This is a genomic window from Vibrio sp. 2132-1, from assembly GCF_033344315.1.
The window spans coordinates 57,672-109,406 of the sequence record NZ_JAWPON010000019.1 but is presented as its reverse complement, the minus strand read 5'-3'; the positions used below and the strand labels follow the sequence as shown (position 1 = coordinate 109,406).

49 protein-coding genes (1 of these 49 cut by a window edge) are annotated in these 51,735 nt (G+C 39.2%); 30 read left to right on the top strand and 19 right to left on the bottom strand.

The window, feature by feature from the left end:
• Positions 1 to 73: 73 nt before the first annotated feature.
• Complete coding sequence (locus R8N47_RS19520) at positions 74 to 1,195, bottom strand: hypothetical protein (protein WP_318070376.1); 1,122 nt, start codon at positions 1,193 to 1,195, stop codon at positions 74 to 76.
• 474 nt (positions 1,196 to 1,669) lie between these two features.
• Between R8N47_RS19520 and R8N47_RS19515 the strand changes: the two genes are divergently transcribed.
• Complete coding sequence (locus R8N47_RS19515) at positions 1,670 to 1,924, top strand: hypothetical protein (protein WP_203347291.1); 255 nt, start codon at positions 1,670 to 1,672, stop codon at positions 1,922 to 1,924.
• A 214-nt stretch (positions 1,925 to 2,138) separates the two neighbouring features.
• On the opposite strand, the gene R8N47_RS19510 is transcribed toward R8N47_RS19515, so the two are convergent.
• From R8N47_RS19510 to R8N47_RS19465, 10 genes are all read right to left on the bottom strand, one after another.
• Entirely contained in the window at positions 2,139 to 2,936 is a 798-nt protein-coding gene (locus R8N47_RS19510) for a hypothetical protein (RefSeq protein WP_025633971.1), read from the bottom strand.
• Positions 2,937 to 2,972: 36 nt separating this feature from the next.
• Positions 2,973 to 4,478 carry a 3'-5' exonuclease gene (locus R8N47_RS19505; RefSeq protein ID WP_025633969.1) on the bottom strand — a complete coding sequence of 502 codons (1,506 nt, stop codon included), beginning with the start codon at positions 4,476 to 4,478 and terminating at the stop codon, positions 2,973 to 2,975.
• A gap of 121 nt (positions 4,479 to 4,599) precedes the next feature.
• Positions 4,600 to 6,072, bottom strand: coding sequence for a S8 family peptidase (locus R8N47_RS19500; RefSeq protein WP_077202322.1), 1,473 nt, complete (start codon positions 6,070 to 6,072; stop codon positions 4,600 to 4,602).
• Between the two features lie 11 nt (positions 6,073 to 6,083).
• Entirely contained in the window at positions 6,084 to 6,986 is a 903-nt protein-coding gene (locus R8N47_RS19495; protein WP_025633967.1) for a hypothetical protein, read from the bottom strand.
• Positions 6,987 to 7,122: 136 nt separating this feature from the next.
• On the bottom strand, positions 7,123 to 7,674 hold the full coding sequence (locus R8N47_RS19490) for a hypothetical protein (protein ID WP_025633965.1): 552 nt from the start codon (positions 7,672 to 7,674) through the stop codon (positions 7,123 to 7,125).
• 40 nt (positions 7,675 to 7,714) lie between these two features.
• The gene (gene recA / locus R8N47_RS19485) at positions 7,715 to 8,713 is read right to left on the bottom strand and encodes a recombinase RecA (protein ID WP_044129452.1); all 999 of its coding nucleotides are present in this window, start codon (positions 8,711 to 8,713) and stop codon (positions 7,715 to 7,717) included.
• A gap of 366 nt (positions 8,714 to 9,079) precedes the next feature.
• Positions 9,080 to 9,955, bottom strand: a complete 876-nt coding sequence (locus R8N47_RS19480; RefSeq protein ID WP_138058891.1) for a hypothetical protein — start codon at positions 9,953 to 9,955, stop codon at positions 9,080 to 9,082.
• Positions 9,904 to 10,356: a hypothetical protein gene (locus R8N47_RS19475; RefSeq protein WP_138058892.1), complete on the bottom strand. Its 453-nt coding sequence runs from the start codon at positions 10,354 to 10,356 to the stop codon at positions 9,904 to 9,906. Before R8N47_RS19475 ends, R8N47_RS19480 begins: the two co-directional genes overlap by 52 nt.
• Positions 10,346 to 10,666, bottom strand: coding sequence for a hypothetical protein (locus tag R8N47_RS19470; RefSeq protein ID WP_025633960.1), 321 nt, complete (start codon positions 10,664 to 10,666; stop codon positions 10,346 to 10,348). Before R8N47_RS19470 ends, R8N47_RS19475 begins: the two co-directional genes overlap by 11 nt.
• Positions 10,667 to 10,710: 44 nt before the next feature.
• Positions 10,711 to 13,572, bottom strand: a complete 2,862-nt coding sequence (locus tag R8N47_RS19465) for a hypothetical protein (protein ID WP_203347290.1) — start codon at positions 13,570 to 13,572, stop codon at positions 10,711 to 10,713.
• A 189-nt stretch (positions 13,573 to 13,761) separates the two neighbouring features.
• Here R8N47_RS19465 and R8N47_RS19460 point away from each other — a divergent pair, with 189 nt between their 5' ends.
• A complete protein-coding gene (locus R8N47_RS19460; RefSeq protein ID WP_025633958.1) occupies positions 13,762 to 14,442 on the top strand; it encodes a hypothetical protein in 681 nt (226 codons plus the stop codon).
• A 281-nt stretch (positions 14,443 to 14,723) separates the two neighbouring features.
• Here the strand turns inward: R8N47_RS19460 and R8N47_RS19455 are convergent, their stop codons facing one another.
• Together R8N47_RS19455 and R8N47_RS19450 are read right to left on the bottom strand one after the other, a co-directional pair.
• A complete protein-coding gene (locus tag R8N47_RS19455) occupies positions 14,724 to 14,975 on the bottom strand; it encodes a hypothetical protein (RefSeq protein ID WP_025633956.1) in 252 nt (83 codons plus the stop codon).
• Positions 14,976 to 15,271: 296 nt separating this feature from the next.
• A complete protein-coding gene (locus R8N47_RS19450; protein ID WP_025633953.1) occupies positions 15,272 to 15,565 on the bottom strand; it encodes a hypothetical protein in 294 nt (97 codons plus the stop codon).
• Positions 15,566 to 15,819: 254 nt separating this feature from the next.
• Between R8N47_RS19450 and R8N47_RS19445 the strand changes: the two genes are divergently transcribed.
• From R8N47_RS19445 to R8N47_RS19435, 3 genes are all read left to right on the top strand, one after another.
• A complete protein-coding gene (locus tag R8N47_RS19445) occupies positions 15,820 to 17,064 on the top strand; it encodes a ParA family protein (protein ID WP_025633952.1) in 1,245 nt (414 codons plus the stop codon).
• Positions 17,065 to 17,074: 10 nt separating this feature from the next.
• Positions 17,075 to 18,121 (top strand): ParB N-terminal domain-containing protein, encoded by a 1,047-nt coding sequence (locus R8N47_RS19440; RefSeq protein WP_025633951.1) that lies wholly within the window; start codon positions 17,075 to 17,077, stop codon positions 18,119 to 18,121.
• Positions 18,122 to 18,473: 352 nt separating this feature from the next.
• Positions 18,474 to 19,745, top strand: a complete 1,272-nt coding sequence (locus tag R8N47_RS19435; RefSeq protein ID WP_025633950.1) for a phospholipase D family protein — start codon at positions 18,474 to 18,476, stop codon at positions 19,743 to 19,745.
• 62 nt (positions 19,746 to 19,807) lie between these two features.
• Here R8N47_RS19435 and R8N47_RS19430 read toward each other — a convergent pair whose 3' ends face one another.
• The 3 genes from R8N47_RS19430 to R8N47_RS19420 form a co-directional block, all read right to left on the bottom strand.
• On the bottom strand, positions 19,808 to 20,701 hold the full coding sequence (locus R8N47_RS19430) for a DUF4435 domain-containing protein (protein WP_025633948.1): 894 nt from the start codon (positions 20,699 to 20,701) through the stop codon (positions 19,808 to 19,810).
• 2 nt (positions 20,702 to 20,703) lie between these two features.
• Positions 20,704 to 21,822 carry an AAA family ATPase gene (locus R8N47_RS19425; protein ID WP_025633946.1) on the bottom strand — a complete coding sequence of 373 codons (1,119 nt, stop codon included), beginning with the start codon at positions 21,820 to 21,822 and terminating at the stop codon, positions 20,704 to 20,706.
• 155 nt (positions 21,823 to 21,977) lie between these two features.
• Positions 21,978 to 22,613, bottom strand: coding sequence for a hypothetical protein (locus R8N47_RS19420; protein ID WP_025633944.1), 636 nt, complete (start codon positions 22,611 to 22,613; stop codon positions 21,978 to 21,980).
• 210 nt (positions 22,614 to 22,823) lie between these two features.
• Between R8N47_RS19420 and R8N47_RS19415 the strand changes: the two genes are divergently transcribed.
• Positions 22,824 to 23,519, top strand: coding sequence for a hypothetical protein (locus tag R8N47_RS19415; protein WP_025633943.1), 696 nt, complete (start codon positions 22,824 to 22,826; stop codon positions 23,517 to 23,519).
• A gap of 243 nt (positions 23,520 to 23,762) precedes the next feature.
• Here R8N47_RS19415 and R8N47_RS19410 read toward each other — a convergent pair whose 3' ends face one another.
• Together R8N47_RS19410 and R8N47_RS19405 are read right to left on the bottom strand one after the other, a co-directional pair.
• Positions 23,763 to 24,233 carry a hypothetical protein gene (locus tag R8N47_RS19410; RefSeq protein WP_025633942.1) on the bottom strand — a complete coding sequence of 157 codons (471 nt, stop codon included), beginning with the start codon at positions 24,231 to 24,233 and terminating at the stop codon, positions 23,763 to 23,765.
• A 7-nt stretch (positions 24,234 to 24,240) separates the two neighbouring features.
• Entirely contained in the window at positions 24,241 to 27,948 is a 3,708-nt protein-coding gene (locus R8N47_RS19405) for a hypothetical protein (RefSeq protein ID WP_139351517.1), read from the bottom strand.
• Between the two features lie 147 nt (positions 27,949 to 28,095).
• Between R8N47_RS19405 and R8N47_RS19400 the strand changes: the two genes are divergently transcribed.
• The 3 genes from R8N47_RS19400 to R8N47_RS19390 all read left to right on the top strand — a co-directional run bounded on the left by R8N47_RS19400 (position 28,096) and on the right by R8N47_RS19390 (position 30,466).
• Positions 28,096 to 29,247, top strand: coding sequence for a DGQHR domain-containing protein (locus R8N47_RS19400; protein ID WP_077202323.1), 1,152 nt, complete (start codon positions 28,096 to 28,098; stop codon positions 29,245 to 29,247).
• Positions 29,244 to 29,585, top strand: a complete 342-nt coding sequence (locus tag R8N47_RS19395; RefSeq protein WP_042776211.1) for a hypothetical protein — start codon at positions 29,244 to 29,246, stop codon at positions 29,583 to 29,585. The genes R8N47_RS19400 and R8N47_RS19395 overlap by 4 nt, the downstream gene beginning before the upstream one ends.
• A 116-nt stretch (positions 29,586 to 29,701) precedes the next feature.
• Positions 29,702 to 30,466: a hypothetical protein gene (locus tag R8N47_RS19390; protein ID WP_025633937.1), complete on the top strand. Its 765-nt coding sequence runs from the start codon at positions 29,702 to 29,704 to the stop codon at positions 30,464 to 30,466.
• Positions 30,467 to 31,587: 1,121 nt separating this feature from the next.
• Here R8N47_RS19390 and R8N47_RS19385 read toward each other — a convergent pair.
• Complete coding sequence (locus R8N47_RS19385) at positions 31,588 to 32,598, bottom strand: RepB family plasmid replication initiator protein (RefSeq protein ID WP_158083951.1); 1,011 nt, start codon at positions 32,596 to 32,598, stop codon at positions 31,588 to 31,590.
• Positions 32,599 to 33,340: 742 nt separating this feature from the next.
• Between R8N47_RS19385 and R8N47_RS19380 the strand changes: the two genes are divergently transcribed.
• The 21 genes from R8N47_RS19380 to R8N47_RS19280 form a co-directional block, all read left to right on the top strand.
• The gene (locus tag R8N47_RS19380; protein WP_025633934.1) at positions 33,341 to 34,420 is read left to right on the top strand and encodes a hypothetical protein; all 1,080 of its coding nucleotides are present in this window, start codon (positions 33,341 to 33,343) and stop codon (positions 34,418 to 34,420) included.
• A 215-nt stretch (positions 34,421 to 34,635) separates the two neighbouring features.
• A complete protein-coding gene (locus R8N47_RS19375) occupies positions 34,636 to 35,355 on the top strand; it encodes a hypothetical protein (protein WP_025633933.1) in 720 nt (239 codons plus the stop codon).
• Positions 35,356 to 35,373: 18 nt separating this feature from the next.
• Positions 35,374 to 35,691, top strand: coding sequence for a hypothetical protein (locus R8N47_RS19370; RefSeq protein ID WP_025633931.1), 318 nt, complete (start codon positions 35,374 to 35,376; stop codon positions 35,689 to 35,691).
• A gap of 255 nt (positions 35,692 to 35,946) precedes the next feature.
• Positions 35,947 to 36,120: a hypothetical protein gene (locus tag R8N47_RS19365; protein WP_155486753.1), complete on the top strand. Its 174-nt coding sequence runs from the start codon at positions 35,947 to 35,949 to the stop codon at positions 36,118 to 36,120.
• Entirely contained in the window at positions 36,113 to 36,376 is a 264-nt protein-coding gene (locus tag R8N47_RS19360) for a hypothetical protein (RefSeq protein ID WP_025633930.1), read from the top strand. The genes R8N47_RS19365 and R8N47_RS19360 overlap by 8 nt, the downstream gene beginning before the upstream one ends.
• A 299-nt stretch (positions 36,377 to 36,675) precedes the next feature.
• Positions 36,676 to 37,257, top strand: coding sequence for a DUF2913 family protein (locus R8N47_RS19355; protein WP_054574998.1), 582 nt, complete (start codon positions 36,676 to 36,678; stop codon positions 37,255 to 37,257).
• 625 nt (positions 37,258 to 37,882) lie between these two features.
• Positions 37,883 to 39,739 (top strand): DNA cytosine methyltransferase, encoded by a 1,857-nt coding sequence (locus R8N47_RS19350; protein ID WP_025636632.1) that lies wholly within the window; start codon positions 37,883 to 37,885, stop codon positions 39,737 to 39,739.
• A 484-nt stretch (positions 39,740 to 40,223) separates the two neighbouring features.
• Positions 40,224 to 41,297 (top strand): hypothetical protein, encoded by a 1,074-nt coding sequence (locus R8N47_RS19345; RefSeq protein WP_025636739.1) that lies wholly within the window; start codon positions 40,224 to 40,226, stop codon positions 41,295 to 41,297.
• 514 nt (positions 41,298 to 41,811) lie between these two features.
• Positions 41,812 to 42,297: a hypothetical protein gene (locus R8N47_RS19340; RefSeq protein WP_025636715.1), complete on the top strand. Its 486-nt coding sequence runs from the start codon at positions 41,812 to 41,814 to the stop codon at positions 42,295 to 42,297.
• Between the two features lie 71 nt (positions 42,298 to 42,368).
• Positions 42,369 to 43,064 carry a hypothetical protein gene (locus tag R8N47_RS19335; protein WP_025636716.1) on the top strand — a complete coding sequence of 232 codons (696 nt, stop codon included), beginning with the start codon at positions 42,369 to 42,371 and terminating at the stop codon, positions 43,062 to 43,064.
• 441 nt (positions 43,065 to 43,505) lie between these two features.
• Entirely contained in the window at positions 43,506 to 44,150 is a 645-nt protein-coding gene (locus R8N47_RS19330; protein ID WP_025636769.1) for a hypothetical protein, read from the top strand.
• The gene (locus R8N47_RS19325; RefSeq protein ID WP_025636768.1) at positions 44,150 to 44,443 is read left to right on the top strand and encodes a hypothetical protein; all 294 of its coding nucleotides are present in this window, start codon (positions 44,150 to 44,152) and stop codon (positions 44,441 to 44,443) included. Before R8N47_RS19330 ends, R8N47_RS19325 begins: the two co-directional genes overlap by 1 nt.
• A gap of 465 nt (positions 44,444 to 44,908) precedes the next feature.
• Positions 44,909 to 45,301 carry a hypothetical protein gene (locus R8N47_RS19320; protein WP_025636765.1) on the top strand — a complete coding sequence of 131 codons (393 nt, stop codon included), beginning with the start codon at positions 44,909 to 44,911 and terminating at the stop codon, positions 45,299 to 45,301.
• A gap of 26 nt (positions 45,302 to 45,327) precedes the next feature.
• Positions 45,328 to 45,762: a hypothetical protein gene (locus R8N47_RS19315; RefSeq protein WP_025636763.1), complete on the top strand. Its 435-nt coding sequence runs from the start codon at positions 45,328 to 45,330 to the stop codon at positions 45,760 to 45,762.
• A 501-nt stretch (positions 45,763 to 46,263) separates the two neighbouring features.
• Positions 46,264 to 47,454, top strand: a complete 1,191-nt coding sequence (locus tag R8N47_RS19310; RefSeq protein WP_025636575.1) for a class I SAM-dependent methyltransferase — start codon at positions 46,264 to 46,266, stop codon at positions 47,452 to 47,454.
• An 88-nt stretch (positions 47,455 to 47,542) separates the two neighbouring features.
• Positions 47,543 to 47,674: a hypothetical protein gene (locus R8N47_RS19305; protein ID WP_254919935.1), complete on the top strand. Its 132-nt coding sequence runs from the start codon at positions 47,543 to 47,545 to the stop codon at positions 47,672 to 47,674.
• 184 nt (positions 47,675 to 47,858) lie between these two features.
• A complete protein-coding gene (locus tag R8N47_RS19300) occupies positions 47,859 to 48,290 on the top strand; it encodes a hypothetical protein (RefSeq protein WP_025636572.1) in 432 nt (143 codons plus the stop codon).
• A 50-nt stretch (positions 48,291 to 48,340) separates the two neighbouring features.
• Positions 48,341 to 48,469: a hypothetical protein gene (locus R8N47_RS19295; protein ID WP_257390153.1), complete on the top strand. Its 129-nt coding sequence runs from the start codon at positions 48,341 to 48,343 to the stop codon at positions 48,467 to 48,469.
• 513 nt (positions 48,470 to 48,982) lie between these two features.
• The gene (locus R8N47_RS19290; protein WP_138058894.1) at positions 48,983 to 50,503 is read left to right on the top strand and encodes an LPD25 domain-containing protein; all 1,521 of its coding nucleotides are present in this window, start codon (positions 48,983 to 48,985) and stop codon (positions 50,501 to 50,503) included.
• 788 nt (positions 50,504 to 51,291) lie between these two features.
• Positions 51,292 to 51,585 (top strand): hypothetical protein, encoded by a 294-nt coding sequence (locus tag R8N47_RS19285; protein WP_025636822.1) that lies wholly within the window; start codon positions 51,292 to 51,294, stop codon positions 51,583 to 51,585.
• 36 nt (positions 51,586 to 51,621) lie between these two features.
• Positions 51,622 to 51,735 carry the 5' portion of a hypothetical protein gene (locus R8N47_RS19280; RefSeq protein ID WP_025636820.1) on the top strand. 96 nt of this gene lie beyond the right edge of the window, so only the first 114 of its 210 coding nucleotides appear in the window; the start codon lies at positions 51,622 to 51,624; its stop codon lies beyond the right edge, outside the window.

Below are 51,735 nucleotides of genomic sequence, written 5' to 3'. Positions count from 1 at the left end.
CGCGGCTGCAACCCTGCTTGCTCAAAATCTATTCAAACATGGTTGTGCTTTGGGGAAATTATGAGGGGATCCCTCAGAACTCCGTGTAGGTTAGTTTTTTAGGGTTGATTGAACGGTCTTGGTGTAAAATCATTCCACAAAGGTAGTTTTTAATCTTACTGCGTGGAGGAGAATTAAGGTTGTTGGACTGATACAAACTTATTGTTTCATCTATTTTCCTGCCCCCGATAGATTCTAGCAGCTTGTTTAGATTAATAATCTCTTCTATTGAAGTAGCGCATTGTATTTCAGCTCGGATATTATTTGCTTGAGAGGCATATAGGGATTGTTTAAACCATGCCGTTACCCACTTTATCTCATTGTCGGAAAGAGGCCTAGAAACATCAACACTCATATTGACCCAATCAATAAGTTCCACTTTGTCTGATGAACCGCAAAACTCAAGAGCCATCCAAGCAGAGAGGTGCTCTTCTTCAACTGTAAATTGTCTTTCCTCATTTGCTAACGTCCGAGATAAAGCTTCCTTTGGAACCAGTTTTTTTCTGGTAGAGTTATCCAAACCAAAAGACTCACGATAGAACTGATGAAGCGTATATGGCGCACTGTAAAAACAAAGCCCTTCACTCTTTTTCTCAAAAGGGAGGTGGAAGTAGTGCAAGGCTTCTCTATAATCATAAATACTAAAGAAAAGTGTTGGCGAATACCTGTGATAAAAGGTGTTTTTATATTCTCGAATAGGAGACAATGCGGTGACAAATTGCTCATCAATCATCTGAGCAATGCTAACCAAATCAGGTGATATTGTTTGCAGCTCTTGCTCTAAATTCTCACCCTCCCAATTCTCAGCCTCTAATGCCCTTTCTACTTCATGCTGTAAACACAGAGTGATATCTTTAACCCAAAATCGATCGGAATGGTTTAGATCAAAATAATAGTCGCTAAACACAAATGCATGAAAAGGACCATCGATGATCTTGTCTGGTTCTATGTCACTTACTGAGAATGCAGTTTCAAGCTCAACCCTTTCTAAACATGTTTTAGATGCATCCAGAAGAAGACCGTATGCTTGTTTATAAATTGCTACATCTTCAGGATAAAGCTCGCATATTGCTTCTCTGTAAGCCTCTTGGCAAATAAAGTCACAACAACTGCTTTCTGAACTTCTTTTAAATCCGGCAATTAGCTCTCTAGACACAACCTACACTTCCAACAAAAAAACAAGTTCAAACCTAATCTAATTTACCTTTTTTTTCAATGACTCCTATCGAGTTACTGATCCGTTAGGTTATGACTTTTCTAACACCAAACTGGAAATTAATTCTTTATATTCAATATGTTCTGTTTAATGGAATCTATGTATATCACAGACACATTTCACACCCATAATCTCAACGAATTGTCAAGGTCAAGAATTAATGCGTTTGTGCTACTGTCCACGGCTTTTCCATAAGATAAATTGGTTTCATTCATTCAAGGTAAATCATTGCAATTTAAGGAGAACTAATGAAATCAAATGTGCTCCCCTTTAAGGGAAAGCGAACGTCTAAACTTGAGACAGGTCAAGAACCACAAGTTACTGTACAAGAGCTCGCGCCCAGAGAGTTGTTTGATATGGCTTTTGGCGATGAGCAAGGGCGAACAAGGCTAAGAGAAATGAAGCGGAGGGAATATGGGTTTAGTAAATAATCAAAGTACTGAGTATGAGAAGTACATCGACGAACAAGAAAAGCTAGTCGGTTTAATCAGAGTGACTGGGGCAAGGATGTACGGCTATGGGTATGACGATGCTGTAGAAGACTGCCAAGACAGAATCAACATGCTTGAAAATGAACGTGAGTTGTTGGAAATCACGGTACATGAACAAGAGGAAAAGTTAAGACAAGTAGGCTCTCATTTAGGTGCCGGGCTCAGTAAGCTTAGGTAATCAGGTCTAACGCTGAACGCACCCCAAAAGCTATGCCATCCAGTCCATATTATTTTTTAGTCAGTTGGTCATTAAGTGAGAAGACCAACTGACTAATTTGGAAAAGTTCGAATTACACTTTGCGAGTCTACTTAACTAATTGAGGGAATTTCAATCATTATGCTCTTGTTATAGCAATCACCTAAGATAAAAAAACCAAGTAATAAATCAGCACTTACTGCCTACCAGTGCTCTCTTTATAGTCTGGGAACCTTTCCTGATATTGTTTTGCAATAGAATGATAGCTATCTTTTTCTGTGACAGCCCGGCCCCCTTCTAAAAACAAAATATGCCTCACAGGTATACGTTCACTGAGTAATTCTTCTAGTTTACTAACATCGAAACTTTTGCCCAATTTGCATTTGCAAACCGTATTTACTAGGCCCCCCATTGTGGATACCTTTTGCCACTCACGAGCAAGGGTATCAATATCATTATCAGTCCAAACTTTCGGATTAGGAGGTGTACCATTATGGTAGAATGCAAGATGATGGAGAATACAGGTAGACCCCTTAGGATTTCGGTCACCTATAGGTGTACCATTTGGTTTGCTGGAATAAAACTGCTCCCATACAACAAATCCTTGTTTGTTAGGTGCTACCTGACGGGCTATCTGAGATGAAAAGTGAGAGATAGGTGGTTGATAATTAGGTTTCAGATAGTCCCAATTTGGCCGATCACTTTTTGCTTCAAACAAACATAGTTTCCCGACTCCCTTGTCATAATCAATCAATAAAACACAAGCATCAACGCCCCATGCTTGCTCTTCATTTGATTTCAACTTCTGTGAAAATGCAGCTGATTTTAACGGTAGCCTAGCATTAATCCTATTACGAATTTCTGCAGTTAGGACAGATGTATATTCATTTTCACTAGAAATGATACCTATACTAAAATCGGTTCGAAGATCAACATCAACCTGATTGATCAACTTTTCTATCAACTCTCTCGTTTCTCTGTCAAATAGTGCCATTTACTTACTTCTCCTAATTTACTCATCTCGATAGAATTATGATTGGCGTCTCTTTTTAAAACGGCCTGAGCTACTTCTTTTGTTCTTTTGAAACTCTCTTGCCAGTTCAAAAATGTTTTGTGAGCAACGTTGTACAGAATGAAACGGATGGGATTCTACGAATCGTAACTTGGCTCTTGTGATGGCGACATACATTAGATTCAACTCATCTCGAATTTCGTCTTCTGTACGCTCGATTAATTTCAATTGGTCACAAAAATCATCCCCTAGCACCACCTGGTCAAACTCTAGGCCTTTCGTTCTGTGGCAAGTTCCTACGACAACTTCAGCAGCCTCAATATTATCCACTTTAGAACGCTTCAAGTTCTCATAAATATCAAACAAACCAGTATCATATTTAGAGACAAGTCTGAGGATTCTAGCCATATCGATGTTTTTCGTTTTTTTTGCAACTTCTACGAAATCTTCGAATGTAGTAAAATCACGCTTAAAGTCACGTGAGCGTATTTTATCGTACTGCTCTAGCTTCAAGTAGAGTAAATCAAAGAGCTCGTTAAATGGATAGTTATTAAAACCTCCAGTCCAGTAAATGCTCTTGCCACGTTCGTCAGCTTCTATCGCGACTTCAATCGTTAATACGATCGTACGGTTGATATAGGCTATCTGGAGATTTTCATCTAAATCGTTTTCTGAAGTTAAAACAGACTCGATAATGCCATTATCGGTCCCCTTAAGCCGTTCATGAACACCAAGTTGGTTCAGAAAGGCATTGGCATATGTAGCAACCTGTTCATTGAAGCGAAATGACTGGGTTAATGAGAAAACTTCGGCTCCACTATTTTCTTGAACTTTCAGTGCATCTTCGGCACCGCGATAACGATAAATTTGTTGCGACTCATCGCCACATACATAGACTCTCATATTAGTTTGAGCTTTCATAAAAGCTCTCACTGCAGGGTTAAGGTCTTGCCCCTCATCTACAAGTAGCACATCAAAATGCTCGCTCAAATCTACTTGGGCAATAGAGAAACCTTTTAGGTAACCATCGTGCGTCATGGGAACCGGACTTTCCAATAACTGCATTTCATTCCAGATTTGCTTGGCACTAGAAACTAGCTGCTCTTGAATATCCAATGATTTTTTATTTTTGGGGTTGTATGGAGCGTGTTTTTTTTCTATTTCTTGGTCTTCACTACAAAAATAGTTTTCTAAAGTAACCATAGTCCCGTTTGCGATGGACCAGTCGCACCTGAGGTGCTTTCTAATCAGCCCCATGCTGAGGTTTTCTGCAAACTTGTGGCGGTAGTATTTTCCTACGAATTGATATGCTAACTGATGGCCAGTGAGTGATAGACAATTGGGAGGTAAATTAGCGGCATCTGCGATCGGACGATTATAAGTAATATAGAGCATTCTTAGCTCTGGATATGCATTCGCGAACAATCTAAATAATGTAGTTTTACCAGTTCCTGCAAGCGCTTTGATCACAGCAAGCCTAACAGGTTTGTATATGACGTTTTGTTGTTCTAACGTTGGTTTCATTCTGCCCCCAAAGCCGTTTTAATATGGTATATTGTGACAGCAAAACAAAAAGCAGTCAACTATCATATATAATAAACCCCGGAAAATATCCAGGGTTTATCAATTAGTTAGATTTCAGTTTCTAGAGATTACATTGGTGAGGTTTTTCGAGATTAGAAACCGTTAGTGGCGTTAATTCATCGCTAAAGCAATGGTACTCATCAACGAAGTTCTTTTCACACATACGGTAGGCAAAGAGCTCATTACCCACATTTGGAAGCATAAGTTTTCCATTTGTAGTGTCTGTAACTAATTCAGCACCTGCCACATCTAATGAATCAAGGCTTGAAACTTTATAAACTTCTATTTTGGTGTTATCGCTAGTGACATGATCATTTAACTTAAACTCCCCCATTGAACAAACATCAATAGAACCACCGAGAGTATCTAAGTAAAACTCTACATCACACTCACCAGCTAGTGGACTTTTTAACGCTACCCCTTCCTCTGACAACTTTCTCATTTGAAGCATTGCCTCATATGCATTCAAAACACCATAGCCGCAATATCCATTGTCACAAGAATAATTAAGAAAACCACTTCCCGCTTCACCGACCATTGGTTTGCCTGTCGATTGTTTAAGAATGGTAATGATTTCTGTAGGAGTTAAATCGGGACTTTCGTTGAGCATTAGTGCAATTGTGCCCGTTACTAGAGGTGTCGAAAGACTCGTTCCAGCCGTTTCGGTGTAGTCCAAAGCTCCATCATTATTCGAATCAACGATTGTCGGCAATGAGAGGCGGTCACCATAAGCAACAATGTCTACGTTAACATCAAAGTTAGAAAACCCAGACTTATATCCATCTAATTGGTTTGAGCCTACTCCGATCACACCGGGACAATCTTTTGGTAACCCTGTTTCATAATTAACGCCTCGATTCCCTTGCGCTGCCACAAAAGTAATCCCCTTATCTTGCGCTACTCGAATCGCGTCTTGAACGTCACCACCACACATTGTGTTCCGCAACGTTAACGACATATTTATAACATCAACTGGCTCTGAAATTAGCGGTACACCAGGAACCTCTTGTCCACTCAGCCACTTGATTGCAGCAGTTAAGTCTTCAACTTTTGCTTCACTACATTTCAGTGCTCGAGCTGCAACCAATTCAACATCAGCTACACCTTTTACGCCATCCCCTTGAGGGTTGGCACCAATTAGTGATGCAACCATATTGCCATGACCTATATCGCAGTGTTCACCACGGTCAGATATCGGTGTGTCAAAATTTGCTGTGTAACCTTCAGTTCCGATAAAACTATATCCATCAACAAAAGGAAGCTCTGGAGTATTTAAAAAGCCTCCATCTATAACACCCACACGTGTCACGTTATTGGTTTTTGCAGTATCTCTGGCCTTAGAAATACTATTCGCCCCTTTAAGTAAGTCTTGGTCTGCCCAATAGGTATTTAACTGTGACTGGTGGTAACCAGTTGAGTCTGACATCGCTAAAGGATCGACTCCTTTAAATAAGATAGGTTCTGCAATGTTCGCATGAGCATAACCGTTAAAAACTGCAGCGCTAATTAGTAGAGATAGGGTGATTTTGTTCATTCTATTTGTCCTTAAATGCTGCAATTGCCGTAAGTAGGGTCAGTTAAATTTTCAACAAACTGAAATTCAGGGTTGAACTTGAAAACTGACAGTTCAGTAAACTGACCGTAGTTCACATTACCTTTAAAGAATGAATAGCCTGTCGAAGAGGCATTGAAATCCACTGCTGGGAGTACACTCAGGCTATTCTCTTTTGCGGCAATCTTGTTCAGATGATCTATGTATTGTTTAGCGCTTGCGTTTAGTTCAGATTCAAAACTTGATAATGGATTAACAAGTAGAGTCTCTATACCACCATTATGCACCTTGCTTACTGCCAACTTGATGTCGTTTAGTTTGTCCAGGTATACCTGCTCATCAAATTCGGGTGTAAATGGGAGCTGACCATGACCCATCAATAAAAAAACCTTTTCATAAGCATGTTGGAGTGATTGTAGCTCCGAAAACTGCTTAATCTCTTCACTGTTATCGATGTACGTTGAAGCGACTTCAAGACGCTCATTAAGACTTGTGTTAACAATATCAAGGCTAAAGTTCGTAGATATTTGCTCGCTGCCATCTTCAAGTGTCAGTGTGAGGCTCAAATCACCTGAAGACTTAAGTAATTCATCTGCTGAAAGAATTAAATTCGATTTATTTACAGACCAATGAATATTTTTTTCATATTCACTTAGAGGAATTTGATTGAGAACCGACTGTGGATCTCTTACAGTAAGAGTGTAGTTATCTGATTTTGAGTTTGTTTCTAATTGGACGGTTATTGACTCCCCATTCTCCACTAGTGATTGAGTTGGATCTGTTACAGTAAGTACAAGTGACTTATCGCCACTACTGCTATTGGTGCCACCACCTTCTCCGCCACCACCACAGCCAGATAGGACTACTAAAATCGAGAGTGCTAAGTAGTTTTTCACTTCAAATCCTTTTTTTTATACGTAAATGACATAGATTAGTTTTCTAAATAAACCAGCGATTTCGCTAGTTTATTGATTGCTCTCAGATTATCCTTATCCAGATTCACGTTTTGAGCTTGCAGTTCAACTTTTGTCGTTAAGTTGAGGACTTAGAATGCTTTTTCATAAGCTTTTCTTTCAAAGCGGGCAATTTTCGCTCAGATGTCTCGTATTCGACAGCTAGTTCCAAGAGCTCATCATTACTAAATCGACTCGTTAACCCAACGATCGCTGCCAAGCCTTTTGACATGGCGCCTTTTTTTCGTGCGTTATCCACAACGCTATTACGAGTACCCAATAATGAATACACCCCTAACTTCGACATACCCAGCTTCAGGAGACGACTCTCCAGAGCATCATAATGCTTCACTTTACAGCGCTGTGACTCTGTAACGCTTAAGATAGGATTGTTTACACTCTGAGATAGAATGTGGATCTGTTGCTCTTTTGGCATTTTCAAAAGAAAATCAACGCATCGAATATGCGATTCCTTTACAGGTTCGTCGGGATTATTTTTGTACTTTTGAATCGCGACTTCATTTGAGCCAAGAAAATAAGCTAATGAGCGTACAGACTGCCCCTTTCTCCGTGATTGCAATTCATCAAAAGGTAATTTGTCTAGATTTTTCTGAAAGTCACTAAATAACATTATGCCTTTATGTTGCGGTTTTCCCGCAACATACCTTAATCTAATTAATCCGAGATAATATCTCTTCAAGAAGGACTTTGTCGTTTTCTAAGGCCTCTGTCGCTGACAATCTGCCCTGCCCAAGCTTAAGGTTTTTGTAAAGGTACCAAGTACCACGTTTGTCTATAATTCGAGCATCTAAGCCTAAATCAAGAACTTCACCGTAGTAATCGAAACCCTTACCAAACAATATTTTGGTTTCAGCTTGTTTAAATGGAGGGGCAAGTTTGTTTTTGACAACCTTAATCCTGGTTTCATTACCCATTGTACAATCGGTGACTTTATAGCTCCCCGTTCTGCGAATATCAATTCGCGTTGTAGCGTAGAACTTTAAAGCATTTCCACCTGTTGTTGTCTCAGGGTTTCCAAAACCACCAATTTTAAAACGAATTTGGTTTATGAAAATAGCCATGGTATTCGTTTTCTTTAGAATACCTGTTAGCTTCCGGCATGCTTGCGACATTAACCTCGAATGAAGGCCCATACTAGCTGCCCCCATCTCTCCTTCTAACTCCATTTTAGGACACATTGCTGCGACACTATCGATAACAATAATGTCTACTGCTCCCGATAGAGCAAGAGTTTCTGCAATAGACAGAGCTTCCTCCGCACTATTGGGCTGCGAAACATACAATTCTTCGCTATTAACGCCAATTAATTTGGCATATCCAGGATCAAGCGCATGCTCAACATCAATGAAGGCACAAATACTTTCTTTCTTTTGTGCTTCAGCAATGACTTCCAATGCCAATGTCGACTTTCCGGAGCTCTCCGGGCCAAAAATTTCATGAATACGACCTCGCGCTAACCCGCCCACTCCTAAAGCTTTATCAAGCTTAGGTGAGCCTGTAGATACGATGTCAAGATTGTTAGTTGTTGCTTCGCCCCCAAGGCTTTGCACAGCACCCTTGCCAAATTGTTTTTCAATTTGCCCTAAAGCAGCAGCAAGAGCCACGCTTTTAGGTGAAGGATTGCTGTTATTGCTAGCTATTGTAACCATAACTACCTCGCTCTGTTTTGTTATATATTATAGTTGAGCAAAGTGTTTGTCAATGGTATTTAATACCATATTAAATCATTTTATAGCTACTGTTTATTTCTGGAATGAGGTACTTCGGTAGGCATATAGGTAAGAATTGTATCCAGATTGATCAGGCTGTCATCTGGCTCCAGATTTCCGGCTTTTGACTCTATCTGACTTGCACTTGCATTATCAATTGGGCTAGGTAATAGCTGAATCCCAAGTACAATGCTAGAACACAGAAACCAAACAATGAGTATCGTCTTTTGCAAATTATCTCTACGCTTGTGCATCTCTAACCCTCCAATTTAATATCATATATTATAGATTGGTTTGTAAATTTTTCTATCTATATTCGGGCTTATATCGATATAGACGCAAAGTTGAGATATAGGGTTGCTCTTCAAACTTACTACGAGCTTTACTAGACCCCAGTCTTTTAGACTTTGGGGTAGACTCAATCGAAACCATAGAACCAATGAGTACCGTTCTCGCTGAATCCATATCGGTAGTTACAACAAATATTGGTAACGAAGCAACTCTTGAATGACTTTTCTCTCCCACTCCTGGTACATATCTAGTGATGTTCGCTTTAATACTTGTTGGACTTGGCGTCCGGTGCACAAGAAACTCCGAATCAGAAATCTCTGCAATTTTCTTAGAAACGATGTCAAAGCTATCAGAACCGTTATCAATGATTTCTTTAGCTAACTCAAGCGCTTCTTCTTTTGAGTATTTCTTTTGGTTACCCCACCCTTTTGATTCGTTATAAAAAACTATTTTTTTAGGTAGCGCCTCTTCTACCACCAGCAAGCGTTCACATTGTTTAAAGTGAACCCTTTGCATGCCTATCTCTGTTAATAATTTTCTTACATAATTCAATGCGGCAGTATTGCTTTTGCATTTACTCGAGGCCTTAGCTTCTTTTACAGCGTCTGAAAATGCCTTTTTGGCATGATTTACTTCTAGTAATTTGGGAACTACATCTTCAGGAATGAAGACCACTCCAGGTAACTGGTTTAACTCTCGTCCTGATTGGTATTCATCGTAAGTGATCGCCGTTATAGCTCTAATGACCGCTTTAATTGGTTTGATGTCAGAGGGATTGTTTAACTGAACGTTAAAGTACGTTTGCTCTAAGGAGTGAGCAAACGCATGAAGTGAGGATTCTAATGACTGAAGTTTTCGTATGACTGGCACACTGTGTAGTGACTTGGACACTCTTCTTCTCTCTCTATCATTTTGGATTGATTTGTTTCAACCCGCTTAGAGCCCCTTTGAGAATAGGTTGCCACCTTATCAAGGAAACCTCTATCGTTAAAAACAAAGTCAACATACTCTTCATACATCGGCAACCCAATTTTATTTTCCCAATATCTATAAGTAACTACTCTACCCCATGGGAAACTTTGGGTTAGTTGGGGCTCACCGAATATCTTAAATAGTTCAGTTTCAGTAGTTAACCCAGGATCAACTAAGTATGCTGGATTATTAGGGATTCTTGTACCACCAGCACCATATTCACCAGTAAAACCAAATACTGGATCAAGACTATCATTTTGAGCACAACCGAAAAGGGAGGCGCTCAACATTACAGCTAACATTAATTTCTTATTCATCATCTTTTCGTTTCGTCATGATATTGAGGGTTTGTTTTACAAAACTAAAATCAGGTACAACTGGCATAAATGCCGCTCTCATATACTGTCGAACTGTTCGATGTATTGAGAACAAGAACCGCCCAATAAAACTATCTATTTCCGATTCATTTAGTTCTTTGTATGTCACCTTAATTTGGAATATTGAGGCGACTACCACGACGCACACTACTGGAATTAACCAGTTAGGAACGAGTGTGTAGTACATATTCAACCCCCAAAAAATAGCCGCTATAACACCAAGTAATGGAAGAAGAGCAATTGCAGCAACCATAGGAAGCCTCCTGTTGTTTTATAATAGGTTACAGCATATACAATTTAAAATCCAATTCCTAAATTCATATCAGTGTCAACCTCTTGTTTAACTTTTTCGTCTACTTGTTTGCACTTGTCTTTTACTGGTCCAGAAAGCTTATTGAGAATTTCATTATTCACAGATGTATCTATAGTGAACTCATTAACTATATTACCAAGCTTGGCTTTAACAACTGCTGGTGGAGTTGCTTCAGCCCTGTCAACAGCTTCTATTTCAGTACTTATGTTAGAATGCAAAGATGGTTTACCTGTCCACGAACTTACCTCAACCTGCCTTAATATCTCAAGAAGGTCCTTGGGGTTTGCAGAGTACGGTAGGCTTAACTGACTACCTTCAAGTTTGGGTTCATTATTATTATCGAAAGTGATATTTAAGAGTTTAATGTGCCCATTGTTCGAGTACTTATGGATAAAGTCTTGTTTAGCTGCAATCTGCACCTCTGTAGATAAATTTCTACCAGCGTCTAAATTCGCTTTATAACCACGATACAGGTCAAACGACTGATGCTCATGTTCAACATAACCTGTTTTTCTAACGACCAAACCTTGATCAATTACTTTACCATCAATGAACTGGTTGAACTCTCCAGCCTTTTTAATCGCGTTTACCAGGAGCTCATCCACATTTAAAGAGGTCTCGGTAACCTTGCCTAATTTCTTGAGAACAGAATCCCTAAACCCTTGGAGCTTGTTAACCAATGAAACCTTAATAACTGGCTGTATACGATCAATATCTCTTAGATCAATACTTTCAGCCTTCATAGCTAACCATTCTTCCGCAAGGCTACGTCTATCTAGAGGCTTGTTTTCATCAAGGTGCCCATAGTTTTGTTTTATTGTAGCCTTGTCTTCAGTGGAAATGTTTTGCCAAACAGTCTCCATAAGGTCCACATACTCGGAGTTTGTGAACATCTTCTTAAATCCCAAGTGTACCGCTTCATGTGCAATAGTCTTTCGAAGTCCTGACTCATATGCGTTATGTTCACTTTGTAGATTCACATGCATTTCACCATTGTGGGCAACCCCAGCGAGTGTAGAGCTGTAACTTTTCAGATCATTACTAAGAAAGTTCATTGAATCTATCGTTTCATGTACACGAATCTTTAAGTAAGGGTGATTAGCCTGAATCTCTTCAAGAATCTTTATTGATTTGGGGATATCCAGCTCAGGATCTACTTGGGAAGTGGGAGCAGCACCTATTGTTCTTAACGTGTCAGGATTATGTTTTATAAAAGAATGTACAGCTTGAGCTTTACCATCACGCTCGAGCTCACTGTAAAGAATAGTTTTACCTTTAAAGCCTTCCTCCCTCAGCTTCTCTATTGCCAACATTTGATCGATAATTTCAGGCTCAGTTACTGCTTCAGGTAAAATGATTGCTCGAACATCTTTTATGGTCAGTTTTTGAATGGGGTCAGCTTTCTCAGAACCTATTGGCGAAAACCTTGTAGCCTCAGCTAGCTGGTATAATTCATTCGATAAACTATCGCTCAAAGCTTCTTGCGAAACAGGTTTGTTTAGCGATAAAGATTCCACTATTCTACTGAATACATCTTCCTTTGCTTTTGATACATCAATACCTTGGTCCACCGATAACTGGGATACTATCCCTTCAAATTTTTTAATAAGGTCCGCATAATACTCAGATGTATGGTTAGTTGGCCCAACAAGCTCACCATCCAGGGTCGCTTGTATTTTACTAAGGTCTTGGTTAGATAAATGTACTAATGCTGCCATCATCTGCGGAATAGTGACATTATTGGAGTTTTCAAGGAAGGCCATAGCTTCATGTTTACTTTTTAGTTCTACACTCGGCTCTAACTTGCATTCTAAGATGTTGTTTAATAACCAAGTATTGAAAGCATCCCTCTCACTGTACTCATCCAACTGCAAATTTAATTGTAATGATAGAGCTTCATGGTCTACTTCTGATTCTTTTGTATATACGTCTAGTAATTTTTCAAGGTGGTACCTTAAGCCCATTAATTCGTTTCGCGGATCTAATTGTTTGTATAGTGTTGTTGCAGTTTCGTCTAGTAACTCAATACTTTCTTTGGAGTCATCGAGCTGCATCTCATTCATAAACGATAAAACTTGTGATTTAACGGCGCTATCAATTTTGTCATTTAATGATTCCCCTTGCTCTAACAAAAACTGTTTAAAGTCTGGTTCAACGCCCTCAAGCTTTTGAGCAGTAGTGAACTTCAAGTACTCTTCAGCAATTTCTACTAAATCTAAATTCTGAATAAATCTTGCACCGGGTAGATTCTTCTTTGGCAAGTCTGCAAATCTTCCCTGGCTATATTGATAAGCTAAAAGTACTTCTGGTCTTTTACAAAGCTCCAGAGCAGACTCTAAACCAATTTCACTAATAGCGTTTTCTAAATTTGTTGAATCAATACCTAGATTATTTAGTGCTTCGAGCATGCCGGGCCACTCTGAAAGACGCTCCATATCCACAGTGAAGTTCGATATTAATGGGTTGTTTAATTTTCCTTGGGGTGTCCAACAATCAGACTGAGTGATCGTATTTTGAAAATCTACGATTAAATCGATACCTTGATTCGATTCAATGAACTCCTGGAAGGTATTCGTTTCTACCTTAAACCCCTCTCCACTTTTGACTTTATCTAAAAGTGAACTTAGGTTTCCATTTAAACTAAAGCTCGCAATGAGAGAGTTCTCATAACCATTTTCATGAGTCACATCCCAATCTTGCTGTTTCAAATGGTGAAGGGTGTAATAGGTATTGGCCATGCCTTGAGGCACTAGTTTTAAGGTATCTACCATCTCATTTGCTAATGGATGATCAAGGCTTAACTCTTTACCTTTAATTGAACCATTAGAAAACTCACCGTGTTCCATTAGGTTGTCTACAATACGCTCTCTATCTCGGGTAATGATATAGCTATAAACCATAATTTTAGACCTTGTTATTTATCCTCAAATGACATATTTACTATATTCCATAATCTTTATAAATTCGATTTATTTCAACTCGCGCGTGTGTTAATGTGGTATTTATACTGTGTAATTATCCTTCAGGTACAGCTCATGAAAATCTCAAATTGGCCATCACTCATTAAATGGATTATCTCTGTTGGACCAAAATCAGCCTCTACAAGTCAGCAATATATTACTTCACTGCAAAGTCGTGACCGAGACGCTTGGCGAAAACGAGTATCAAAGTTTAGCCCCAAATGTACTTTTGCTGGTGTTATTAGTGATGCAATGCACGAAAAAAGAGGCGGACTTGTAATTGGTATCGAGACTAAATGTGAAGGCAAGATAAATTTGTTGATCCCTAAAAACAAATGCAACGAAATGGATTTAGCGAAGTCGATACTATCTAATGCATCTATAGTTTCTATCACTTTCACTCCATACATTCATTTTGAGTACGGTCTAATTGGGCTAGTAGAAAGCATAAGTTCTTTATGCCACAACACAGAGAACCAAATATCAATTAAACCTAAACAATTGCCGAAAAATGCAACCTCGACCAACACTACTATCACTCAAAGTGTTCCTCGTTCCACCAATAGCTGGAACAGTTCGAGTGACGAGCAATTGATGAATTACTTGAGTCAAGATATTGGTTTGAGGCAGATAGCTTTACAGATGAACGTAACACCAAAATTCATTACAAATAGAATGCTGCAACTAAGCATAATTGACATTGACCAGTTCGCTGAAATAAAAAGGCAACTGTTAGATTTAGGGTGCTTTCAATAAATGGCTAATGCCACTTGATACCGAAGAGGATTAAACAAGTGGTAGTTTTGTAGAAATATCTATCGTAGAAGCAGCGATCAAGAAGTGCTTTGCTTGGTCAAAAACCTCAGGCAAAAACACTATCAAATGAACCAAACAAAGAGGAGCACCAACTTAGTAAATGGTCTCCGAACGGAGCACGGCTTTGAATGTCATATCACGTTTGACCTTGTTTTGACTCACAGCGTTCCGGCGACGGAACGCGATTCAATTCTTGTATAGCGCCAAATGAAAAATTTATATTAGTATCCCCGATGATGATCGTTCAGGCCTTGATATATAGCACTAGCGATTAAATAACCTGTCAATCCAAATACAGACAGAGCATTAGTATGTAGTGCACCATTGAAGTAAGTAGTGATTAGAGATGAAATAAACACCACTACAAAAATTAAAAGCGCTATCTTGAAGCCCCAGTCAACAAAGAAGTCTATTGCAGGACCAAAGCTCAAAGCTAGGTTGTTATTCTCCATTACATTCTCAAGCCTTTTCACAAGCTTCTCCTAGTTTTCTTTATAGGGTTTTCGAATAGATTTTGGCGCTTTGGGTAGCCCGTTAAGCATATCTATATGAGCTTGTTTCTTACTATGCCCTAGCTCAACTTCCTCTGCAATTTGGTAGACTCTTACCTTGCTAAACCCCCACCGATTGGCTAGGTGTGCTGTAGTCCAACCTTTTCGTTTATAGCACTCAATGTATTCGTCTTTAGTCACGGTAACAAGAAACCTATCTTTGTAAAGTATGCTTAACTATATACGTTAAGCATACTTTACTCAACAACTCAAGATTTTTAGTCTTCGCGTTTCACTAATAACATACTAGAATCTGAGTATTCGTTTAGTTTGCACATAGGCCAGCTCTTAATAATTTCGTAATTTTTTCTGTTGATTTCTAAAGGTACTTCTATCATCACATCAATGAAATGTTTACTGTTATATGGAGTAGACTGCCGATGTAATACAATTTCTAACTTATCTTCGCGTGGGATTGCAGTACTTTTTACATAAACACTCGGAGACACAACAGCCTCTACCGCGGTCCGTTCTCTCAAAAATACTAGCAATTGCTCTTTAATGTCGCTCATTATTTTTTCTCTATTTATTAATAGCTTAGCTTATACATTGTGTTTCTGTACACTCAGATATCTGACCATATACAGCGACAAAATCAACCTATAGATTCTGTTCGCACTGTATTTGACTTTTTTCATTAGGATTCTGTGATGAAAGCCTCAAATAAAAATGATAGCCTCAACATATCATTGATACCCATTAATTATCATTGACAGTCATCACCTGTTAATTGACAATGTGACTGTCAATTTTATGGAGAGTCACAATGTCATCAGTCACTGAATCCGTTTTGCAGAATTTGGAAAAAGCAAACGAGAGCGTAAGTCGTACCGAGTCAGAACGTCGAGCAAACATCCTTCAGCAATCGAAGGTTGTACTCGATGAACAGTTTGAAGTCAGCAAGGTCATTCTTAATCACTCAGTTCCACAAACCAAAATGAGCAAAATGTGTGGCTGGGACTCTGTCAACACGTTTAAGAAAAAGGAAGAAGATTGGGTGGAGCAAGGCTATCAACCACCTGAAATGATCCGTGGTAAGTATGCGTATTCGCCAGACTATATTCATGAAATTCTCGATTTAGCTGGTAAGCCAAAATGGTCTGATTTTAATCGTGGTACTCATATTATCAATGTACAGAACCAGAAAGGTGGTACAGGTAAGTCCATGACGACTATTAACCTGGCTCAGGCATTAGGTTTACAGCACCTTGAACGTATCCGCATTCTAATCATTGATTTAGATCCACAGGGTTCACTTAAATTGTTCGCTCAATCTAAGGAATACAAACAAAATGATCTGGACCAACTCACTGCCGTTGACATTATGACAGCGGATCTTGAGGGTAAAGATTCTCTATATCAAAATTTCGTGAATTATGGTTTAAGTCATGAGGATATTATTGATGAAGCAATCCTTAATACCTTCTTACCTAATGTTCGAATCATGCCAGCGTTTCCTGAGGATGAGCGATTTTCGTCTTTACATTGGCTCGGAGAAGAAAACCTAATTCCAAGATTAAAAGAACGAGTTATCGACCCTATTCGTAACCAATACGACTTAATCTTTATTGATACAGGACCTCAAATCAACCCGCTTACTTGGAGTGCACTGTACGCTTGTAATGGTTTGTTGGTACCAGTATCTCCAAAGGCTCTCGACTGGAGCTCCACAACTCAATTCTTGGATAATTTACCTAACCAGGTTCGAGCTTTGCCAGAAGGTTCAGAAGGTATTCGTTGGATTAAAATTGCCCGTACCAACGTCGAAGAAGAGAAAGACCGAGATACTGAGCTATCAAATCGTATCAAAGATGAGTACCGTTCCATGGTATTCAATAACTACATCATTCGCTCAAATGCTTTTGATACCGCAGCCAAAAATTATCGAACAGTACTAGATGTCGCTTCTAGCGAAGGTATTTGTATCCCTCGACAGCTACGTGACTCTAAGGACTCAGTAATTGATTTAGCAAATGAGCTTAAAGATCACTTAAAAGATATCGATTTATAAAGAGGGCACCATGTCAAGTCATAGAAGAAATGTCCAAGCTTATACACCAGGTGGTAATCGTACCTCGAAGTTATCATCAGATAGTGTTGCAATCACAACGAAAGAGGAGCAACTCCTTAACGAGGCAGCTCAAGCAGGAGTATCCGAACTAGAAATTGCGGTTGATGGCCAAGAAGTCTTGTTTCAACTGGTCGAAATTCCTTTTGATAAAATTGAAGCCGAAACATTCGTATCAGAGGATAATGTTCGAGATCAATCAATTATGTCTCGGCTGTCAGTTATAGATATTACCAACAAGATCTCTGATAAGGGTCAACTCTATCCCGGTCTTGCTATAAAACACACTGATTCACAAGGGGGTGTCACTTATGAAGTTATTGATGGCTCTCAACGCAGAAGCGGTTGTTTCTACAGTAAGCGCGGTTTTAAGATCTATGCTACAAGTCAAAATATTACACGCGAAAGTAAGCAGTCTTTATCTGAAGTAAGTAATACACATAGACCCATGTCTCTCTATGAGTTAGGTAAGCAATGGCTGAACCTCAAGAAAGAACAAGGTTTGAACAATATTCAGATTGCCACCGAGAAAGGCTATGACAAAAACTTAGTCTCAGCTGGTATAAAAGCGGCAGAGCTACCAAAATGGCTAATAGATGTCATTCCTAGTGTTCCTGATCTAGGAAGACCTTCAATAATTGAATTAGACAAGAAAATAACTAGCCTTTCTGATAAAGAAAAATCAGGCTTTGAAAATTTTTGCTCATCTTTATTAGAAGAGACAGAAAACCTAAGGCTTACAGCATTAAGTGCTAAACACGCCAACGCTCAAATCGTAAAAAAGATTCTGTCATACAGCTATGCCGAGCATGATGAGGATCAAGGGCAAGATGCATTGACAAAGCCAAAGAAACTTAAGAAGAAACTTGATAACGGCTCTGAAGTTCACGTAAAACATGACTCCTTGAAAGGTGAGTTCAGTTTCACAGTTAAAAATATAAGCGATGAGCAAAAGCAGCAGCTTGATCAGCTTTTAGGAGATTGGGGATTATCCATATAGTGTGGCGTTTATCTATCATGCTGAAAAATTGGGCATTTAACTGTTTATAGTGTCATTTTCTTTGAACTAAGCTGTAAACCTGTATATAATTCGCTTCGGAGTTAAATTGCCCCCAAGCGTTTATCTCTGTCCCCCTCTTACGCTTTTGCGTAGGAGGGGGTTCTTTTTTTCAAACCAGAAAATATACAACTCCCCCTCCCCTAATATCTTTACTTGATCAACTCCAAACTTGCGAAAATAAGCTTGTAGCCACAGAATTCTTTAGGCCAGTGTATCCTTTTACTGATATAAGTTACTCTTTTATCAACCTCAATGGCTTGTACTATTTTAAGAGAGTGATGAGAGCAAACCAATGGACTTGTATACTAATCGAACTTCAAAAAATGATTTCATTAAACATGGCATCACAGATCATATAGAAGATGGAATGGACTTATTCATTGCTTCAGCTTTTTTCACAGAGTTTGATGTTATAGATGAGGTCCTTGGAAAAGGATGTAATTTAAAAATCATTGTGCGACTTGGTTTTCCAACCTCACCATCTGCACTAGATAGATTACTAAACAATAATAAGGTTGAAGCTAGGTTCTTCACGACCAACTCATTCCATCCTAAGCTTTACATTTTTGGTGATAAGTCCATCTTGTTGGGTTCAGCGAATCTAACTCGATCCGCCATATATTCTAATCAAGAAGTTATGATTGGCATCCACCCGGAAGATCATAGATTTATAGAACTGCAAGAGTTATTCAGTGAATACTGGCGTGACGCAAAAGTGCTCAATAGAGATGCAGTCAAATGCTATCGGAGTATCTATAACAAGTACTATCATGCAAATAAACTATTAAATGACATGGAACACGATGTCATCGACACCATGGGGGATGTGAACTTCTCGAACATCAATCGCGGTAAAAAGAAAGCATCACAGAAGTCTATTTTCCAAGATACATACCAGCGTTCATATCAAGAATCAGTTAGTGCTTTTAATCGAATAGTAGAAATCTACAAAACCTTCGATAGAAAAGTTAACGGTGACTTAATACCATTAAGATTAGAAATTGACTCATTCTTCAGCTTTGTTCGCGACTTCTATGCCACTCAAGACACTTGGAAGCACCAACCTCTTGGATGGGATGAACAACAACGGTCTAAAACGGCAAAACTTATTAATGAATGGATGAATACAAAATGGGAACATTTTGAGGATCGCATTGTTCCGCATAATTATCCCCTTATAAAAAAAGTCCTCGGTTCAAAGGAAGCAATCATATCAGCTTCAATGATTGATATAGTTGAGGCACTTTGCGTTCTGCACTCTTTCCATGACCGGTTTCGCTTCTACAAAGGTGGCCTCAATACATTAAAGGAGAGCTTTATGGGAAGTAATGAAGAACAGAGGGTAAAAAAGACTCTGATATACCTACTATACGGCACTGGAGACCCTGTAACACGTATGGCAAACTGCATATACGATAGTGAGTATAAGTTGAACCAATTCGGAAAATCTAATGTTCAGGAGCTAATTGGATGGATTAACAAAGAAGATTTGCCAGTCATCAACGGTAGGACAACTAAAGTACTAAGATACTTCGGCAACAAAGTTGTTCAAGTAAGTGAGTAACGAAAGTTATAGTTATTGACGCCTCACTTCTGTTGAAATGAGGCAATATGATATCCTAAAAACTACGCTACTTCTTCTACCTCTGCATCGGTCTCAATAAGTCTAATCATTTGCTCATATAAATTAGTCCGCTCAAAGTTCTCCTTTGTATATTTGCTTCGAAGATACTTCTCTACCCCTTTGACAGTTACATTTCTATCTGATGATAATGGTTGCTTAAACACTTGAGCCAGCAACTGGCAAAAGTCATGCCCATTCGCGGTCTGATATATACAATAACCAGCTTGATTTAACTCTACGTATTTATTGTATATGTCGATACAATGAGTTTGTTCTACTCTCGGACTTCTTCTGATTGCAGCTTCGATTAAGATTTGAATGTTTATTGACACATTAAAATCGTTAACCGTCACAGCTTCGCTAGTAAAGTAGTTCATACCTTTGAATCTCACATTCAAATTCAGCAACCTACAAGCGAGTTTTACAAGACCGATTTCATTACAGACGCTCATCAGATTACTCATTAATCTCTGACCAACTTCATCGATCTGCATCGGACCCAGAATATGATTTTGTGTATGTTCAGTTATAAAATCTGTGATAAATTCATCATGAAGCATCATAATTTCTGCATCATGCACGTCCGTCATAAATGTATCGTTGTAAGTCTTTTCTAGTACGTGGTCGAAGTCTGCATCGACTATACCGTAAACTTGATTAGAAATACGAGTCCTCAGCCTATCAACAGCTTCTATGACATCCGCCTTTCCACTTGCTGGAGTGCAGTAAAAGAACTCTGTATTTCTCAACACCATGTTAAACAGAGTAATATCGGAGTCGCCTTCAACAACAAATATAATCCTATTGCCTACGTGGTCAGTTTGGACCTGTAAAAGCAGAGCGCTAAATTTAGTTTCATCGCTACGTTCTCTGGTAGCATCTCTTAAACTCGACATAACTAGTTACTCTTTGCAATCACATGCTTGTCAAAGAGGTCAATTGAACTTTCCCATTCATCACCAATCACATCCGGTGAATGCGTTGTTACTATAAGCTGTGAGTAGTGATTAAACTTTGATATTTGAGAGAACTCATTAAGGAGGTCTTTCTGCCATGAAATGTGTAGAGATACCTCAGGTTCGTCTATCAAAATGATTGCACCATTTTCTGCTTTGAAAATTAGATCAAAGAAAATAGATACTTGGTTCTTCTCGCCTGAAGACAACTTTTCTAAAGGTATATTAGCACCAACATGATTGAAGAATGCGAAGCCGTATTCCGGGTTAACTGCTATAGTTTTAAATGAAAACTTTTTCTTCTCAATTAGCTTCGAGAACTCGCTCAAACGTCCTACAAAGTCTTCATGCAAAGATTCTTCATAGAATATTTCATCCAATTTATCACTCAAGTTAATGGTGTAGTCTGATACAAGGTTTAAGTCATTCAATTCGAGATACTTACTCGACTTTGGTAGCAATCCGAAACGAGTGTAAGGTGCTAACAGGTCTTGTAGGCCAACTATCCTCTCTTTCTGCATGTACGGTAATGCGTTATTTTGAACTTCGTGTGATTCTATTGAAATGCATGAAAATAAGTCATAAACCAACTGGTCAAGCTTGTGCAATTTACTTAGCGCAAACTTCATTTTATCTTCTAGAAACGCTCTTTGCTTTGTAATGATGCTATATGCTTCAGTTTCGTCATTCAGATGTACAGAATGGATAAGAATAGAAAAAGCTTTTCTGTAATCAAATACCTTTTCTTCAGACAAGTTTTGGGTTGAAGGAATGATGATCTTTTTTGCGTCATTAAGAAATGACTCGATCTGCATACCAGATTCTGAGTTGAAGTAACGGACAAGACCAAGATTGGTTTTCAGTTCGAATGTATCAAAACTTATTTTAGATAATTCTTTGTAGTTATTTGAGATAGCATTATGAATCAATTTGAGAAGCATAGTCTTACCATAGCCATTGGGGCCTGTAATAACCACATGATCGGACTCTGGAAGTTCAATGTCATAGTTTAAAAAACCAAACAGATTCTTAACTGTAATTTTTTCTATTCTTAGGAACATTTTGTAGTATTTTTATTGAAAATTATGTCGCATTGTACCATTAGAGGTAATGTCGTAAAGTGCATATTGATTCTGGGTATTTCTGTTTCTGTGGGTTATTCAGTGATTTATGGGTAATGACCAAAGACCAACGTAGCTTGAATAGTAAAGATTTATTAGTCTGAACTCTTTACTTTATCTAGACGATTTATATCCACATTCTTAACCAAAGCATCTGCATCAAATATCAATTGATTTTTTTCATTAACTTTTGGTCTGAATAAAACTAGTACTTTACCAAACTCCCCTTCTGCCTCAGCTGTTAAGGTCGTATTTCCTGAACTATCAACCAAGTAGTTTGTTGAGTCTGAATCCAACCTTCCAATTCGGCCATTCACGTGAATAATTCCAACGTCATAGTCTCTTGATGACAAACTCTCGGAAAAATACTTTTTTAACTCTTCAGGGTTATCCAATATAGATTCAGGGTCATCAACGTACGCACTTGCAACCTTAAGTTCTATATTCTGTTTATTATGAATTGATGTATAATCCGGCCCATTTGGAGTATTTGAAATGCCAGGGCTAACATATAAGCCCACAATTGCCCAAATTGCTGAACATGATGTAACTATTGCTCCTCCACCTTTTGATGAAACCTTGAGATTGTTCCATTCGATTAGTTGCTCCTCTTCCTTTAACGAGGCGCCTCTTTTGAAAATTTTATAACCAAAGTACGCAACGAAAGAACCAATAGAGAAACACAGAAGCATCCCTATACCGTTAAAGACAATAATACCCAATCCTTCCATGGATCTCCCTTATCTTAATTTTACTATTATTTTGTTAATTCATCTAAACAAGCTTAGATCATTCTTGTATCAACAGAGCTCAAACTTAGATTCTTTTTTCTTAGGCTCACCTTACATTCTGTTTACTTATGAACTATTAGTTATTCCGAAAGTATTTATCTGTATTCATTAATTCGTATCGGCAAGTGAGCTTTTTCTAAGGAGTATTTTGTGGCTACCATTCATTCAAACGCATTTGAATTTAATCTCGATGGCTTAACTAATATCAATTTCATAGAACAATCCCATTGTATCACCCATGGTCAACCTTATGATGGAGTCCGTTGCTACAACGCTTGTCACAAGGAGCCAGCAAAATTGGTTGTACTTGCTGGCAGGAAGGGGTCACATGAAGTTTCTAACTGGCTAGTGTCAAATGTAAATTGGCCCAAAGAAAACGGCCTAGGAGGTGCAATAGCAGATACCTATATGGATGACATTCCACGTAAACTCAATTTTGCCATTCGTGGTTGTATCATACTCACCATTTTCGGTATTGAGTACACAATCGAAGACATTGTCCTCGCACAAGGTAAGTCTGGTGCTTACAACAACTGGTGGCTTGGTTCGAGCTCAATGATAAAGATAAAGGCAGAAAACATGACAGATTCATATGCTCAGGAGCTGTCCGAAATGGCCAACAAGTTGATTATGGCAGGACTATCTAAGAGTTTCGCTAGAGCAATCAATGCTATCGGCATTGGAATATACAAATTAACAAAACCACATAAAGTGGGTCGTTGTCTAATTGGGTGCACGAATGACCAATTCGATAAAAGTAAGTCCGTGGTTTTCATAAGTATGAAAAACAGTTCGGCTGATGCAACTATGATGGGTACTTACGCGCTTGATTCTGAAAAATTGTAGTATTTAAAACACTTTAGATTAAGAATATACATTGTATATTCTAATACTTTTTTTTGAACAACCATGTTGATTAATAGTTAATCAAGAGTTCTGGAACACTATGCCAGATGGATATCTGAGTAATATACACTGTATACTATTTTAACAAATAGCTCCCTTTAAAATATACAGTGTATATTTACAATGTGACATCAATACTGGTCCCATTAGAATATACACTGTATATCACCCCAAAAATTCACATCACTTAAGCGTATTGATTAACTTAATTAAACTATCTGGGTCAGAGGTGTAGAGCGATACCAGCTCCTTTTTACTTAGGTTAGTTAGTATCTTGGCTATCAAATCCTGGTTAGTATTGGTTACTAGGTTCTGAACCTTAAACTCTGAATACCCCATAACCATCGCAACATACAAGTGCCTGTTTTCCTTAAACCACTTCCAATAGGCAGACTTAGAGAAGCCTTCATCTACAAGTCGATCTGGAGCACTAGGCAATCCTAGTTCGGCGTTAACCTCTTTTATGGTTTCCAATTCCACCAGCCTGTTGACAAATAGCTTTAGTTCATCGTAATCATTACAGTAGTTGAATGCATTATCCAACATGAAAGCCTGTTTCGGCTTTGATTTCTGCCACAGTTTTATTGTGCTTTCACTCTGTTTAAACGCTTCAGCTAAGAGAGATAAATCGTTTTTATAGTCATAAGTAAACATAATTGTTTTATAGATTTAATAGTGATTCGAGTAAGGGTTTTGGCGTTACATTTCTTGTAGAACGTTTAGTTACTTTTGTCGTATGCATATTACTATCGACTCGATCAGGAGAAATTGTAACATTCGTATTTACTGGCATTGTACATAAATCCGTTGATAGAGATAGACGCTGTTCGAGTGAAAACTTTGATATTGTTTCACGAAGAGAAAATCTCTTTATATCTTCAATTTGAGCTTTAAACCACTCGAGGGTGATAAGAGCCTCAGATAGGTTTGACTCATATTCTCCCAACCGAGTTAAGTAGTTTTCTACGCTTGGGTTAAATGAAGCTAGAAAATCTTGTTTGTCTAAGTTAATCACATTTGAGGCTGGTGTTTCGATATTACTTAGTCGCGTGTATAGAGCTGCATTCAGATTTCTCAATTCAGTTTTTAGACAAAGATATTCCTCTGAACTTTTATACTTAAAAACATCGTCAAATTTCAAGTTAGATAGGTCTTTAGATACCTTAGCGATTTTTGAAACTGTTTCACTATCAATACTATTAATGGCATTTGAATACACTCCTTTAAGTGCCCAGTTCATCGCAATAGATTGCTCTAGTACTGAAACAACTGAGTTTAGCTGTTCGATTGTAAAGTGTGTAATTTCCTTCTTAATAGATGGCTTAGCATTCAGTTCTGTTAGTTGGTTAGTAGAGAGAGAACTTTTGTAGAACTCTTCAATCGATTTGAACGAGTCTGAGCTTAATAAAGACCAGCACTTTAATGTTCGATGAATCTGAGGCTGATTATCGGTCAAGAATAGTGTGGGATTGTTTAGCTTGACAGTTGATTCACCAAATCGAGCCAGGTATTTCTTCAATCTATCACAGTGATTCCTTAATCTACTCTCACAGCCTTCCAACGGCCTAGACAGTTGCAGCTTTATTTTGTGTCTTATTGCGTTTCTACGCTCCCGAACATGAAGTAATAGCTTAGCTTTATCGATCCTATGCTTTTGCATAGAAACCATAAAAGGCAATTGTTTTAGTTCTGATGCATTCATGTCTTGGTAGTCGAAACAACCAAGTTCTGACAGTAACTCTGTTCTCTTGGCTATGTCGAGGAATGTCGGGTAGTACTTTAACGATATCCTAACGGCCCCTGTCTCTACCATAGAACGTGCCACAGCTCCTAATTGCGTGGACCGTACTGATTGTTTTCTATTAGAGAGAGACAATCTACGTCTTCTTATGTTCTGAATGAGTGCAAGATCATGTTCAGCTTTAATTCTTTCGTAAGGTTGGGTTAAGTGCCACTGACTGAGAGTTCTTTCATTAACTACAATATTTAACTTGTCGCCTAGAGCGGCATTAGGGTCAATATAATGTGCTGGTGTAAAAACATCTTTAACTTCTTCGCCCAAGAGATCGATGTCAGGGTGAAGCACTCTATGATTATCTGCATGCGCATAGTGAAGTCTTGGATTTGTTTCAAGATTATAGAAAGAGAGTCTTGTTGTTCCCTTAGTAAGTTTACCTGATCTAATTTTTGCTACACGTTTTGTGAAATCTAATGAAGGTTTAACTTTTCGAGCCTTTTCCTGGTATTGGATATCAGTAACATGCGATAGATAGGGTATAGAAAGCTTGGTGTTTATCTTTCCACCGCCAAACATAGAACTAAAGGATGCATAAATCACTTTCGTAGCTTCTTGGATAGAACTAAATTCAATGCTACTAATTTGCTCATCAATTTCGTTATACCAATTTAGTGCTTTTTTGTTTGCATAACCCTTAAGTAGACTAGTTTTAAAGTACTCTGAAAATGCACTAGAAGCTTTACGTCCATTACACTCCAACTTGATTACCTTATCAGAGTTACTTGAAATCAAATCAAAGAGTTCAACTCTCTCAGCATTGACCATCACTGAAATCCTTCCTAAGAGATCACAATGTTTAGATCGAGAAGTGTCCTGGCTGATTGGTTCCAGCTTTAAATTATGAGCAATACTCACTTTTACAGGTAACTGTGTTTTAGGGAGGATCTTCGTGGTGCAGTTAAAATCGCTTTCATTCAAATCGCTCGCATCTATTGGACGCTCCCAGTAGCTAAGAAAGGACTTATGATTATCAATAAACCGCACTGGGTCATTGTCAACATTAAGAGTTTTCATTAATACGGCTTCAGGTAATTTCGATGAGTTAATGCTGATTTTTCCATGAATAGATTCGTACTCTGCATTACTTTTAGGATAAGGAATCCAGCCATTACCTCTCAAAAGTTCATTCCAGATAACCAAAGGTCTATAGGGAAGGGCATTTACTCCATCTAGACTCCATCTAAACGAAAGATAAGCAGCATGCTTTTCAGAAAAAATGTTTATTAAGGGTTTCTGGGCCTCTTGAATGTACATATCAAGAAATGCTCTTCTGGCTTTAGCGTTCAAGCTTCTATCATTTTTGATGTCTATAACGCCTTCATGTTGGTCGACGTACCCACTTTTATATAGTCGTTTGAACTCTTCAGCTTTTTTAGATGACTCAATTGAAATTTGAGCAAAATACCTAACCAACTTTTCTAAATACTTTACTTTTAGAACGTTCGGCTGAAATGCTACTCGTTGATATGCTGCAAAATCGATAGCTTTGGCATGCATCATTCTCGCATCCATATTGCAACTCAGCTGAAACATGAAATCTCTAATGCGCAGAACCTCTTCCTGTAAAAACACTTTCCATCGAGTATGTTTAGCTAGTGAGTTTTGGGTTTTATCGTGTTGAACCATTGTGCATAGTGTGCATCCAAATCGACTAGATCCATTGCAACCATTTGAATTCTTTTGTCCTACTGCAATCTCACAGACATCAGAAGAAGCATTCCCATAAATGGCCAAAAGCAGGGCGAAATCAGAAAGGAAGCCGGGAAGGGGAGGGAGCCCAGCTAAACTACGAGTAAGAGGCTTAGCTCCAGAAAGTTCTAAGGAAGTGAAAACCTCTTGGGTAGACCAGTCACGTATTGGAGCGTATAGAAACAGTGGGTAGCCTGTATTTAAGTCAGACTCTTTCATCTCTTTCAATAAATCACTTATAGACTTATCACTGGTTCCCTGAATAACCATATTACCTTTTCGCTTTGTACTCTCGTTGTTTCTTTGCCCTGTAGCGCAAATCACATCAAAACGGGTGTATTGCTGTAGTTCTTCGTCTGATTTAAAGCGGTCCAATAGGTTTTTTAAATATCTTTCGCTAGGAACAATTTTGAGAATAGAGCTGCAGTCACTATTACGTTGTGCATTTGGTATTAGCTTATTACTAGTCAGGTATTTGTTCGCGTACTCTTCATGAAATGACGGAGTGACAATATCGTAGTAAACGTTAATATCGTTATCTTTTGCATAGTCAATAAACTTAGATTTAACCCACCTGGTGTACATAACCATTGGAAGTGATTCCGAAAGAGTGTCAACCGTTGAAACAATTAAGGGGCGAGTTTTTTCGATCCAACCATTTTGAATACAAACTCGATAAGCTTCAGAAGCAGCATTCAAAACTGTGCTGGAGTCTTTACCCATACTGCAAGGAACAAACACTAGCGAATCACTAGATCGCAAAATCGTTATAAACTCTTCTACAACCGCATTGAACTTGAAGCTAACACTCTCGTGCAAAGCCACCAATTCGTTTTCTATTAGGTTTGTTGTTTCAAAAATATTAACCATTGGCTGAACCATTACTAAAGACCGACAACTATATAATACCATATTTAAACACACTTTATAGACTTAAATATACTTAGTGCACTTTTTTGTGCACATATATTGAAGGAGGTGTATTTATATGGTATTTTACTTCTATTCTTTTAGTCATCGGGTCAAGACATGTACACACCAATTTATTCTGAACAAGACCTTCAATTAGTACTCTTCAGAGCTAACGAGGGTATTTGCACGAATGGCATTTCTGTATTTGAGGGGGTAATAACAGGCAAAGAATTTGCTGAGAACTTCACTGAAGAAGAGAGCTCAGATAGTTTAAATGAGTATCAAAAAAGACAGAGAGACCTTGAGAAAGGTCGTGCACAAGGTTTGATTAAGTATTTCGACAATAGGGAGGATACAGTACTCCCTAGCATTACTGTCTTTGTTTCTTCATTAAAACTCCATGAGGAAATATCTATTGGTAACAAAGAAGTCGTCACAGCCACATTAGAAAGTTCATCTGACCGTCTTGTATGTGATGGTCAGAACCGTTTGAATTTGTTTAAGGACAGAGTTACGAATGCTAGTCCTACTCAGTACCATACGCTGGGAGTTAAATTCATTGTTACAAACACGGACACCTTAGAGCCAGTCACTCAAAAGATTAGACAGGTATTTTCTGACTACCACTTACACCTTCGTAAACCAACATCAGCACAAAACTTATTCTTTGACAGCTCGCAAAGCTTTTCCAGATTAATTAGGGACCAGATACTCGATAATGTATTAGTTGATGGTCATTCACTAAAGCGGTTTATAAGTACCACAGGAAAACCCAAGAAATCCCAGTTAATGGACTTGAAGCAGTTAGGCGATTTCATTTGTACCGCATTAGGTACAACTCCTGTAAAAATGAACAAATTGCTTGAAGGTTCAAGCGATACCGAAGCTGAAATAATTCGCTTAACAACTCCATTCCTCACCAAGTTTTTTTCTCTTATACCTATGAGGTTTCTTTCAGACTCAGGGCCAAATGTTATGTACACGAAAAGTATATTTTGGAAAGGGACTGCGATAGTAATTCGATCTATCTTTGAAGAGCATTTGTCTCGAATGCATAAAGCCCCCATTGATTGGTCAGTACTAGATGGGATAGTTCGATTGCCTGTGAAAGATATTACACATGACTTTTGGCTAGAGAATAATGTAGTACAGAAATCTATTTCAAGAAATGGAAGTATTAAATACAGAATGATCCGCAGCTCAGAGAGAAGCTGTGCTACTGCTATTTGTAAAGAACTAGAACTACCCTCAGTGGGAGAAGAAGTATGAAGTCACCAGAGAGTAATGACTTAGACCTGAAAGCACATCGATGCCCTAATGCGATGACAATGGCGAGAATGGGTCTATCTCGAGCAATTAAGGAAGGTGTTAATGAGTACAACATATACAGCATAGAACCACTGTTAGGAAAGCACATATCTGCTTACTTAAATGATGTCCAATGTAAATTTGAAATTCACATTGAATCGGTAAGGATACGTGACGAACATAAAAAGTTATGGTGTAACGAAAGCACAATCTTTGATGAAGATGATTTCGAGTTTGCAGAGCACTACTGTCGGTACCGTATCGCCTTCACCAACAAATCAAATTATGGTGAAAGTTGAGTACAACCCTTAAAAGAAACCGTGAACCAATTTCCTTAGTTCGAAAACTAAAGTTGATTGTAATTCGCTCAAGGCCTATATTGCTTTTTATCCATAAATGACAATGGTAGATTGCAATGAATAACATTAATCTCATTACAGTGGGGATTGCTTTAGCGGTTTCCGCCCCCTCTGTAATTGCTTCAATCAAAGCACCACACAATGCAGGGAGCTACAATAAAGTTATTAAGGTTCCTTCACACATGAACCAAACAAGTGCAGTTGGCTTGGATGATACTTTAGGCTCCAGAAACATCTCTGACGAAACAATCGTTGAGCTCCCAACCGTCCCAGATGATCCAGTAGGGGACTTTGAGATCCCCAAACCTGGAGAGGATGAAGATGAGGCAGTAGATATTACTATTAACTGTGGATGTGCTTCTGTGAATGTCGCAAGGGGAGCATGTTTTTCTCCAAAAAGAGCTAAAAGCGCAATGGACAGCAAAGCAAGTGGGTACTTTAGCTCATCTTATGGTTCATATTGGCCTAACTCGTCGAACATTGATTTCCTTGTAACATATAACCTGGAAACCAAAGGGATCACAAAAATAGCCATCACTGATCATAGTAAAATATACAATCTCACTGATGAAATCGCTAATGCTGGTTTATTTGAAATTTCCGGGCCAGTGACATCAACTGCTACACCTAGCTGTAGAGTAAGCTTAACTCGTGCTGCGTTTGCTGACATGGGATACTACACAATGGGTGCAGATGATCCATGGAGAGTAAGGTATAGAGGGTGGGCACATTACAACAAACCTTCCGGTTCCAGATACAAAACTGTAAATGGTGGTACCACAAGCACTCGACCTCCATCCGGGAAGACCTACTATTACTAGATAGCTTGAGTTTGTAAAAGCTTTTCTGGGCCTCTCAAACAAACCTTCCTTGGTGTACCAGGTCTTAATATACAAGTGGTACATCAAGGACGTTTTCTTAAAGCGTTAGTTTTCGTCCTAAATGTCACCCCAGACACTATTGGACCATAGTAAATCAATAAGATAGAAGAACACCTCTATCTAAGTGTGACATCTAGGACGAAAGTTTTCTATCTAGTGCCACCGCATATATTTAACTCATTGATATGCTTTTCTACTTTCTTATACTCAAGTAGGCTTTACGTCCTAGATGTCACAGAGAAGAGATTTTTATCTTTATTTTCAATGCTTTAAATATATTCAATGATATCTATAGTAACTAGCTTTTCTTAAATTCCCAACTGGGCTAAACCATTTTACCCCTACGAATGTTTTCGTCCTAGATGTCACCTATCACTCTTTACTGTATATCGAACGTAGAGAAAGTATGACTCCAGTGTGTAGCTTTTTATATCAGCCTAAGGCACAAATAAAATATCTTTTATTTTCAGTCAGTTATAATCATTAAGTTTGAGCTTTATTCTATAGAGTACTGGACACACATTGTTGCTTCTTAAAGTATCATTTTAAAACCGTCCTAAATGTCACCCCTCACGCTCTTGACACAGAAAAACAATTAAAATACATATACTTATAAAAAATCCGATTAAAACATCGCCATAGAACAGTGACACCTAGGACGAAAATAGAGAAAAAAACGCATTGCATATTCATTGATCCCTTACTTTCGTCCTAAGTGTCACCCCTCCAACTAGAAGCAATAGATACTATCCTTATAATTCAATACGTTAGAAGGAGTTCTGAAAAATTAGCTTAACCTTCATTTACAGGGTTTTCATTCAAAGGAAGCAAAAAAGCAGGTTATAAAGAAAGAATTGGGTCTTCATCACCCACAAAACAACTTCAATCACGGATAAAAAACAACAATTAGGGAGTTGGATCACAGTTATTGAGAGGTTTAGCCACCAGCAATATCTGGTAAAGGTGACACTTAGGACGGTATTTTGAGGCAGAACTAGCACACTTGATTGTTGAATGTGCTAGTTGGATGGAAATTTACTTCTTTGGTGTGCTAGTTGAAGCTAATCTTCATCATCTGTGACTATTTCATAGTCGGTTACATCAATGACGTCATCTGATTTCTTCATTGATGTACCTTTAGCATCTTTTGACTCTTCACCAAACTTCTTAATAGCGCTTAGGACAGCAGGGGATATATCTTCACCATTCAGCAATAGTTCTCCAATCTGCTCAGTCAATGCGACCATTTCACTCTGCTTTGGTTGAAGGTTGGCATTGATAGCTTTGATTGCTGACCTTGCAAGGGATAGTTTACTTGGGGCCTTTTTAGAAAGCTCCCAGGTAAACTTAAATGCGACAGTCTTGGTACCTTTTCGAACATCCTCGTAGGAAAGACTTTTGAAAATGTGCAACTTATTAAGTTCTTCAATTGCTGGGTTAAGCCAACGTTTCTTAAGAACCGCAGTTCTGTCATACGAAGAGGGCAGTTGCCACCTAGAGCGCATCCAATCAACATCTAGAATTAGGTTATTTCTTAAATTCTTCCACTGATTGATAGCCTCATAAAGCCTCATGGTATAAACGGAAGATAAGTTTCCTGCTTCACCTATCAGCAGCTGTGTATAGTTTGATGTGGTTTGGTTAATGATACTAATCAACTCAGCATTCAAATACAGCACTACATGTCCTCGTTTAGGACGATAGCTCTGTTTAGTGGTCCAGTGGATAGCATCATAAGCTTTTTCACCATCTTTGCTGTCTTCATCAGGAAGATAGATAACCACACTTTTCTCATGTAAAGATTGTGCTGCGCGTTGTATGTCTCTTGATAGGTTTTTCTTCGACTCATCATCTATCTCGAAGTATTCGATGAACTCTTTGTTAGAAATAGTGATCGGATACTGACCATATTCCATTGTTTTTAAATGTTCGGGAGTAGGGTTTTCCTGATTAATCCGCTTGAGGCACATGTATACAAGCCGCTTCTCATAACGAGTAAGGCTATAAGCTGCCGTTGTTAAAGCGTTCGCTTGTCTAACAGTAAGATCGTTTTTGCTGTTGTTCTCGGTCATGATACTGATACACACAATAAGAAATTGTACCAAATGTAACATTGTAGGCTTAAATGTGCCAGTAAGTAAGCAAACCAACCTTATACATACTTATACAGACTTATCCACAACCGAAAGCGTCCTAGATGGCACGGTAAGTCGTCCTAAGCGATCTTCAAATCTTCCTAAATGTAATAGTGTTTCGTCCTAGATGATCTTAAACGAATTCCTAACTACTTGAATTATAAAAACATAGATAAGTTATCAACACCCTAATAAGATCTTAAAAAAGATCTTAATAAGATCAATAAAAATATTATTATTAAATAGTGTCTAGAAATTAATCAGTTAGAAGGGTAAAGGGACGATCTTGGAGAACAAAGAAGTAGTAATAGTTCTTTTTTTGCATGTTAACTCAAAAAGCCACTCAGTAGAGCTATATGAGCTAATTTGCTCTATTTAGACACATATACCGGGTTGTGTCCAATCATAAGCATAGAGGCGCTCTCAGCTTGCATTTGCCCTAAATTTTCAATGACGATCTTTAGATCATTCATTTAATTAACCATTTGGTTTAAGGATCATACGCACGAACACAATGGGTTTAATCTTCCGAGGCTCTCCAGAACCATCATGTCATATAAACAAAGAAAGTTAAAAAATCATACACAAACAACTGTTATAATATGGTATTTACTGTTATACTAATGGGGAATTAACGGTTCTATCCCGTTGAAATATATGTAATAGCTTGGGGGCTAAAATGAAAAGAAGATCTTTTGTAAGTAGAGAAGAACTAAACTACGCTAAAAATTTACTAGTCTCTTATGGCTGTATGAATAAGGTGATTAACAGCGCAATTCAAATGGTAGATGAACTTGATATTGAGCCTGGCCTAAAGTTCCAGGCTAAGATGGGATCATTTAAGAAGGAATTGGATGTAGCTATATCAGCTATAGGAAAACCAGAATCACGTGCCAAGTTCATTCTAAACATAACGAACTTCTTGGTATCATGGTATGAAAGTGGAAATAAGTGCTTAGACAAGTTCTCGGTTGCCAGGTTTTCAATTTTGCTCTTTCATGCTACTGAACTTAAATTAATATCCGCTCGACAACAATTGGATATCATTTATGGGTGTTTGAAAGTTAGCGAGTTACCAAAATCAGACACACATCTGTTAATCCAACTGCCCATAACCCAGGATATCTTCACTTTAGAGAAAGTGCAGTCTCACCAATCTAAGGCTCATGTTATCAACCAAGACGATCATACCCTCGTTCAACTTGATATATCTGATGTTCCAAAAGAAAACCAAAGTGCGATAATTGGTGCGCTAGACGATTTAAGTCTGGATGAGGTCTCACTTTCAAAAGATGGAAAGTACCTTTCATTACTCGCTCCATTAACCTTGGAATGCGGCTTAGAAGATACACTCAAGAAGGTTGAAGCTCTAAAGGCGTGTTCAATGCTTGATGTATTTTGCCAATTTAAACCAATCTCTTTAGAAGAAATAGCTGTTAAGTATTGGGATGGTAAGCAGTACTTTGATGAGCTGGCGACAATGTATAAAGCAAGCTCTCAGTCAGAATCTACTCGACAAACTATAAGCAGTGCACTTGAACTAGTTAATACCGGTTACATTCTGAGTTCTTTAGATGGTTTATCCACTCTTTGTCATCGTTTAGCTGTAGATACGGACAAGGACTATAAATATAAAGGATCGTCAGCTCTATATGAGCTTCTGGACACTCTAAGGGGGTTTTATAGAGACTTACTATGGAAACTCGAAGATATGGGTTATGAGTTTCAATATACATCTGCATTTTCGAACGTGCTTTAGTTGATTTTCGGGGATTCCGATTAATGCTTCCACTAACTAAACACATTAACTCGGATTCCCTTTGCTCCCTGTCGCACTTACAAGGTCATAGCGCTAGATTTTAGCTGTATGTACTGGATAGAAACTAGGCATGGGTATAGAAGTTAATCAGAAACACTTCGACTTGATTTAACGTTTGACACTAATTAATAAATCAGCACTCAGAGGGAAACATTTTGTCAGATTTAGACTTCACAAAGCACTGGACATCCGAACGTACCCGCAAAAAGCAAACAGCTCTAACAAAGCTATCAAATGGACTTCTAAAAGAAGTAGTCGAAGACCCATTCTCTAGAGACTTGTTTGAACTCGAAGAAATTGAAGCGATGAAAGTCGCAGCAAAGGCTTTGAGTAAAGCAAAAGAAAAGTTTACCAAAATTAAAGAGAAGAAAGCCCGTATCGAAAAACGTAAGGCTCAAGAGTTAGCAAACATCAATAAACAAGCGAAAAAATATGCTATTGAGGTATTAGATTCGCTTAATTCCAATCCGGATACTTTTACACGAGAACAGCTGTGCCTATGGGTGACGGTCGCTCACTTTACTAGTTCTGTTTTAGATCCTGAGAGTTGGGAGATAGACATTAACGATAATATTGCTAATCACTATTTAGAGAGTGATCACGCATTAAGAAGGCGTAATGTTTGGACTATGAGAAGTAAGGCTCTAAACGCTTTCGAAAATTATTTTAAAAGAGCATGGCAATTCTCTTTTGAAACAGACTCTTGGGTAGTACGAGTGCCAATTAAAGAGTCCGTAGCACAACTTAAGGCACTAATAAATCATGATGAGTACATCAAAAATGAAAAGCTATATGCTCATTTACTTGAGCCTTTAGAGGCTTACAATCGTGAGGTTGATGCAATTAAACGACGCAAGAACATGAAGTCTATTTAACCAGGAGAAGATTCACCAATGACATACGAAGAATTGTACGCCGACTGGGAGTATTTGTTTAAAAAAGTTGGCTGTGCTGAAGACATGACGGGTGGTTATGTTGACTCTGAAGATTTAGAGGAACTACTTAAAAAGCCAACTAAATCTACAGCAAAGAACTGCTTGAATAGACAGATCGATTATTGGTTCAGAGCTGGAATTCAGTTCGACTATGACCTCAAAGGTAGGTCGGTTTTCGATCTCATAGAAGAGTATCCGAAGATAGAAGAAATCGCAGACAGACACTTTGTTGATTTAGATGATTGTCCCGACCCTTTCGTTAAGACAAATGATTAAAGGGGAAAGCATGGTAGATTTATCTATTTATAATATTCGACCTGAGCCTAAAGAAGCTGTCTGCATTGGCTGCGGGTGTAGTGATAATAATGCATGTTTTGAGAACTCCCAGGCATGTTATTGGCTAAAAGTGGATAGAGAAAAACAGCAAGGTGTTTGCTCAAACTGTCATGACCTTTTGTCTCAGTAAATTTAGGAAATGGATGAATTTTCTATAATCACAATCGCTTAATGCCTAACTATAGGAAGGAAATAATGAGTCGTCTTGAAACACTTATAGAACAGAGCAATGATGAACTTTGTAGTGTGTCAGTCCCTGTTAAAGAACAGTGTCTGAACCGATGCAATGAATGTCCAGTTGATGATGAGTTAATTGGAACGTTGACAACAGATAGTAAGAGCTCAACAGAAGAGTCACCAAATGAGTGAGAAAGTACTTCTAGGCACATTATTGGTTGCAGGTTTTTTGTTAGCAGTGAGATGGGCATTTAAGAGTGATACATCTTCATTTGATGAAGCACTTAACAGGTTTCTATCAAGTGAACAACGAAAAGAGAAGAAAGGTAACTCAAATCCTAGTAGTGCTTACGAACGACGCAGGAAGGCTATGTTTAGCGGCACAGATTCGATGGGTTGCTATCAAAAGCACAAAAAGGCCAACGAAAGGCTTCATCGTAAAAGGTGAACCTTAGATAAAAAAATAGGCCCCATATCATGCAATATGATGACCTGGTTTATTAATTGGTCTGGGATGTATTGGTGTAGGAGAGGAATAAAGTTTCATGCTGGTTGTCTTGAGCATCCACAGATTGAGCGGTCCCATTCAAATACGTTTCTGGACAATTATCATTTTCGGAAAATCAAACATTAGCAATCCATGAACAACTCTATGTCTGGGAAACTACTCCCGAACTCATTATTAAGGTTGATTTAAAACGCCCAGCCCCAATATTCTTATAATCCACCCACAACGCTACCTTGGCTATGCAAATCAAACGAGACTTTGACTACTACCACAACCTTCACAACGTCATTACCCACGCCCTGCTTCATTTGCTGTGTCAGGTTTCCGCATCTTCCCGTTTTGTTCCAGTAAAATCACGCAATGACATACTGATAAAGTACCTTAAGCCAAAGCTCAACGATAAGTCGTTATCGAATATCAAAAAAGACATCAAACTGATGATCAGCTTAGCAAGAAAAAAAGGTGGGAACCTAGAAATGAAACTGCATCAACTTAATTCACAATCGAAGCATACAAAACTCATCGGTGCTGAAAAGCTTTATAACCTACTCGTACACCTTTATGACGTAGAGGGTATCGAATCAAGACTGTTTGAGGAGGGTAGTGAAGCGGAGCCTGGGATTCTTTATATGCTAGAGGAACAAGTCGAACACGGTTTTGACCAAGAACACAATCAACTCACCCCGTTATCGATGCTTATCCAACTAGAGCGTGCACCTGAATTAATTGAATCGATTAATGCTCACGGCCTATTTCTTGCTGAAATGAAAGAGTGGAACACCGAGAAACATCAAGCCCACATCTTAGTACACCCAGCTTAAAAAAGCTGGCTAGCCATCATTTAAACGCCCGCTCATTCTATCTTCCATGAACTGGCTTCACCAGCTAGTTCTAAGTTGGACATAAACGTTTTAGAAATGGCGGCGTACTCTGATGGCTGCCATTAAGTATAAAACTTTAATACTCAGTATCAAACTTATTGCTTAGTAACGAAACTTTATTCCTCACAAACAAATGGAGTTAATGGGTTTGAAAGCTCTCCACTAACAGGGTTCCCCCTAGTCGCCACCGAGGCCCACCCGCCGGACTTACCCCTGCATTACTAAGTCTCGTTCCTCGCCAAGTATTGCCGCTCATGGGCTGTTGTCCACCAGCGCTAGTACGATGCCAACAAAACCCCATTGTCACCGTCCTAGCAGAATGCTGGTGGCCATATGATCCGCCTTCGGCGAGCTAAAAAGCATTTGTAACGCTTTTCTTAACGGCTTCGCCTAAAAAGCTGACCCTCTATCGAGCCCTATTGTGTCGCCTTTGTCCGGCCCAAAGTCCAGATAATAAGTTAATTATATTTCACAAAGGTTAGTGTTTAAATGTGGTATCTATTTGTTGTTTTTTATATAATTATGACATAGTTAAGGCAAGTGAGATCAATTGCTTGGGGGCAGTATGATAAAGGTATTAGAGAAGAAAGTTTCTCTCCATAGAAATAAACTAAGAGTATTCTTCGAAGGGCAGTATTTACTAATGGCGGGTTTTAAAGGAGGGGCTAAGTTTCAGCTTAAGTCTGACCGTACAAAGAAAGAAATTAAAATAGTTATTGATCGTTTCGGCTCTCGACAAGTGACCAACTCAAGACGAAACGGTAAAGAGCGACCTGTCATTGACTTAAAGCACGCTGATTTAGATATTTTCGGAGACCATGTAAAAGCCTACATCAAAGATGGTGAAATCCGAATTGTCGAATTGCATTCAGTCCAAGAGATTCGTGACAGAGAGCTGAGGTTTAAGGATATGACGAGAAATCTTAAGCCTTTAAACCATGCCGTATTCAGCTTTAATTCTAATTTAGTACTCCTTTCTAACGAGTTGGAATACAACTCGCCAATAGAGCTGTTTGATCTAAAGAAGAGTAGCATCAAGGCTGAAGTGATTAGCTTACAAGGTGCGCCAGAGGCTAATTGTTACTTTTACTTAATGACTGCCTTCATCAAAACACTTCAACCATCTGCAATTTTTATAGATACACAGTGGACAGATCCTCTTGAAGCCGCATTTTCACATACTATGAAAAATATGGGTTACGTAAAAAATGATGAATTGAATGGTTACTTATCTAAAAATATCACAGGGGCTGAGCTTGGTTCTGCTTCTGTTGAACTAACTCCGGCTTCACCTATCAAGAAGTTAAGTCTCGATAGAGTGATAAAGACTTGGAGGAATCTCAAACAAAAAGAGCGTGTTCAGAGAGCTATGTCAAAGTACAAAGCGAATATACCTTTATCCACTTCAGATATATTTAATGGTATAGGGGTATTGTGCTCAAGTATTTCCGATGGACTTAAGCGGAGTAAGCTTTCTACTTTCGTAAAGGTAATTGTCGAATCGAGTGAAAGGTACTTCAATGCATGTCTGCAAAATAATCCTGTGTGGGCTGTGGAGGCACCGGAAGAGCAATACGGATTAAATATGCGATTGGAGAGTGTTGATTTGTCCAGAGGTGGCGTTAGAACGGAAGTCAATTCAGGATCGCTGCCTTGCGAAGGGAGTTCCATAAGCGGCAGATCTAAGAACGGAAATAAATTTGCAGAAGCACACAAAAATACAGGCGGGTGTTTTATCGATTTCTTGCATTGGCAGTCGATAACGAATCCAATTATTTCTGTTTTTGAGAATGTTACTTCATTTACTAAATCAAACTCATACGCTGTTATCGTAGATACGTTTAGTAAAGTGTTTGGGTACAACTTTATAAATATGACATTAGCAGGTTCTCAGTTTGGTGCACTTGAAGATAGAAAGAGGCTTTGTGGTATTGGATACTGCAGCTCCTTCAAAGAGGGTTTAAAGGACTTTATGCCCCAAAAGGTAAGGACAACTTATAAATATAGCTGCTTAGCTGATGTACTCGATGATATACCTGAAACTCATGAAAGCTATAAGCCCTATACATATTTAGTGGAAAAGGAAAAGAGAGACATTGCTCAAAAGAAAGGCTTTCGACTCCAGTGGCTTAAGCCTACTGCTACAAAGGTAGGGTGCATAACCAAATCATACCAAAAGTGTCGATCTACCGATCCATTTCTAATCCATAGCAATGGTAAATTAGCTAGGTTATTTACAACTGTTGAACATGCCAAGTGCAAGCAAATACCAGAATCGTTCGTTCGCGATCTGACCGTAGGACTAGCCCACGAATGTTTGGGCCAGTCGGTGATTTACTCGGCCTTTTGTTGGGTTGGTGAATGGGTTGGTAAGTGGCTTAACAATGTGTTAAACACACAATACGAGCGAATGGCGGCATAGAATCTAAATAGAATATCGACCTGCAATAGAGCTCTTTTTTATTGCAGGTTATGAATTTCTCTCCACTAACAGGGGTTCCCCCTAGTCGCCACCGAGGCCCACCCGCCGGACTTACCCCTTGCATTACTAAGTCTCGTTCCTCGCCAAGTATTGCCGCTCATGGCTGTTGTCCACCAGCGCTAGTACGATGCCAACAAACCCCCGTTGTCACCGTCCTAGCAGAATGCTGGTGGCAATATGATTCGCCTTCGGCGAGCTAAAAGCATTTGTATCGCTTTTCTTAACGGCTTCGCCTAAAAAGCTTTCCCTCTGTCGAGCCCCATTGTGGCCCCTTTGTCCAGGCCAGAGTCAATCTAAATAGTTAATTATATTTAACATTTATTTGTGTGTTAATATGGTATTTATTGGGGGTTGTTAGTATAATTAACACATCAAATAAATACGTTAAATCATTTGTTAAACATAGATAGCTTGGGGGCTACAGATGCAAAATTTAGTTAATAAAAAAATCGAGGAATACATTGGAGAAGACAAGGATCTGCTTGAATATAAGAGCCAGCTTGATCCTTCATCAATTGAGCGAGCTTTTAATGGCCAATCTCAATTTCCTGAGCGTCACGCCGCTCAAGCAGTAGTTGACTACTGCAACGCATTACGGACATTCAAAATTTCACTTCATGAGCTGATCAAGTCCACTTCGGAAAGCGCACCATCGAAGGCGTTTAATTGTTCAGTGGAAGAAATTGTTGAAATTGAGTTTGAAGAATTTCAAAGAAAGTTAAAACGCTACTTCGATGAGTACATAAGTGCAGAGTCCAAATGTATCTCATGGCATGTAACAGGGCCAGCGAGATTCCCTGTGGCGAAAGCAGAAAAGGCCAATAAGAATAGTAGGGATAAGCTTAATCAATATGCAGATTATCCTCAGAGAGCCTTAAAAGCCATTGCAAAGAAACTGTTCCCCGATGGGGATGGTTCAGTTGTCAAAATGTCATCAGATAACCCGGTTGAGCAATTAAGAATTAAAATTAGTGAAGCGGAAACAATGCATGGCTACATGAAAATAGCTAATCGTTTAGTGCCAGCTGCATATAAAGCGTCTGAAAATGGAGAGCTTACAGATAATAGTGCTGCTGTACTTGAAAACAAGATGCTTGAACGTGGTATACCTCAAAACCTCCTTAAAACGTTTTTGGAGCCAAATCCAATAGTAAACACTTGGGGACGATTTAGCTTAGCAAACTCAAATGCTAATATCCGACGATTAAAACAACGTTTAGTCGAAGCAGAGCGAGTCGAAGAAAGTCGAAATTCAAACTCATTAGAAGGTGAATTAGAAAATGGAATTAAGCACGGGGTTATTGATGGGCGCATTGGTATTTGGTTAGGTGGTAGGCCACCGAAAGAGGTTACCCAAAGACTAAGAAAGTTTAGCTTCAAATTCTCACCAACCCGAAATAATGCATGGGTTCGCGCTCATACTGTGAATGCTGAGGCGGTATTTAAGAGAGACGTAGTACCATTTCTTGAACAGCTAGATCCTCAAACATTTGATTAAACGCTCCCCAAGCGAAAAGCCCTTGCTTACAAAGCAGGGGCTTTTTTTTGTCCGTATAAATTCAATAAAAGAAATAGAGACCTTGCAAGAAAATTTCTCTCCACTAATAGGGGATACCCCTAGTCGCCACCGAGGCCCACCCGCCGGACTTACCCCAGCATCACTAGGGCTCGTCCCTCACCAAGTTCTGCCGCTCAAGGCTGTTGTCCACCAGCGCTAGTACGATGCCAACAAAACCCCGTTGTCACCGTCCTAGCAGAAAGCTGGTGGCCACATGAATCGCCTTCGGCGAGCTAAAAGCATTTGTATCGCTTTTCTTAACGGCTTCGCCTAAAAAGCTGTCCCTCTGTCGAGCCCCATTGTATCGCCTTTGTCCGGGGTAAAGTCAACCAATATAGTTAAATATACTTAACTATATTTAATGTTTAAATGTGGTATTTTAGGGCGTATTTTAGTATAATTTCCTTAGTTGCTTATGTAACTATCTATTTTAAAACAATTGCTTGGGGGCAATATGAAGATTTCATCATTCGATAAGAAAGTAGTCATTTCATTACTTAATCAGCTGACACCCGAAAAGACTGAAACATCCACGGAGAGAAACGGCGAAATAGACAAAGTAGCCCTAGCTGTTCGATTAGGGAAAATCCGATTCATTAAACAAGAAGACCAGTATGTAGATTTAAAAGCTCTATCTGGTGACCTATTTAATCCTGATGTGAACATCGATATAAGTAAAGAAGAACTTAAGCGAAGTGAAAGTGCTTTTAGAGTGCGCGTTCATCGTGAAGGTGTTTGGATTGTCGAATCGCAATATTGGACCGGGAGAGCTTGGGAAGGTATCGAAGGTATCTCAAACAATGTTATTTGTGGCTTTGTAGGTGATGACTTTGTTGGCTCTGGATACGAACTGGATTTAGGTCGCGAAGCACTTACTGCATACAATAGCCAACCCCTAGACGCGCTTGGCTTTGTAATTGATCCGTTCCGTCAAGAATAGTAATCGGTAAATCTAACGTGTATAGAGGGCTCAATGGCCCTCTTTTTTATAAAAAGTTGCTTGGGGGCAGTATGGACAGAATCATAAAGATCAACGAAGAAAAGAAGGCACAAGTAAAAAAAGCACTTACACTAGCATTCAAGTGCGTAAATGCTATTCAAGGCAAACGTCTTAGAAGCATCCGAACCCAACCTATTCAGAGCAAATACGGAAATTCCGACAAGGTGCTAGCATGCTGGTACAAACAGGTACGTGAATTCGAAACCAAACTTGGGTACTTACTGGATGATTTAAATACGGTGCTCCCTTACCTGGAGTGGGTCAATCAAGTACAAGATTTAGGAATCAAAAAATCTGAATGCAAAGGCCAACTTTTAGAGGTTGATTACATTACATGTAATCTCCTTACCAATCTGATTTACAAGTGTACCGCTTTTACAGAATCCTCAGAACACCAAGTAGGTCGATTTACATTCCACGAAATACTTCATGAGTTCATAAATTTAATGACTGTAAGGCATGCACTTGTTTACGGGCTACCACCTAAAATTGAAACAGTCTTCCTAAAGATGATCCGCAATAAACAATCAAGCTTTTTTAAGAATGGCTTTATCCCAGATCTGTTTGTTGTTGATGCTTGCAGTGAGATCAATAACACACTTAAAGCCATTAAATGTAGTAAAGATCGCGTATCTACCCACTCTGTAGAGCCTGGGTATAAGCTTACAGCTGAAGAAGCTAGCTACTACGATTTATATATACTGTAGAAAAATTTGACTGGTCATTATGGCCAGTCAAGCGCTCTCCACTAACAGGGGTCCCCCCTAGTCGCCACCGAGGCCCACCCGCCGGACTTACCCCTTGCAATGCTAGGCCTCGTGCCTCGCCAAGTATTGCCGCTCAAGGCTGTTGTCCACCAGCGCTAGGACATTGCCAACCAACCCCCGTTGTCACCGTCCTAGCAGAATTCTGGTGGCCATATGATTCGCCTTCGGCGAGCTAAAAGCATTTGTATCGCTTTTCTTAACGACTTCGCCTAAAAAGCTTTCCCTCTGTCGAGCCCCATTGTGGCCCCTTTGTCCGGGCCAAAGTCAACAAATATAGTTAATTATATTTAACAATCATATGTGTATTAATATGGTATTTATGTGTGAGGTTAGATATAATTATTAACAGTTAATCAATGATATACATTGCTTGGGGGCAGTATGGAAAATTTAGCATTAAAGTTAGTACCCGTTTCAGAACAATTTGAATCAGAATCCTTTTATCAAACACCTGAAGAGATCAAGAAGGAGTTCGAGGTCTCCTCAAAAACTTCAATCGCACGTAAATCTGTTAGTGCCCCATTAAAACAGTTTCTCTCACAGTTCCCTCATTTAGTGTCAGCCCCAGCTTTGAACTATGCGAAAGGGCGTGAACAAGAAAGTAAGGACACTCAAGCTATATACGATTTATCAGGTATGTGTGCAGAGTACGATTACACATTTTGTCCTGATCTAGACATTCTTAAAGCGCATTACTCATTTGTATATTGTGGATATTGCACCAATGTATTGCCCCCTTTACCCAGAAAACAGGTCTGGAAAAACCTAGCTAAGCTCTGTAGTCAAGAGGGCGGCATAGTCGTTGTTTCAGCTCGCTCTAATACGGACCGAGGAATTAAGGGAGTACCGGAGTTTGATGGGTTTCGTACACTCCGAGGTACGTATCAAAAAGGATATTTTAAAGATGAGTTGTTTTTTGAGGCGAAAGAAGTCTTTTCCCACGTAATAGAGCTCAAAACAAAGGGCGCATTTAGGATGGTCATTTGTTCACACTCGAACATCAATTTAGACCAAGGGGAAGGCTAATGTTTGATATCAACAACCAATATACAACAGTTGAGCTTAGCACTGGCCATATAAAGGAAGGAGATGTAGTTGCCCTTGATGAAATCTCTAAGGAAGAATTTTCATTAGTAGCAAAACGAAATACGGGCTATTTCATTAAATTGCATACACAACACGATTTAAATATCCGTAAAGAATATTCTGACGAGCTAAATTTTATTCTTTCGAAAGCAGCCCAATTGGGTTTTAAGTGTGTAGAGTTAGATTCAGATGCAGGAGAAGAGCGATCATTGCCGATCTTTGAGTGGTCCTAACCTATAGAATTTAGCCATCGTCTCGGTGGCTAAATTGCTCTCCACTAATAGGGGTTCCCCCTAGTCGCCACCGAGGCCCACCCGCCGGACTTACCCCTGCATCCCTAAGGCTCGTTCCTCACCAAGTGCTGCCGCTCAAGGCTGTTGTCCACCAGCGCTAGTACGATGCCAACAAACCCCCGTTGTCACCGTCCTAGCAGAATGCTGGTGGCCATATGAATCGCCTTCGGCGAGCAAAAAGCATTTGTATCGCTTTTCCTAACGGCTTCGCCTAAAAAGCTGACCCTCTATCGAGCCCTATTGTGTCGCCTTTGTCCGGCCAAAAGTCAATAAATAAAGTTAAATATATTTAACTAAATTTAGTGTTGTTATGTGGTATTTAATAGTCTATTTGGTATAATGGCTATTATGGATTGGGGCAGAAATGCTTTAATCGTTGATTGATATTCAGGGCTTGGGGGCTTTATGAAAATTATCGTAACTGAAGGTGCATTTAAAGGTTGCAAGGGAGCACTACTTGAAGTGCTGGAAGATGGATTCTCTTATGTAAAACTTGAGACTTCAAAGGGTAGTGAAATTAAAGTTGTTTTGCGGGGCAATGAGTTTGACCAATATACGGAGTTTTTAACTTCAGTTCGATTTGGCTCTTCAGAGAGCAAAGCTTTCGTTGTCAGTGCTATCAATCCTAAGCATGCAGCCTATATTGCAGCCCAGAACATTAAAGAGTGTTGTAAAAATGAAAATGTTCATGACTTTTTTGTCGATTTGGTAGCTGACCGGGAATTCAATATCAGTCAAGGATTTCAGTTCTCATCCAAAGAGCTAGAGCAAGATTTGTTTACTGGCTTAATAGCTTAATCTCAAGGAGTAAGAGAGGAATATCCATGCTGAAATATATTGAAAATAGCTTAACTTCAATACCATTGTGCGAATCAAGGTTTACTTCTGGAGAGGAGGTCATTGTCGTTAATGGTTATGGCTTAGTTCTGCAAGGCTTCAAAGTGATAGGTTTCTCACAACCGTGTCAAGAGAGGCAAGCCTATATTCACTTAGATTGGGACTGCTATTGGTTCTCATTACCAGATAGCAGGGTATTTAAAACCTATGAGCTGAGCTCTTTTTATCGTATCTACTCACCAACCAAAGGATTTTTAGGTTTGGACGATGATAACAGCCTGATCTGGCTCAGTAACTCGCAATACAGTGAACTTTACAGTCAAACCACAAAAGACAATTTTTCAGCTACTTCAATGTGTGAAAACGGTGTTGCTGATGCTGTTTATGTTAAAGCATTAGACTCAGAACCTACCAGGGATTAACGCTCCCCAAGCGACCAGCCCCGGCAATATTGTCGGGGTTTTTTTTGTCTCTCGTGTTAATGAAATCATAGAACTAAAATAGAAACTTAAAATTGCTCTCCACTAATAGGGGGTTCCCCTAGTCGCCACCGAGGCCCACCCGCCGGACTTACCCCAGCATCACTAGGGCTCGTCCCTCACCAAGTTCTGCCGCTCAAGGCTGTTGTCCACCAGCGCTAGTACGATTCCAACCAACCCCCGTTGTCACCGTCCTAGCAGAATGCTGGTGGCCATATGAATCGCCTTCGGCAAGCAAAAAGCATTTGTATCGCTTTTCTTAACGGCTTCGCCTAAAAAGCTGACCCTCTATCGAGCCCTATTGTGACGCCTTTGTCCGGGGCAAAGTCAATGTGATTAGTTAATTATATTTTACTTTATTTAGTGTTTAAATATGGTATTTGTCTATGGGGTTAGATATAATTATTACCAGTTAATCAATTAGATATATTGCTTGGGGGCATTATGGAAATTACAACATTTATAGACGAAGATGGTCTGTCATTCATTCTTTCACAATCATTAGGAAATGTTGAGGTGCTTTATGACTGCGGCTCTTCCGTACTTCTAGACACCCCTAGTAAAGCGGAATACAAAAAAAAATTTGGTGCTAGTCGTCCCTCAAGAGCAATAGTTGTTCACAGCGATACAAAGCCCAATTGCTTAAAGAGTCTGTTCATTATCAACAATATGAAAATGTCGGCACCCTTAGAAGACACTTTCTATTACCAATGGCTGGAGAGAAATGAGTGCGATACTCGCCAGGTAACAGGCAATAAGATCATTGATAAAGCCAATTTTTTGAACGCTCTTGGTTTCCACCCAGACATTCACTTCATCAGTGAGGATACTTTGACTGTAATCAAGCATGCACATGACCATTTCTTTTTCAACAAACTTAATGAGAAAGAGCAATCTGATGATCACTCCATTGAACATGAACTGTCATTGCTTCTACCAATAGACAACACACTAGTATTACCTCAAAAGCAGCTGAAGCACTACAAAGCGATAAAGAACTTATTACTTAAGGCTGGAGGCAAATACAAAAAAGGTGCATTTCATTTCGAGTATAGAAACGTAGTTGATATACAAAAGAAACTTATCGAAGGAGAAGAGCTCAATGATAAGAAAAAATACCAAATGTTTTTCTCTCCGGACACTCTAGCAGATGAAATGATGATTGACTTAGATCTCAGGCCTGAACATAGATGGATGGAACCTAGTTGCGGCGATGGTAGGTGTGCAAATCGTATGGCTCGAATTAGTGATAATGGTGTTGCTATCGAGCTGAACCCTCAGAACTTCGACATGCTTAAGCATCATAGATACGCAACTCACTGTATGGACTTTATGGAGTACCCTGAGGGTAATAAGTTCGACCGTATTTTGGCTAACCCCCCATTCAATAAGCACCAGGACATTAAGCATATAAGAAAGATGTTCAATCACTTAGACATCGGTGGCCGCTTAGTTACCATAGCAAGTGATGGAGCGGTTAACGGGACCCGTAGAATTCAAAGAGAATTCCAAGAATGGCTGAAGGAGCTGGGCGCATCGGTCACTAGTTGTAAAGAAGGGACTTTCTCCGAATCTGGTACACAAGTGAAGACTGTAAAAATAGTGATTTCAAAAGGTAAATCTAATGAGTGTTAAATGTATAGCAAGACCTAAAGAAGGCGAGAGCTGTTTAATTACTGGACTAGAGGCATCTAATCTATATTGCTATGGGGAAAATTTTATCTTGAAGGAGTTGGTACCAGCTCCAGCTGATGGTTGGACCTACGAAGATTTAGAGGAGTGCTGCTCTAAGTTTGAATACGATTATGCAGATGTCTATCTAGGCGAGCAATGGATAGGCAGCACAGAAATTTAGTGGTTAATTGAGAATGCCATGGCCTTAGATTTTTTAAGGGCCATGTCACCCCAGGAATTCACTAAAGACGAACAGAGTAATAGAAAAAATACCACAACATAGATGTTATAATGTGGTATTTTAATTCGTGTTTTGTTATACTCTTTACATGGCTTGTTAATAAATTCAATTGCTTGGGGGCAATATGAGACACAATAATATTCTCATTTCTTTTGAAGAAATGAAGCAATTTCTCAAGTTTCATTACAGACATTCACGGCTATATGGCCGTAACAAAGATAATGGCTGGGATGATGGATACGGTGACCGCATTGTAGAGGCTTATCATATCGATATCATTAACGGTAAGCGCTGCTATATCTCCCGGCATGAGCACCAGAAAGCTGATGGCTTAAGTTTCTCTTCCCAGGATGTATTCAACTATATTGGATACATTTCATCAAATGACACCCTCGAGGCTGAGCTTGAAGTGTTAAAAGAAATGCTAGGCACTGACAGTCAAACAGAACCTAAGTTAGGTAAGAGCTCACATGTTACTACTAAAGATTTGGCAAAACAGAAATATGCTATTTACACGAGAATTTTAAGCCTTCGACCTCGAGCTAAAGTTTCTTGAGGATTACCAGTATAAAGTTTTATTTCGTTCGGCAACTAGGAGCTAATCTTATGAGTAACAATATTATCGCTTTCTTATTAATAGCAGCACTTTCTCCCTCGGTCAGCGCGGTGGGTCAAATCGATGAGAACGTGAAATATACCTCAATACCAACGGTTCATCATCTGAACCAAAAGTAGTAGAGATACTTCAAAACCCCTCAAAAAAACTCAGTGTTAAGCACTGAGTTTTTTTTTGTCCTGTGAACAAGATATTGAGATGAATTTTCTCTCCACTAATAGGGGTTCCCCCTAGTCGCCACCGAGGCCCACCCGCCGGACTTACCCCTGCATCCCTAAGGCTCGTTCCTCACCAAGTGCTGCCGCTCAAGGCTGTTGTCCACCAGCGCTAGTACGATGCCAACAAACCCCCGTTGTCACCGTCCTAGCAGAATGCTGGTGGCCATATGAATCGCCTTCGGCGAGCAAAAAGCATTTGTATCGCTTTTCTTAACGGCTTCGCCTAAAAAGCTGACCCTCTATCGAGCCCTATTGTGACGCCCTTGTTCGGGCCAAAGTCAATAAATAAAGTTAAGTATATTTTACTATTTATAGTGTGTTAATATGGTATTTATTGGGGGTGTGAGTTATAATGTTTTTAAGTTAAGAGAACAACTTATTCTTAATCTATTTTTCCGATGCTTGGGGGCAACGATGATTAAACCAATTTCAGTTACTGTATTATTTTCTGAATCAAAAATGCTTGAAGAGAAAGATTACTCTATCGAAGATTTTGAACAACTTGCTCATGAAGTAGCTGCAAAATGCGAACTAGGGTATGAAAAGACAGATGTTAAGGTAACTTTCGATTCTGGCACGATTTTCAATATTGACCTAAGCCTGGGTCGTGGTTGCGACAAAAGTATAAAAGAGCGCCTAGGGAAGTTGAAATCGTATGTAGAAGAATTCAAGGAGCGATTGACACGAGAAGAGCTGCTTGAGTTTGGTTTTCTAACTAAGGTCGATTTAGAAGATATCGACAACAGCAAGAACAAGGCACTTTATTCCTCTATTATTGCCGAAGAAGCTAAGCGCAAGGAAGAGGAAGAAAAGAAAGCATACGAAGAAAGGCAAAAGCGCATAATGGAACATCGGAAAGCGGTAGAGGCTTTCCAGGACAACTTATCTATCCCTGAAGATGCCCAGGCGGTTATCGTTGCCAAATTTACCTCTATGAGTGATAGATCAGACCCTTATACTGATTATTATGAAACACAAACTAATAGAACCATCATCCTGGCATGGTCAAAGCACACCCGAGATCTATTTTCTGAGATGCGTAAAGCAGCGCTAAACCACCAAGACACCGCAGCCCTATCCGACAAAGAGCTTAGTACAGAGCACAGAGAAAAGTATTCTATGGGACGAGGCTTTTATCTGACAAATAAAGATTACATTCGTTGCGGTATAGAAATTAGAAAGATAGTGCTCAACACGAACGATAAAAAATCAAGTGTTCCTTATGGAGAAATAGCTATTCCAGAAAAGAAGGTTACTGGCAAGAAAACAGAAAACAGTAGTAATCAATCCGAAGTAGACCTTAAGAACTCTATTGTTGGGAAGGCCAAGCCAATTGAGGTGATGCATCACACAAAAAAAGGCCATTTAGTTTTCGTGGTGAACTTCGAAGAAAAACAAAGCCCTGATGTTTTTAAGTCGTTGCTTTCAGTGGCTAAGGAGAACAATGGGTATTACTCAAAGTTTAAATCTGATGGCGCTATCCCAGGTTTTCATTTTACTGACCGTTCGGATGTAAATGGCTTCTTCAAATGCATTGGTATGTTGGCTGATTACTCATGCCTTAACGAGCCATCTAGTAATGGTCAGCAAGACAACTCTAACAAGGAGCCTATCAAGCTTAATCATTCCGAAGTCGTCAGCGTCGAAAGTGGAAAAGAGAAGGAAGGGCAAGGAAGTAGCTACATCAAATCTATGATTGCCAATAAGAAAAAGCAACATGAAGATGTAAAGAAATGGATTGGATTTACTAAGGTTATCACAGTACAGGTGGGTAGCTTTCCACAGGAACAGATAGATAAGCAGTCATTTCTCGATATGTCAGAGTTGTTCTTAATGTCAGAACCAATCGTTAGTAATAACACTGTGGTTTATAGCTATGAAGATACGATTTTCACACTCGAACTTGAAGCAAACATTAGCTTGAATGTACATTAGACTTGGTATTGGTTTTGGGTTGTTTTTTATGTGGAAATTATATTATTACAATTTAGGTGGGTCAGCAGTAGAGAGAAAGCCTGAACCTCTTTCGCATACTTTAGAAGACAGCCTGAACATTCTCGAGCGTAGGTTTAAAAGCCAATGCCTAACAGAAGTGGTGAAGGCTAAACATTTTTCCTTGTACTCTATCTGTGTCCCCCATAAGGGAAAGAGCAATCAAAAGTCAATTAGTGGAAGATTGCTGGTATATAGAGAACCAGCACCAGAATAACCGCTCCCCAAGCGACCAGCCCCGGCAATATTGTCGGGGCTTTTTTTTCTCTGGTGTACATAAAACCAATCAACTACAATCGAAACATAAAAATTTCTCTCCACTAATAGGGGATACCCCTAGTCGCCACCGAGGCCCACCCGCCGGACTTACCCCTGCAGCGCTAAGGTTCGTTCCTCACTAAGTGCTGCCGCTCAAGGCTGTTGACCTCCAGCGCTAGGTCGTTGCCAACAAACCCCCGTTGTCACCGTCCTAGCAGAATGCTGGTGGCCATATGATTCGCCTTCGGCGAGCTAGAAGCATTTGTATCGCTTTTCTTAACGGCTTCGCCTAAAAAGCTGACCCTCTATCGAGCCCTATTGTGTTGCCTTTGTCCGGTCCAAAGTCAATCAATATAGTTCAGTATATTTTACTATGTAAAATGTGTAAATGTGGTATTTTAGGGCGTGTTTTAGTATAATTTCCTTAGTTGCTTATGTAACTATCTATTTGAAAACAATTGCTTGGGGGCAATATGAAAACAGAGTTCTGCAATTACGATAATCTTAAAAAAGTCGCTCAAGGCCAAGCAATGCTCTTTGTTTGGCCAAATGAATTAATCAATAAATCACTCACAACAATTTCTTTTACTGATGAATCTAAAGAACTAGGTCTTCAACCACTACTGATAGACGCATTCACTGCTTCCATATTAGTAAAGGTGTTAGATGCGCTAAGAGAATCAACGCAAGATAAGGTTAAAGAGAGAATTCAAACAGACAGAGCGAACTTCTGTCTGTTCTACGAAAGAGCAATGAGTGTCATCTGACAAGCAAGATCATTTGTAAATGTTAGGAGGAAAGACATGTTTAAGTACTTACCAATAGCAGCTTTTCAAGCTGAATCGTTGCCAGAGACGAATGCAATTGCTACTACCCCCGATAAAACTGAATATTATCTAGACATAGCCGCTGCCAAG

Bases quoted from the DNA above. Each gene is read 5' to 3' on its own strand.
- R8N47_RS19325 (WP_025636768.1), top strand. From the start codon at position 44,150: ATGTTTGATATCAACAACCAATATACAACAGTTGAGCTTAGCACTGGC.
- R8N47_RS19465 (WP_203347290.1), bottom strand. From the start codon at position 13,572: ATGGAACACGGTGAGTTTTCTAATGGTTCAATTAAAGGTAAAGAGTTA.
- R8N47_RS19315 (WP_025636763.1), top strand. From the start codon at position 45,328: ATGCTGAAATATATTGAAAATAGCTTAACTTCAATACCATTGTGCGAA.
- R8N47_RS19390 (WP_025633937.1), top strand. From the start codon at position 29,702: ATGAATAACATTAATCTCATTACAGTGGGGATTGCTTTAGCGGTTTCC.
- R8N47_RS19475 (WP_138058892.1), bottom strand. From the start codon at position 10,356: ATGATGAATAAGAAATTAATGTTAGCTGTAATGTTGAGCGCCTCCCTT.
- R8N47_RS19500 (WP_077202322.1), bottom strand. From the start codon at position 6,072: ATGAACAAAATCACCCTATCTCTACTAATTAGCGCTGCAGTTTTTAAC.
- R8N47_RS19385 (WP_158083951.1), bottom strand. From the start codon at position 32,598: ATGACCGAGAACAACAGCAAAAACGATCTTACTGTTAGACAAGCGAAC.
- R8N47_RS19435 (WP_025633950.1), top strand. From the start codon at position 18,474: ATGGACTTGTATACTAATCGAACTTCAAAAAATGATTTCATTAAACAT.
- R8N47_RS19380 (WP_025633934.1), top strand. From the start codon at position 33,341: ATGAAAAGAAGATCTTTTGTAAGTAGAGAAGAACTAAACTACGCTAAA.
- R8N47_RS19405 (WP_139351517.1), bottom strand. From the start codon at position 27,948: ATGGTTCAGCCAATGGTTAATATTTTTGAAACAACAAACCTAATAGAA.
- R8N47_RS19335 (WP_025636716.1), top strand. From the start codon at position 42,369: ATGGACAGAATCATAAAGATCAACGAAGAAAAGAAGGCACAAGTAAAA.
- R8N47_RS19490 (WP_025633965.1), bottom strand. From the start codon at position 7,674: ATGTTATTTAGTGACTTTCAGAAAAATCTAGACAAATTACCTTTTGAT.
- R8N47_RS19290 (WP_138058894.1), top strand. From the start codon at position 48,983: ATGATTAAACCAATTTCAGTTACTGTATTATTTTCTGAATCAAAAATG.
- R8N47_RS19340 (WP_025636715.1), top strand. From the start codon at position 41,812: ATGAAGATTTCATCATTCGATAAGAAAGTAGTCATTTCATTACTTAAT.
- R8N47_RS19355 (WP_054574998.1), top strand. From the start codon at position 36,676: ATGCAAATCAAACGAGACTTTGACTACTACCACAACCTTCACAACGTC.
- R8N47_RS19515 (WP_203347291.1), top strand. From the start codon at position 1,670: ATGGGTTTAGTAAATAATCAAAGTACTGAGTATGAGAAGTACATCGAC.
- R8N47_RS19300 (WP_025636572.1), top strand. From the start codon at position 47,859: ATGAGACACAATAATATTCTCATTTCTTTTGAAGAAATGAAGCAATTT.
- R8N47_RS19410 (WP_025633942.1), bottom strand. From the start codon at position 24,233: ATGTTTACTTATGACTATAAAAACGATTTATCTCTCTTAGCTGAAGCG.
- R8N47_RS19510 (WP_025633971.1), bottom strand. From the start codon at position 2,936: ATGGCACTATTTGACAGAGAAACGAGAGAGTTGATAGAAAAGTTGATC.
- R8N47_RS19395 (WP_042776211.1), top strand. From the start codon at position 29,244: ATGAAGTCACCAGAGAGTAATGACTTAGACCTGAAAGCACATCGATGC.
- R8N47_RS19505 (WP_025633969.1), bottom strand. From the start codon at position 4,478: ATGAAACCAACGTTAGAACAACAAAACGTCATATACAAACCTGTTAGG.
- R8N47_RS19365 (WP_155486753.1), top strand. From the start codon at position 35,947: ATGAGTCGTCTTGAAACACTTATAGAACAGAGCAATGATGAACTTTGT.
- R8N47_RS19345 (WP_025636739.1), top strand. From the start codon at position 40,224: ATGCAAAATTTAGTTAATAAAAAAATCGAGGAATACATTGGAGAAGAC.
- R8N47_RS19470 (WP_025633960.1), bottom strand. From the start codon at position 10,666: ATGGTTGCTGCAATTGCTCTTCTTCCATTACTTGGTGTTATAGCGGCT.
- R8N47_RS19430 (WP_025633948.1), bottom strand. From the start codon at position 20,701: ATGTCGAGTTTAAGAGATGCTACCAGAGAACGTAGCGATGAAACTAAA.
- R8N47_RS19350 (WP_025636632.1), top strand. From the start codon at position 37,883: ATGATAAAGGTATTAGAGAAGAAAGTTTCTCTCCATAGAAATAAACTA.
- R8N47_RS19360 (WP_025633930.1), top strand. From the start codon at position 36,113: ATGAGTGAGAAAGTACTTCTAGGCACATTATTGGTTGCAGGTTTTTTG.
- R8N47_RS19330 (WP_025636769.1), top strand. From the start codon at position 43,506: ATGGAAAATTTAGCATTAAAGTTAGTACCCGTTTCAGAACAATTTGAA.
- R8N47_RS19460 (WP_025633958.1), top strand. From the start codon at position 13,762: ATGAAAATCTCAAATTGGCCATCACTCATTAAATGGATTATCTCTGTT.
- R8N47_RS19370 (WP_025633931.1), top strand. From the start codon at position 35,374: ATGACATACGAAGAATTGTACGCCGACTGGGAGTATTTGTTTAAAAAA.
- R8N47_RS19285 (WP_025636822.1), top strand. From the start codon at position 51,292: ATGAAAACAGAGTTCTGCAATTACGATAATCTTAAAAAAGTCGCTCAA.
- R8N47_RS19400 (WP_077202323.1), top strand. From the start codon at position 28,096: ATGTACACACCAATTTATTCTGAACAAGACCTTCAATTAGTACTCTTC.
- R8N47_RS19420 (WP_025633944.1), bottom strand. From the start codon at position 22,613: ATGGAAGGATTGGGTATTATTGTCTTTAACGGTATAGGGATGCTTCTG.
- R8N47_RS19295 (WP_257390153.1), top strand. From the start codon at position 48,341: ATGAGTAACAATATTATCGCTTTCTTATTAATAGCAGCACTTTCTCCC.
- R8N47_RS19425 (WP_025633946.1), bottom strand. From the start codon at position 21,822: ATGTTCCTAAGAATAGAAAAAATTACAGTTAAGAATCTGTTTGGTTTT.
- R8N47_RS19450 (WP_025633953.1), bottom strand. From the start codon at position 15,565: ATGAGCGACATTAAAGAGCAATTGCTAGTATTTTTGAGAGAACGGACC.
- R8N47_RS19440 (WP_025633951.1), top strand. From the start codon at position 17,075: ATGTCAAGTCATAGAAGAAATGTCCAAGCTTATACACCAGGTGGTAAT.
- R8N47_RS19320 (WP_025636765.1), top strand. From the start codon at position 44,909: ATGAAAATTATCGTAACTGAAGGTGCATTTAAAGGTTGCAAGGGAGCA.
- R8N47_RS19310 (WP_025636575.1), top strand. From the start codon at position 46,264: ATGGAAATTACAACATTTATAGACGAAGATGGTCTGTCATTCATTCTT.
- recA (WP_044129452.1), bottom strand. From the start codon at position 8,713: ATGGTTACAATAGCTAGCAATAACAGCAATCCTTCACCTAAAAGCGTG.
- R8N47_RS19445 (WP_025633952.1), top strand. From the start codon at position 15,820: ATGTCATCAGTCACTGAATCCGTTTTGCAGAATTTGGAAAAAGCAAAC.